Below are 57,671 nucleotides of genomic sequence, written 5' to 3' on the forward strand. Positions count from 1 at the left end.
ATGCTGGCCAGGTATGTGTATCTGCCAAGCGTCTGATTGTTGCTGATTCCATTTATGATCGCTTCCTGGAACTGTACAAAAAGGGTGTTTCCGAGCTGAAAGCTGGTGACCCGATGGATCCTTCCACAACGCTGGCACCTCTGTGCTCCAAAGGCGCTATGGATGATCTGCATCGCCAGGTGACAGAAGCCATCAAGCATGGTGCGAAGGTTGAAGTAATTGGGCCAGAAGTTCCTGGTAAGGGTGCTTTCTTCCGTCCGCTGCTGATGACCGGTCTGGACGGTGATAACGCAGCCCGCCATTGGGAATTCTTTGGCCCGGTAACGCAGTTGTATCGTGCAAAAGACGAGAACGATGCAATCCGCATTGCCAATGATTCTCCTTATGGTCTTGGTGGCTCGGTCTTCACTAAAGACGAAGCACGCGGTGCACGTGTGGCTGCAAAAATCCGCACGGGTATGGTGTTCATCAACCATCCGCTGGTGCCTAAGGCAGATCTGCCCTTCGGTGGTATTAAAAACTCCGGTTATGGTCGTGAACTGATTGGTCTTGGTATCAAAGAGTTCGTGAACCACAAGCTGATCAACACGGTCGATATCGACGCACCGTTCTGATCATACTGTTAGCAGGCGCCTGTAAAGGCGCCTGCTTTCACAGAATAGTTATAGTATAAGAAATATAAGTAATTAGAATTATATAGTGTAATAACAAAATAATTCTTTTTAATAAAAATATTCATCTCAAAATATAACGTTATCTCCCGCTTACTTCCTGAAAGAGGCATGTAAACCTGATGTCGTCCAAGTCTGAAATTCTTATTGTCGGTGGCGGAGTGGCAGGACTTGCCCTTGCAACGCGTCTGGGTAAAACACTTGGCCGGCATGGAAAAGCACGTATCACGCTTATTGATAAAAGCTTTTCACATGTATGGAAGCCCATGCTGCATTGCTTTGCCGCAGGCACAGTGCAGAATGAAAATGACCGCATCAGTTTTATGGCACAAGCCAGCAGCCACAATTTTGAATTCTGGCCTGGTGAAGTTGTTTCTATTGATAGAGAAAAGCGGGAAGTTGTTTTAAGCCCCCTACATGCATCAGACGGCAGCAAGGTTCTGGATAGTAGAACCATGACGTATGATGCCATTGTGCTGTCCATCGGAAGCCGCGCCAATGATTTTGGCACCCCCGGTGTACTGGAAAATTGTCTGTTTATTGATAATCTTGTTGAAGCAAATGCTTTTAATGAAAAGTTCAGAATGGAAATTCTGAAGTCATTTGCTGATAATTCCGAATTGGATATTGCTATTGTTCGGGGTGGAGCCACAGGCACTCAGCTCGCTGCGGAACTTCATAAATCTCTTGAGATTGTTGACCCGGTCAGCTTGCATGCATTTGGCAAGGCACCGCCAAAACTGAGCATTACTTTGTTACAGTCTGGCGCACGTATTCTTCCTGCCTTTCCAGAATCTGTTTCCATAGCAGCGCAGCAGGAACTGGAGCGGATTGGTGTGAATGTGCGCACATCTGCGCGTGTTGCTGCGGCTGATCCCACAGGGTTTACGCTTAAAGATGGCACACATGTGCCAGCTACCCTGCGCGTATGGGCCGCCGGTGTGAAGGCGCCGGAGGTGACAAAAACCTATGGCGGCCTTTCCCTAAGCCGTTCTGGGCAGATCAACGTCAAACCCAACCTGTGTTCTGTTGATGATGATCGTATTTTTGCAATGGGGGATTGTTCTTACATTGTAGATGATCCGCTGCCCGCTACGGCACAGGTTGCTCGCCAGCAGGCGCATCATCTGGCACAGCATCTGCCAGCATGGCTGGAAAGCGGTAAGGAAGTGCCTTCCTGCATCTTCCATAACAAAGGCGCCATTGTTGCATTGGGTAATTACAATGGCTGGGCCGCTCTGCCGGGTGGCCGCGTTATGGGGGGCGGTATGCTGCATGGGCTTTCAGCCCGTATTGGGCATATCATGCTGTATCGTCAGCACCAGATAGAACTGTTTGGCTGGATACGCGGCTTGGCTTCCATCTTTGCTGATATGGTGGAAACCGTTATTCGCCCTTCCGTGCGGCTGGATTGATCTGGTCTGCGGTGCAACCAAGAAGCGTGAGCGAAGTTTGCCATGCTTCATCCATTGGATGGGATGAATGGGTAATTTTTGTCATTAAGGTTGCACCCAGCCAGAGCTGATAGAGTGATGATGCAAGTTTATGGGCAGGTAGGGCGGAGTGTACAGACCCGTCCTCCTGTCCTATTTTGATAACTTGAGAGACATGGGTGATAACAGAAGCTGTGCCGGTTTCCATAATACGGCGCATGCGTTCTGATATATCAGAAACCTCTGCGGCCAGTTTAACAATCAGGCATTTATCCCCAACTTGCCCTTTGATATGTGAACAGCGCCAGAAATCTAGATAAGAAAATAACTTTTGCGCACCATTTTTATCTGGTGTGGCAAAGAGCGCATGAATATTTATTAAATAATCATGCATGTAAGAGCGGAGAAGTTCCTCTCCAAACGCCTCTTTAGATGCAAAATAATGGTAAAATGAACCCTTGGGAATACCCGCAACTTCTAGAATTTGCGAAAGGCCCACTGCCGAAAATCCGCGTTCAGCAATAAGCGCGCGTGCTGAATCTACAATTTTCTTTTTTGCGATATCATGTTTTGTAGGCGTCTTCATGGGCGCGGGAATATCCTGATTTCTTTCAAAAAGTTTCTATATCTTTATCTAAACAAGCACAAATATCAGCCTGAAGATGCCAGAAATGAATGATGTCTTTGTATAATATCACGAGACATGTGCATTTGGAAAATATTGCAGTGGAAACATTGTTAAGAATATCTGTTTTTTTGTGTGGAATCTTCACGCCCATATGAAAAATGAGTATGCAGATTTCATCCATGATATTTTCATTTTTGCTCCATTATTGAGGCTTCATGAAACAGACAGCGTTTTGCAGGGCAGAGCTTGTAGCCGTTCTTTTGAATGTCAGAAAGGATACGCCTTGTGTGCTCACGCTGGAAAATGGTCAGGCCTTACCATCTGGCCCGTTAACCTTGGGCGGTCATTCCTTGCAAAAGGAACTATGCCGATGGGTGGAGCAGCAAACGGGCGTGGTATTGGGCCATACAGAACAGCTTTATACGTTTGCAGATACACAGGTGGCAGATAAAAGCCGTTTGGTGCGTATTTCCTATATGGCTCTGATCAGTTCCAATGCAGATCAGACAATAGCAGAGCGTTCCCTATATGATTACTTTCCGTGGGAGGATCGGAGAAATCCAGAAGCTCAAACTCTCCTGGAAAGTATCATTTTATTACTGAAAAATTGGGCCGGGAAGAGTTCTGCCAAACAGCAAAGATGCGCCAGACTGTTTGGCCTTTCTCCGTATCCATGGAACGATGAACTGGCTTTAGATCGTTACGAACTTTTGTGGGAAGCTGGTTTGGTGCACGAAGCCAAACATTTTGAAGGACAACTTCAATTAGGTTTGCCAATGCAGGCAGATTATAGGCGCGTTTTGGCGACAGCTCTTTCGCGCGTGCGGGCTAAAATTCGCTATACAGCGGTTGTATTCGATCTGTTGCCACAGACATTTACATTGTTGCAGCTTCAGCTGGCCATGGAAGCATTGGCGGGTTGTTGGATGCACAAGCAAAACTTCAGACGCCTGGTTTTGCAGCAAAAGCTGGTGGAAGAAACGGGTAATTTTGATGTGCCTCAGCAGGGGCGGCCTGCAAAACTATACTGTTTCCGGCCAGAAGCAGGGCAGAACTGCTATCTGGCCGGCGCTAAATTGCCGCTAACGCCATTGTTATAAAAAGTAGGTTCAAAGTGCTTGTTTTTCCCGTGCGGTACATATACTCAAATTGAGCATATGTACCGCACGGGAGGGTATTCATGTTGGTCGTCAATGTTCCAGACAGGGATACTCTGTATCAGCCTGTAGCCAGCATTATGGCACGAGATTTGTGGGAAGAACGGTATGCAGCGGATATTGAGGCGATTATACGCCTTAAAAAGCAGCATAATGCCGTTATTCTCGCGCATAACTATCAAACGCCAGAAATCTTTCATTGTGTGGCTGATATACGGGGCGATAGCCTCGCTCTTGCACGTGCAGCGCAGAATATAGATGCCGATATCATTCTTATGGCTGGCGTGCATTTTATGGCAGAAACAGCCAAATTGCTGAATGCAGAAAAGAAAGTTCTTATTCCAGATGTAGCTGCAGGTTGTTCTTTGGCGGAAGGCATTACAGCCGAGAATGTGCGTAGCCTTAAACAAGCGTATCCCGGTGTGCCTGTTGTAACTTATGTGAACAGCACGGCCGCAGTTAAGGCCGAAAGCGATATCTGCTGCACTTCAGGCAATGCGCGCAAGGTGGTGGAAAGTCTGAACGTTCCGCGTGTCATCATGATTCCAGATGAGTTTCTGGCCCGTAATATTCAGGCTGAAACCGGAATTGAAATGATAACATGGCCAGCACATTGTGAGGTGCATGAACGGTTTACCCCGCAAGAAATTCGGCAGTATCGGCGTATGCATCCAGGGGTTAAAGTTGTTGCGCATCCTGAATGCCCGCCAGAAGTAGTGGCAGCGGCAGATTATTCGGGCTCCACTGCCCAGATGATTACCTATATTGCGCAAGAAAAACCCGAAAAAGTTCTTCTGGTAACAGAATGTTCTATGAGTGATAATTTGGCGGCAGAATATCCAAACACAACTTTTGTGCGGCCGTGTAATCTGTGCCCGCATATGAAGCGGATTACATTGCCCGCTATCCGAAAGTCTTTGGAAAATCTGGAGGCCGAGGTTGTTATTCCAGAAGCCTTGCAAGAGCGTGCCCGTTTGGCTGTTGAGCGTATGCTGCGTGTTTAAAGGCTAGGATAGGAGCTTTCATACATATGTCTTACACATGCCATTTTCCTGCTTTGTTATGGAAACCTGTTGTTCAAGCCGCATTGTTTGAAGATCTGGGGCAGGGAGGAGATATTACCACGCAAGCATTGGTAACGCCGGGGCAGAAAATACGCGCAGTATTTTGTGCGCGTCATCCAGGTGTTATTGCGGGGCTTGAAGGCGCACGGCAAGCTTTTGCTTTGTTGGACGAGCATGTGCAGTTTCGTACCCTCAAGCAGGATGGGGACAGGCTGGCCATTGGTGATGTAATTGCCGAAGTAGAAGGTGATGCCCTAACTGTTCTGGCAGGAGAGCGGACAGCCCTGAATATCCTCTCGCATCTGAGTGGTATTGCCACTCAAACACGCCAGATGGTGGATGCAGTGGCGGGCACAAAAGCTGTTATTTGCTGCACCCGTAAAACACTGCCGGGTTTAAGGGCTTTGCAAAAATATGCTGTAAAGGCGGGAGGGGGTGGCAATCATCGTTTTCGGTTAGATGATGCTATTTTGATCAAGGATAATCACCTTGCCTTGTGTGGTGGACGGGTTGATGTGGCTTTGCAAAAAGCGCGTGAGCGAACAGGCCATCTTATGAAAATCGAACTTGAGGTAGATACGCTTCAACAGTTAAAAACTGCTCTAGCCTGCGGCGGTGCTGATGCCTATCTGCTGGATAATATGGATACGGACACTCTGCGCAAAGCTGTCAGTATGATTAATGGCTCTGCCATAGCCGAGGCATCAGGCGGGATTACGCATGAAACAGTGCGTGCTGTTGCTGAAACCGGAGTGGATGTTATTTCCGCAGGGTGGCTAACCCATAGCGTAAAAGCTTTGGATATTGGTTTGGATTACATCTAGTTTTCCAAAATTATATCCAAAAGCTTTATACTCTATGCAACCAATCTTAGGCTTGCATCTGAAAATCTGCCTGAACGGATACAACTGAAACAGGAGGCCAGAATTCCAATGCAATCTGCCCCTGTAGCTGTGCAAGCTGCTGTTGTATCCAACTCATGTAATCATGTAAGCCACGAATAATAATATCTTCTGCAGTTTGATCAGCAAGGGTCACGCGCAGTTCTGCAACACATTCCTGTAGTTGGCTGCAACGTGAACGCAAACCGGGGTAAGAGGCTAAAAGCGCAAGTGTTTCATCCATCAAGCGCAAATTGGTGGCTAAGGACCGGCAGAAACCCTCATTCTTTAACAAGAAGCCTACAATATTGGCAGGCGTAATTGTAACAGGCCGCAAGCGTCGGAAAGCATGGTAGGCTGCGGCAGAACGCAATACAGCTGTCCATTGCGTGATGTCGATTTCAGAACCGGGAGCCTCTCCCTGCGGCAGCAGCATATGGTAGCGAATATCTACCAAGCGCGTAATTTGGTCGCACCGCTCAAGCGTTTTGCCGAGTTTGTAAAAAAGCCATGCCTGATCGCGGTAAAGCGTACCTTCTGTAATACCAAAATGAGCCTGACAATCCTGTTTGATATGTGTGCACAGGCTTGAAAGGCTGTTTTGATAAATGTCCTTTTCTTTTAGATCCAGAACCCAGCGCGTGAACACATTTAACTGTGTCCACATTTCAATAGAAACCAAAGGGCGAACAGCACGCGCATTTTCACGTATCGCGTGGGCAGTTGCGCAGATAGAAGCCGGGTTAGCCTGTTCTGTCAGATAAAAGCTGGCGACAGCGTCTGCATCGCCTGATGGATGTAGGGCAAGAAAAGTTTGCTCGTCCGAGTTAATTTGCACAATGGAATGCCATGCAATCTGGCCGTTGGCATCGCGCACAAATGTTTCTGTTACCTCCAGAAGGCGGGCCAGATTTTCTGTGCGCTCCATATAGCGTGCCAGCCACATCATGCATTCGGCGTAGCGAGAGAGCAGGTGGCCCTGTGTTTCGTTCATCATGATGCCATCACCCATGTATCTTTAGAACCACCACCCTGAGATGAATTCACCACCAGAGACCCTTTGCGGAGTGCCACACGGGCCAAACCACCGGGCAAAACCCATACAGAGCGACCGGTTAAGGCAAAGGGGCGCAGGTCCACATGCCGGGCTTCCACGCCATCTGGGCAGAGGGTGGGGGTGACAGACAGATTGATAACGGGTTGGCTGATATAGTTGGAAGGATCAGCCAATAATTTTTCTCTAAAATCTGCCAGTTCTTTCTGGCTGGCGTGCGGGCCAATTAACAGGCCATATCCCCCTGATTCCCCAACAGGTTTTATAACCAGCTTGTTCAGATTGGCTAACGTATAGGCAAGGCCGTCTGGTTCTGCGCAGATATGCGTTTCAACACTTTGCAGAATGGGGTCTTGCCCTAAATAGTACCGAATAATGCGCGGCATATAAGCATATACGGCTTTATCGTCAGCCACACCTGTGCCTAAGGCATTAGCGAGCGTGACGTTGCCACGTCTATACGCTTCTACCAATCCGGGAACGCCCAACAAGCTGTTTGGGTTAAACGCGAGTGGGTCCAAAAAATCATCATTCAGGCGGCGATAAATGGCATGTACGGCCCGCGGGCCGTTAACCGTGCGCATAAACACCCGATGGTTTTCAACAAACAGATCTTTACCTTCCACAAGGGGCACGCCCATCTCGCGCGAGAGGAAAACATGCTCAAAGTAAGCAGAATTATAAATGCCGGGAGAAAGAAGAACGACTTGTGGATCAACTACGCCTTCTGGGGCCACTTCACACAAGGTCTGGTGTAGGCGCAGGCCATATTCTTCAACCGAGCGAATGGGCAGGCCTGATGCCAGATCCGGCATAAGGCGTAGCATCATATGCCTGTTTTCAATAACGTAGGATACGCCGGAGGGCGTACGGGCATTATCTTCCAGAATCAGAAACTGGCCGTTATCGTCCCGTATCAGATCCGTGCCGTTGATATGCACATAAACGCCGCCCGGAACATCTACCCCCACCATGGCCTCACAGTAATTGGGGTTATTCAGCACTAGTTCGGCGGGTAATATGCCATCACGCAGGATGTTTCGATCATGGTAAATATCATGCAAAAACAGATTGATAGCCTGAATACGCTGCTGCACACCCCGCTCTACGTGGTCCCACTCTTGTGCGGTAATAACGCGGGGGATGGCATCAAACGGCAGAATACGGTCAATCGCTTCCTTATCTGAATACACTGTAAAGGTAATGCCCATGCGGTAGAGCTGGGCCTCTGCTGCCTGCGTTCGGCGGCGCAGTTCTGACAGACTGAGTGCTGCAAGCCGGTCTTTTACACATTGTAGGGTGGCAGGCGTTGGATCACGCCGATTCATCAACTCGCAGAAAAAATCAGGGATGTGGTAATTATCCAGTAATCCTGAGGAAGTGGCCTGAGGGGGAGCATGCAGGGCTGTTGGTGTCATGGTTTCTCTCCCGTCAGGCTGGCGGCCAGTGTGGCCTCAACTTGTTTCACTACCGAATTAACTGAACAGGTTTCCAGATGTTTGCCAAGTCTAAAAAAGGGGCTACTTGAGCAAGTTTTTGATTGCGTTGGATATGTATTGCATGTGCAGACCATGCTGCTATGGTTTTACGCTACAAGTGTGTGTTCTTGTTGAACGAGGCAACAATGCTTGCCATAAATAAGATAAAAGACAGGGTTAGGGTTTGATGAGTTCTCACGTTATGCTGACGCATCGAACCTGCTATCGGTATGATAGGCCCGTCAGCATGGGGCCACAAACAATTCGGCTACGCCCTACGCTATATTCCCGCACACCTGTGCTCTCGTATAACCTACATGTGCAACCAGCAGAATGCTTGGTAAATTGGACACAGGATGCGTTGGGCAATCAGATTGCATGTGTTGAATGTGCTGATCAGGTGACGCAGTTTGATATTGAAGTTGCGCTGATGGTGGATCTTACGCCGTATGATCCTCTTGCTGATACAGCTATAGGCCCGGAACCTGTGAATGAGGGAAATGGGCAAACGCCGCAGCATATAAGTGAGAATATGCAATCACTCATAGGTGCGCATCAGGTTCTGGCCGCGCAAAACCCTTTGGATAAAATAAAAGCCCTTAACCAGCTTATCGCACAGCGGATTCAATACCAACGGCGTATGGAGCCGGGGGTCTGGACGGCAGAGGAAACATTGCAGCGTGCAAGCGGTTCTTGCCGAGATAGCGCATGGTTGCTGGTAAGTGCCGCGCGTCAGCTTGGTTTTTCGGCGCGCTTTGTTTCCGGTTATCTTATTCAGGAAGAATGTGCGGAAGGTAAGATTGCAACCCTGAATGGTGACTTACACGCGTGGGCGCAGGTTCTTATCCCGCAAAAGGGTTGGATTGGGTTTGATACCACATCTGGTTTTCTGGCAGGAGCAGGGCATATTCCGTTGGCAGTTGCAAATACCCCGCAGGATGCAGCGCCAGTTTCTGGCGTGTTGGATTGTTGCAAAGCCGTATTTGATGTGTTCATGCAAGTGCAGCACTTACCCCAACAATGAAACGGTTTTTCTGCCAATCCTGCAACCATCTGGTGGGGTTTGAGGCGACACAATGTGAGTGCTGTGGTGTTACTGTAGGCTATTTGCCAGAGCTTGCGGCCATGACTGTGCTAGAACCTCAGGCCGATGGAACATGGTTGCCTTTGGAAGAAAAGGCAGAAGGGAAAACGCATGCCTTTTGTATCAATCATGCTTATGGCGTGTGTAACTGGCTGACATTAGCCGCAGATAGTGGTGCATCTGCCGGGTTCTGTATTGCCTGTCAATTTAACCGCGTGATCCCCAATCTGAATGTGCCAGAAAACAAAGACCGTTGGTACAAACTGGAAGTTGCAAAACACAGGATGTTTTACACAATCCTGCGTTTGAAGCTTCCATTTAAAAACCGGCGGCAGGACCCGGAAAACGGTTTGGCGTTTGATTTTTTGGATGATGCGGCAGATGGTTCTGTTGCCGTCATGACAGGCCATAGCAACGGCATTATCACGATTGCCACTAAGGAGGCAGATGATGCCTACCGTGAAAAGATGCGCATTGAAATGGGAGAATATTACCGTACTCTGCTAGGGCATTTTCGCCATGAAATTGGGCATTATTACTGGAACGTTCTGGTAAGAGACGGTGGGAAGCTGGGAGCCTGCCGTGCTGTATTTGGTGATGATCGTGCAGATTATCAGGCTGCGTTACAAACTTATTATGCGCAATCTCCCCCACAGAACTGGCGCGAGAATTTTGTAAGCTTTTATGCGACATCTCACCCATGGGAAGATTTTGCGGAAACATGGGCGCATTACTTCCATATCGTTTCTACACTAGAAACAGCATTGGCTTACGATATGACGGTAAGTGCTACAGTTGGTGGGGATGCTCCTCTTTCTCCGCATGGAGATCCATATACAACCATGCCTTTTGAGGAAATTATCGACGCATGGGTTCCACTCACTTATGCGGTCAATAATTTGAATCGTTCCATGGGTTTGCCAGATTTTTATCCATTTACGTTAACGCAGGGTGTTCTACACAAACTGCATTTCATTCATGATCTTATTCGAGGGGCTCAGAATAAATCATAAACTCTTGGGTGTGCGGGCTTGATATATACGCAAAATAAAACCCGATGCAGCCAAAGGAGCCGCATCGGGTTTTGAGTGTTATGCTAGGCTAACAGAAAGTTGCGATTACACGCTTTCTGCAACCCAGTTTTTGCGTTTTGTTGCCTGGCCAATGCCGGGGTTCATGCAGTTGCAGGGATCAAGCTGCTGATAGTGGTCCAGCATGTTTTGCGGAGCCTTGTACAGGTGGCCCACATTATGTTCAGCCGGATAGCGCGCCCCACGGGCATCCAAACCGGGCAGCATTTCATGCTCAACAGCTATGGCATTGTAACCCTTTTTCACCACGTAGTCCTGATGCATGACATGGCAGAGGAAGTGGCCGTAATAGAGTTTAACAATCAGCTTGTTTTCAATATCCTGCGGAAGTTTTTCAAACCACTCCCGATCATTCCGGCGCAGGGCAACGTCTAGCGCCACAATGTCTTCTGCTTCCTTATGGTGCACTGCGCGGTATCTTACAGCCGCGCCAGCAGCAGCAAAACGATGCAGGAAGGCAAGTTTGCCTTCTTCTGGCGTGCATTCAAAATATTCGCCAGTAACACTGCCAAAATATGTCTGCAGATATTGGCGCATAGGTCCAGCCAGATCGTGCGAGACCTTGAGCATGAGATGATGTTCAAACTTGTCCCGATAATCCAGCATCCGCTTAGGCAACTGGCGAGGCAGCAGGTAGCTGACAGCCTGCATGATCCGATCACTCAGGTGGTCGGGCAGGAAGCCAAGTTTTTTGGCAAAAATGTCAAACCGTGATTTCATGGCGAACATTTTTGGCAAGAACTTGGTGCCAAAATAACGGATAACTGCAAAGGTATCCTTGCCGTATTTTTCAGCAATATTAAACGCATCACGGTGGATATATTCCCCCGCAATTGGCAGTTCATTAAATGCTGTCAGCACATGGCGGCGCAGGTTTTCCAGCTCATCCGTATTGTTGGTGCCGATATAAAAAACAGACGTGTCTTTGTTGGCAGGGAAGGTATCAAGGCGCACAGCAAACACAACCAGCTTGCCCGCGCAACCTGCAGCTTCGTACCAGCGTGCCGGATCTGCATTGTAGCGGGCAGGGGTGTCGGCATCAATTTCGCGCACATGGTTGATGTAATTGCCATCGTGCCCTTTGCCGGCGTTCCAATCAATATCTGCTTCTGTAAAGGTGCCCGCTTCCAGCTTCTGCAGTATGGCTTCCGGGTCATTCCCCAGTTGGATACCCAAGTGGTTAACGAGTTGCAGTTTACCATCCGGCCCGACCTGACCAAACACAGCCATTTCTGTATAGGCAGGGCCGCGCTGCACCAATGCGCCACCAGAGTTGTTGCTCACACCACCCAAAACAGAGGCACCAATACAGGAGGAACCAATAACAGAATGCGGTTCGCGCCCAATGGCAGCCAGTTTGCTTTCCAGTTCGTAAAGCGTGGCACCCGGTAGGCACACCACCTGCTTGCCGTTGCCAATCAGGTGAGATTTATCCAGCCGCAACGTGCTGATAAGCACGATATCACGGTCATAATTATTGCCATCGGGGGTGGAACCACCAGTTAGACCGGTATTGGCGGCCTGCATGATAATAATTTTATCAGCATTTACGCAGGCCTGAGCAACACGCCAAAGTTCGATAAGTGAGCCCGGCTGAACAACAGCAAGCACCTTACCCGCGCCAAAGCGAAAACCATGGGTAAAGCGATATGTGCTGTCTTCTCCGGTCAGGACATGGTGCTGGCCAGCTATATTCTTCAGCTGTTCAATCAGCTGTTTGTTGTTTTCTGCGGCGGTTGTCACGCATAAATCCTTTCTACGGCAGCCGGAGGTCGTGTTTCAGATACCGGCAAGAGTATAACGTAAAGCTGTTTTCACGGTTATGCCTGATATTGCGCCGTGAATAACAAATGACAAGAAACATGGCATAGGCAAGCAAGAAAGTCTTTGGCTACCCCCGTTTCTGGTAACGCATGGCTGTTATAACATGTTGGGGCGCGTTTGTCGTATTATCCTGAAATGCCCAACGCATCAGGCGGTTACTGGAGGGTGATGAAATGGATTGTTTAGAAAATTCTGAAAGATTTTTTATCAATGGGCAGTGGGTTTCCCCATCTGCTCAAGATCAAAAAGACATTATCAACCCAGCAACAGAGAAGCCATGTGGCCGTATTGCATTGGCCCACGCGCAGGATGTGAATCGGGCTATTGAGGCTGCTCATGCGGCATTTGAGGCATGGAGCACCACAACGCGTGCAGAACGGCTAGAGGTTCTAGGCCGTATTCCCTCTATCTATCAGCGCAGAGCAGAAGAGATGTCGCGGGCGATCTCTCTGGAAATGGGGGCTCCCATCACTCTTGCGCGGGAAAGTCAGACACCGGCAGGCTTGGCGCATATAGAAGAAACGCTAGATGCCTTGCGCCACTACAAGTTTGAGGAATGTGAGGATGATATTCTCATCACTCATGAACCCATAGGTGTTGCCGGGCTGATTACGCCATGGAATTGGCCCATGAACCAGATAGCCTGCAAGGTTATGCCTGCCTTGGCTGCCGGATGCACTGTTGTGCTCAAACCCAGTGAAATTGCACCTTTATCTGCCATTATATTTACAGAAATCCTGCATGAAGCAGGTGTTCCCGCTGGTGTATATAACATGGTGCAGGGTGATGGCCCTGTGGCCGGAGAAGCCTTGGCAAGTCATCCATTGGTCAATGTGGTGTCTTTTACCGGGTCAACACAGGCCGGTATTGCCGTGGCGCAGGCCGCAGCACCTACGGTTAAACGTGTTTTGCAGGAACTGGGCGGCAAATCTGCCAACATTATTTTCCCCGATACGGATTTTGCAGATGCAGTAGAACGGGGTGCCCAAGAGTGTTTTGGAAACTCTGGCCAGTCCTGTGATGCACCAACCCGTATGTTGGTGCCGCATGATCTGATGGAAAAGGCCATGGATATTGCAGCTAAAGTTGCGAATGGTCTGCGTGTAGGCGATCCGGCTGATAGCATGACAGAGCTTGGCCCCGTTGTAAGTGCCAGCCAGTTTAAGCGTATTCAGGCATTGATTGAAAAAGGCACGGCCCAAGGAGCCATTCTGGCTGCTGGCGGGGTAGGGCGTCCAGAAGGGCTTACGCAAGGCTATTACGTGCGCCCAACCGTATTTGGTCACGTGACATCGGATATGGTGATTGCGCAGGAAGAAATCTTCGGTCCGGTTTTGTGCATCATGGGGTATGCGGATGAAGATGATGCCATCCGGCTGGCAAATAGCACGCCATATGGTTTGGCGGCATATGTGCAATCAGGCAGCGAGGAGCGTGCGCGCCGGGTTGCGCGTAAACTCCGGGCCGGCACAGTTACTCTTAATGGTGCAGCGTGGACCGTAAAGGCCCCGTTTGGTGGCTATGGTCTGTCTGGCAATGGCCGTGAATGCAGCCGCTTTGGAATTGCAGAGTTTCTGGAAACCAAAGCAATTATTGGGTACGGGGCAGACTCAAAAAAGCAGTGAACGGCTCGGAAAGAAACTATCATTGTCCTGGCACATTATGTTCAGGGTAGAAGTTTGTCCCAATCTTTGGGGCATTTTGAGATGCTCCAAAATACACATTTGCAAGAATTGATGCAGGTCATGGTTGGGATATCTGATTCAGGCTGGGATCAGCATGCAATGCAACAGAATGCATAAATGGGGGAAAGTATTATGGCACGTGTGGCAGGCAAGGTTGCTATTGTTTCTGGCGCCGCTAACGGCATAGGCAAGGCAACAGCACAGCTTTTGGCCAAGGAAGGCGCTAAGGTTGTTATTGGTGACCTGAAAGAAGAAGACGGGCAGAAAGCCGTTGCAGAAATTAAGGCAGCAGGTGGTGAAGCCGTATTTGTCAAATTGAATGTAACGGATGAGGCTGCATGGAAGGCTGCTATTGAGCAGACGCTCAAGCTTTATGGGCGGCTGGATATTGCAGTGAACAATGCAGGCATTGCGTATTCTGGCAGTGTGGAAAGCACATCTCTGGAAGATTGGCGGCGCGTTCAGTCCATCAATCTGGATGGCGTATTTCTGGGCACACAGGTGGCTATTGAGGCCATGAAGAAGTCTGGTGGTGGGTCTATTGTCAATTTATCTTCTATTGAAGGCTTGGTTGGGGATCCAACATTGGCTGCTTATAATGCCAGTAAAGGTGGGGTAAGGCTGTTTACAAAATCTGCGGCTCTACATTGTGCCAAATCTGGTTACAAGATTCGCGTCAATTCAGTGCATCCCGGTTATATCTGGACACCAATGGTGGCCGGTCTCACCAAGGAAGATGCCGCTGCACGCCAAAAACTGGTGGATCTGCACCCTATTGGCCATTTGGGTGAGCCCAACGATATTGCTTATGGTATTTTGTATCTTGCCTCGGATGAATCCAAATTTGTTACCGGAAGTGAACTGGTGATTGATGGTGGTTACACTGCACAATAAGCAAGGCGGCTGATGCAGCTGCATGCAGGTGTAAAGGAGTGAAATTTCATGTCCGGTAAAAAGCACTTTTCCTCACGTAGGGAGAAAAAACATGCAACACGGGAGGACCTGATTCTCGCCTTGCTCAATCAGTTTGGTTCTTCTGTAGAAACTGATCGGGAGAAATATCTGGATCTGGTGTCTGAAATTGCAGAAGCTGTAGATGGACGCCGAAAGAGGGCAGGCACAGTAGATGCTACCGAAGGTAATCTAGACGTTAGCGGCTAAATATTTTTAAAAATTAAAGAGAATTAAAAAGAGCCAGCCATTTATAGCAATGACTGGCTCTTGTTTTATTTATGGCAGAGGGTGAGCAGCGTTCAGCTTTTCACGCTCTTCCAGCACAACACCCGGCTGCAGCGGTGTAGCGCGTTCCTTTTTAATATCATCTGCCGAGAAGGTGGGCGTAGAAGCCGCGCCGCTCAGGGAAGAAACATAAGTCAGCAGAGCAGCAATTTCTTCATCAGACATGGATGACATGGAAGGCATGTACCCCATGTAGGAACCACCAGCTGCCTTCAGGCTGCCAGCAAGGCCGTTTAGCAGTACGTGCGTCACGTAGGTTTTGCCTTCAGGAGAAGCCGCAATTTTGTCAATGCGTCCTTTCAGGGGAGGAAACTGCCCAGGAACGCCATCGCCGCTGCTCTGGTGGCACATGGCGCAGTGCGTTGCGTAAAGCTGTGCGCCATCTGCCGCTGCATGCGCCGCACCGGAAAAGCCTACGCCCCCGGTAACAGCTGCTAGCAGAGCGAGAACGGTCTTTTTCATAAAATACTCCTGAAAACTGTTCGATAATGAAATGACTATACACGGATAGCCTATCTTCTCAACCTAAGGAGGTTGAAAGAATATGCTTTCTTTATTTCGAACAATCAGGGCGGAAGAAAGGCTTTGTGGCTACAAATAAGGGGGAAAACGGTTACATAGCCGCGCAAAAAGGGAGAACAGGGCGCATGAGGTGCTACGCATTTTGCGCGCATATTAAGAGAATGCACGGAAAGCCACTTAATTGCAGCATTATTAAATTTTTAGGGGGAGAACGGTTTTACCGTTAAAATGGTGCCCAAGGGCGGGATCGAACCACCGACACTGCGATTTTCAGTCGCATGCTCTACCAACTGAGCTACTTGGGCACCGCAGCCTCGCGGCGTGAGAGAGCATGTATCTCACTCTTTGCACGAGATCAAGTCACCTTTCGTCATTTCTTTCAGCTTTTTCATCATTTTCAATCGGAGCAGGCGCACCGGGAATACGATAGTCGCCAGAAAACCAGCGGCCGAGATCCACATCCGCACAACGTTTTGAGCAAAAAGGCCGAAATTCAGCCTGTGCAGGTTTGCCGCATACGGGGCATTTAGCGGGTTTAGAAGTCATGCGTCCTGAACCGTCCAGAAAAAATCAGGCAAAGCAGGATCAGCCTTTAGGGCTAAAGGCTTCCCACGGAGTTGCACACAGTCTGCCACAGCCTGCGGGTCCTGCTCCAGTGCCCGAATAAGGGGAATACTGCCACGTAAGATAGTTGCTGTAGGGGCTTCTGCCAAAATGGTGCGGAGCGCCTTAAGCGCATGCCCATGGGAAGAGTTTAGAAGCTCTGGAAGAGAAGGATAAATACGCGGGCGCACAATTTCAATCAGCCCTAAAGCGCTGACACCAAGGCAGCGCGGGCGAAGAGGGTCTGCCTGCAAGGCTGCCTGCACAACATCCTGCAAGGCCTGACGCTTGCGCATGGCCATACCTGCGGGATCAATAACAATAGCGCCAGAAAGATTGCGCAGGCGAATTTGGTGCAAAAGTTCAGGCAATGCATCACGATTTGCAGCAAATTGTGCGGTCTGTTTGGGCCGAGACCCCGCAACAGGTGGGGCATCCATATCAATGGCAACAAGTGCAGGGGTGGGCGTAATGGTGGCCTGCATATTGCCGGGCAGTTCTACAGTGCTGTCTTCCAGAGCATGACATGCAGCCATGATTTCTGGTGGCATGGGTGTAAACCCGGATTCTCTTTTTGCGCGTAAGGATAGAGGCACGCGGGCAGCTGCTTGTGGGGTATCTACTACAATGGTTGCCTTTGGCCATTGGCTGGCCAAACGCTCCAAAGGTGTGGGGCCAGCAGTTACAAGGCCAATATCCTTACCTTGTGCAGAAGGCTCCAGCATGCGCACACGCACACCCTTGCCACCTTGTGCTGCGCGAGAAACGCAAACTGTTATGCTTTGGCCTTCGGTAAGATGAGAGACCGCTTTCTGATCAGATAGAAAGCCCTGCAAGCCTTGGCCCAGATCAACAAAAGCCCCACCCATAAAGGCCGCTTGCGCCGCCACGCGGGCAACATAAATATTGCCAACAAGATCCGGCGCAGCTGGCCGCCAGAGTGCGTAATCCAGCAGTGCATCATCTTGGGTAACGGCAAGGCGCATTTCACCCGGAAAGGTGGCAACACGCAAATATTGTATCACGCCAGCCAGTGCCCGGGTTGCCCACGTAAAAGTTGGGCTGTTTCGAACAGAGGTAACCCAATAACAGCTGAGCTGCTGCCAGATAGAAAGCGAATAAAGCTGGCTGCATGGCCTTGCAGGGCGTAGCCACCTGCTTTGCCTTCCCAATCACCTGCATCTAACAAGGTGTTGATCTGATAAGGCGTGAGGCGGTTAAACGTAACTGCTGTTTCTACCAGCCGGTCCGCTGCTTTGCCTTTTGGCCAAGTGGCACTGGGCATAACAGCAACAGATGTGATGACCGTGTGCCGTCTGCCAGAAAGACGTTCCAGACAGAATTGCGCTGTTTCACGGTTTTCGGCTTTAGGCAAAATACGCCGCCCCAACGTAACCACTGTATCCGCCGCAAGAATTAATGCGGGTTCGGCCACACAGGCAGCCACAGAACGCGCTTTTTCTAACGCCATACGGCGCGCATAAGCGCGAGGAAGTTCGTTTTTTGCGGGTGTTTCGTCAATATCAGCCGGAACAATGCGGTCAGGCACTACGCCAATCTGGCGCAGCAGATCTACCCGCCGGGGCGAAGCAGATGCCAGTACAAGGAGAGGTGCCTCTCCTTTAACGGAGTTCTGCTGGCCGGAAACTGTCACGGCTTTATTTGAAGCGGAACGTAATGCGACCCTTGGAAAGGTCGTAAGGTGTCATTTCAACATTCACGCGGTCACCCGCCAGAACGCGAATACGGTTTTTACGCATTTTGCCGCTGGTGTGCGCCAGAATAACGTGTTCATTGTCCAGCTTCACGCGGAACATGGCATTAGGCAGCAGTTCAGTTACCGTGCCGCTAAATTCAATCATGTCTTCTTTAGACATTGCATCCTTCGTATGTTTCAGAGCCGTTAAAGGTCAATCTTGGTGAGCAGATATGGGTGACCGGCAGCCTATGGTCAAGCATTAGGTGTTGAGGCTGCCAGTGTATCCAGTCTGGCGGAAACGCTAAGTGCATGGGCTTCCAGGCCTTCGGCCTGAGCCAATGCTACAGCAGCAGGTCCAATCTGGCGGAGGGCATCAGGCCCACCGGAAAGGAACGTTGTACGCTTCAGGAAGTCAAAAACAGACAGGCCAGAAGCAAAACGCGCGGTGCGTGAAGTCGGCAGCACATGGTTGGGACCACCTACGTAATCCCCAACTGCTTCTGGGCAGAAACGGCCCAGAAAAGCCGCCCCGGCATGGCGCACATGGGCAAACAGGCTTTCCGGGTCATCTACCATCAATTCAAGATGTTCGGGGGCAAGGCGGTTTGCCAGTTCTACCGCTTCTTTCATGTCGCGGCAGATCAGCACTGCCCCGTTACGGGCCCAGCTTGCACCGGCAATAGCAGCGCGGGAGAGCACGCGCAGTTCAGCTTCCACAGCCGCAATCACAGTGTCTGCAAACGCCGCATCGGGGGTGATGAGCGTGGCCTGCGCGCATTCGTCATGCTCAGCCTGTGCCAGTAGGTCCAGAGCAATGAGGCGCGGATTTGTATTCGAATCGGCAATCACCACCACATCAGATGGGCCAGCAATGCTGTCTATGCCCACGTAGCCAAAAACCTGACGCTTGGCTTCGGCCACATATGCGTTGCCCGGGCCAACAATCCGGTCAACCGGGCGAATGGTTTGCGTGCCGTAAGCCATGGCGCCCACTGCTTGCGCACCACCAACACGGTAGATTTCTGTCACACCAGCGCGATGCGCGGCGGCCAGCACCAGTGGGTTAATAACTCCATCAGGCGTGGGCACGCACATGGCCAAACGCTTTACCCCAGCAACTTTGGCGGGAATGGCGTTCATCAGCACGGAAGATGGGTATGCGGCTTTGCCACCGGGCACATACAGGCCCACAGCATCCAGCGGAATCCAGCGCATGCCCAGTGTCATGCCAATATCATCTGTGTAACGGATATCAGAAGGCAGCTGGTTTTTATGGAAGGACTCGATACGTTGTGCCGCAACATCCAGAGCTTCCAGCAACTCCGGGCTTACTTTTGAACGTGCTAGCTCAATTTCTTCTGCTGTAAAGGCAAGCTGCTGAGCCGTAAGGGGCAGGCGATCAAAGCGTTCCGTAAAGGCGCAAAGTGCAGTATCGCCCTCTTTGCGCACGGCAGCCAGAATATCCGCAACCGGTTTATGAACTTCCTGCCCTTGTTCCTCACGGTTTGAAAGAAGGGCGGTAAATTCGGTTTCAAAATTCGGTTCGCGCGTATCAAGCCGTTTCATGGAATGCGTCTGCCTTACACATTTTCCGCAACGGGCGAGGATGCAGCAAGCGCCGTGCGAAAGCGGGAGAGAATGCGGTCAATCTGTTCCGGGCGGGTTTTAAGGGCCGTGCGGTTAACAATTACGCGGCTGGTAACCTGCGCGATGGTTTCCACTTCCTTCAAGCCGTTGGCTTTTAGGGTAGAGCCCGTGTCTACCAGATCCACAATCAGACGAGAAAGCCCAAGCATGGGGGCTAGTTCCATAGCGCCATGCAAATGCACGATGGTGGCGTTAATGCCCCGCGCTGCAAAAAAGCGCCGCGTGATAGCAGGGTATTTAGTGGCCACGCGCACTTCGGACCATCGCTTCCATTCCTGCGGATCATGCGGAAGGTGGGCAGGCTGCGCGACAGAAATGCGGCATGCGCCAATACCCAGATCAAGCGGGGCATAAATTTCGGGGTAATCGAATTCCATCAGCACATCAGCGCCGCAAACGCCAACCTGAGCACCACCGCTGGCTACAAAGGTTGCCACATCAAACGAGCGCACGCGCACCACATCAACCTGTGGGTCCTGCGTGGGAAAGCGCAGTTTGCGGCTATCTCCGCCCAGACATTCCGGGGCAGGGGCCATGCCTGTGCCGGACATAAGGGGGGACACGGCTTTGAGGATACGGCCTTTAGGTAGAGCCAGAACAATGCGCCCGTTATCTTCCGTGCCGAAAGATGTTTCGGTCTGATGGGCAGGGCGGGGATGGTTCATGAAAACTCCGGCGGAGGCAAGGCGTGTCAAATTAGGCCTGCACTCCTACCACAAGGTGCAGCAGAAGAAAAATATGTAGTGGCCACATCTGCTATCCGTTTGCTTCTGGCAGATATGGCTACCCACCAGATCTAAAGGGAAAACCCTTTAGATCTGGTAGAGGCATGGTGTGATTTACTTCTTCCACCAGCCGGTACGTCTGCGCGTTGCCGGCGGGCTATCTTCGATCACGATAGGCTGAACAATAGCTTCTTCCGTTTGTTTGTCAGAAGCCTCGGTTGCGGCTGCTTTAGGGGCAGCTACAGCTTCGCTTTCGCTGGCAGCTTCCGTAGCAGGTGCAGGTTCTGCCTTTTTGCGAGTAGTACGCCGACGTGTTGTTTTCTTCGGCTTTTCCTCGGCAGTTTCTGCTGTGGAAGGTTCTGCTGTTTCCGCAGTCTCATCCTTTGCCGCTGTTTTACGGCGGGTTGTGCGGCGGCGCACAGGCTTTTTGGGCGGCTCTGCTTCAGCTGAGGCAGCCTCATCTGCCGGTGCTGCTACAGGCGCTTCAGCCTGTTCGACAGTTTCTTCTGCTGCGGGTTCTACCTTCTTACGTGTACGGCGGCGGCGTGGTTTAGGCGCTTCTTCCGTTTTTTCAGGCTCTTCCGCTGCGGTCGCAACAGGCTGAGGCGCAACATCTTCTGTTTTCACTGGTTCAGCAGGTGCGCTTGCAGTTTCTTCCTGCACGTTTGCCGCTTTTGGTTCAGGTGCAACTTCGGCGGCCTGTTGGCGTGCAGTATTTTCCAGCAGCTCGAAAATATCCGGCGCACCGCCAAATGGATTGGCCGGTGTTGGGCCTTCCCATGCTGGCATAGTGGGCCGTGGTGCCGGACCTTCTTCGATATCTACGTGGATTTCTGTACGCGTTTCAGTCGGTTTGCGCACGCGGGAGCGGCGGGTTCTACGCCGGCCCGGCACCAGATTGGTTTCTGCATCTGCTTCTGCAACAGGTTCTGCTGCATTTTCAGAGGCTGCAATTGGCGCGGCTTCATCTGCTTCCGGTGTGGCGGCATCAGACTGCGTCTGTGGCGCAGATGTCTGATTGGTATCCTGATCACTCCGCCGACGGCGACGACGGCGACGGCGACGACGTGGCTCATCCGAATTATCGACAGCTTCTTGAATTGCAGAAGGTTCTGCCGCCGGAAGTTCTGGCGTGGCTGCAACAACCTCATCTGCCACAATGTTTTCAACTGGTGGCAATGGGGGCTGAATCCGTGGCGGACGGGCATGTTGGCGACGTTCGATCCGAACTTCTGGAGCAGGCAGCGTGTTGTCTGCAGCAAACAGCACTTCCATCTGGTGGCGCTGTTCAATCTGGGTCAGCCAGTCTCGCTTGTTGTTCAGGATATAGAAAGCAATATCCGCAGCAACATGCACGGTAATGGCGGAAGAACGGCGGCGCGCACCTTCTTCTTCCACTGCGCGCAGAACATGCAGGGCGGAACTTTCGATGCTGCGCATCATGCCTGTGCCATTACAGTGCGGGCAGGGCATGAAGGCAGCTTCTGCCACAGATGGCCGCAGCCGTTGGCGAGACATTTCCAGCAACCCGAAGTGGGAGATGGAGCCAATCTGAATACGGGCCCGATCATGCCGCAGGGCATCTTTCAGGCGGCGTTCGATCATGGAATTGTGACGGCGGGACTCCATATCAATGAAGTCGATCACAATCAGCCCAGCCAGATCACGCAGGCGCAGTTGGCGGGCCACTTCATCAGCTGCTTCCTGATTGGTACGGAAGGCTGTTTCCTCAATATTCCGCTGGCTGGTGGCTTTGCCGGAGTTTACGTCAATGGCAACCAGAGCTTCTGTCTGGTTGATAACCAGATAACCGCCAGAGCGCAGGGACACCACGGGGGAGAACATGGCATCCAGATGCCCTTCCACGTGGTAGTGCGTGAACAGGGGCTGGTTTTCCTTGTTCCACAGTCGGACTTTTTCTGCATGCTGAGGCATTAGCATGCGCATGAAGTCCCGCGCGGCCTTCCAGCCGTTTTCTCCATCCACCACAATTTCGCTGATTTCGCGGGTGTAAACATCGCGGATGGCGCGTTTTACCAAGCTCGCTTCTTCGTAAATCAGCGCAGGTGCAACAGATTGAAGCGTATGTTCGCGGATATCATCCCACAGATGGAGCAGATATTCGCAGTCTCGCGTAATTTCGGGGCCGGGCCGCTGGGCACCTGCCGTGCGCACAATCATGGCCATGCCGCGCGGCAGGTTCAGGTCAGAAACAATATCCCGCAGGCGGCGGCGGTCTGCCACAGATGTAATCTTGCGTGAAACACCACCACCACGCAGGGCATTAGGCATAAGCACACAATAGCGCCCAGCCAGAGAAACATAGGTGGTCAGGGCTGCGCCCTTGTTGCCGCGTTCTTCCTTAACCACCTGCACCAGCAGCACCTGCCGGCGGCGGATAACTTCCTGAATGCGATAGTTGCGCAGGAATCGGGCAATGCGTTTCTGAATAAGGGCTTCTTCACCCGTATCTGTCTCGCCGCCTACATAATCAGGTGTATCCTGCTTATTGGCAGAGCGCTGGCCCTGTTCTGAACCTTCGTCTTCTTCATTCTGAGCAGAGGAGTCAGATTCAGCCGTGTCCTGTTCAGCGTCAGATGCCTGTGTTTCTGCGCTTTCTGGCGCATCATCTTCATCAGCGCCGTTTTCGCCGTTTTCCAGGAGAGCTTCTTCTTCAGCTTGCAGAGCGAGAAGCTTTTCGCGGTCAGAAACCGGGATCTGATAGTAATCAGGATGGATTTCGCTAAAAGCCAGAAAGCCGTGGCGGTTGCCACCATATTCTACAAAGGCGGCCTGCAGGCTTGGCTCTACGCGAACAACGCGGGCAAGGTAGATGTTCCCTTTAAGCTGCTTTTTGGCAGCAGATTCAACATCGTAATCTTCAAGCCGATTTCCGTCCATCACAACAACGCGCGTTTCTTCCGCGTGTGTTGCGTCGATCAGCATACGCTTTGACATAAAAAGAAAAACTCCGGTGCGCCGGTGGCCAGCCTGTGTGGTGCTGCCGCGTAAATGGCATGGCACGACGGAGCAGGGGCTCTTCCGGCGGATATAAACAGGCGTGCGATAAAAATTGGAAGGCGTACAAAGTTTCCACAGCTGCCCCTGTATCAGCATCCATCAGGCATGGTACGGCCTGCGGTCTGGCTGTTTTCAGCAAAGGGGAGGGGCGGGCGATGGTCATGTATCCTTCAGTCAGTGTTTTCTGCCCCTGATCTTTATGCGTGCGGGCGCGGTATTTATGTAACCAGCGGCCCCCGTTCACGGCATGGACGGAGCGGAAAAAGCGCATGACGGGCATTTCTACCCTTGTGCCACGCTGTGTGAACATGGCTCAAATAACTATAAATCGCAAGCCATTCGTAACAAACACTGTTTTAGGGTGCCGATACACCTTTTTTCTGTCATTTTCAGTGCACACTTTGGCATAAAGTGAACAGGAGCACTTTAATGGCTTTTCAGGCAGACAAGATGGGCGGCAAAACTGTTACTTCTGCAGCGGTGCAGAAGGGCGTAACGCGCCGTTCCGGCCTGCTGTATTTGGGTGGTGGCGGACTTGTTGCTGCCAGTGTGCCGGCAGATGTTTGGGCTGCAAGTAAGCAGGCAACAGGGCATAAGCTGGCCGCTCCGGCCATTGTTGGCAAAGCACGGCCTGCTGCTCCGCTTGTAATGCTAGACCCTGGGCATGGCGGTAAAGACCCAGGCGCCATTGGGTATACCGGCACATATGAAAAGCATGTAGCAGAAGCTGCCGCGCAGGAATTGAGGCGGCAATTGTTGGCAACAGGCCGTTACCGCGTAGCCATGACGCGTGCCGGAGACCATTTTGTGCCGCTGGATGGCCGGGTGGAATTGGCGCAGCAGCACGGAGCTTCACTGTTTATTTCCATGCATGCCGATGCCCTGCACAGCCCACAGGTGCGCGGTGCAAGTGTTTATACCCATTCGCACGGAGCATCAGACAGCCAAACAGCAGATTTGGCCAAGACTGAAAACAGTGCAGACAGATATGGTGGGCCAATGGTGCACAGTGCATCGCCAGAGGTGCAGCAGATTCTTGCTAGTCTGGTAACAGAGGAAACCCGCAAAGGGTCAGCCCACATGGCGCAGGCTGTTGTGTCGGCTTTCAATTCTCGGGTGTTGCTGCTGCCGCATCCACATCGGCATGCGGCTTTTGCGGTGTTGAAATCTGCCCAAATCCCCTCTGTTCTGGTTGAAATGGGCTTTATGTCAAACCGGATGGATGAGGCCGCGTTGCGTCAGGCTGGCCACCGGGCCATGGTGGCCGGGGCCATGCGAGATGCCGTTAATCGTTATTTTGCATCAGCTGGGGTAGGGTTGGCAGGCTGAAGGCGCGCTTGCTTGCGGGCAAGACGGCGCTGCTTAAGGATCAGCAGGTGTTTGCGGAACCAATCCAGCATGCCAGATAGTGTAACAACTGTTACGCCAATGATTGTCCATTTATCCAACGGTTCATGGAACAACGTGTAACTAAACAGCACAGCCCAGACCATTTGGGTATATTGAGGCAACGCAACGCGGCTGGCAGGGGTAAGGGTAGCCGCCAACATAATAAGTAACTGACCGAGGGCGGCCAGAAACCCATAGCCAAACAGATTTCCCCAATCTGCAACCGTTTCGGGCCATGTAAAATTGGGAAGAGCCAGAAGGCCATCTCCCAGTAGCGGTCCGGCTAAGCTGGAGCCAAGAACGCCCAGTTTTGTCGTGCCTGTACCAGCTACCCGGTAAGCAATAACATTTACAGCACTGGCAATAGCGGCGGCTAATGCGCAAGCATGTCCAAAATGAAGTGGCCGCACAACGGGGCGCAGCACGATGAGAACACCGGCAAACCCGATTGCCACAGCAACCCAGCCCCAAGGGGACACTTTTTCCTTAAGAGCCACCACAGAAAGAATAGTGGCGATAAAGGGCATCAGGAACATCAGCGAGAGCGCTTCTGGCATGGACAGAAGCATGAAGGATTCTACGCTGGCAGCTGTGGCAACAAAGGTAGCCGCAGCCCGAATCCACCACATGCCCGGTTTTTGAATGGGCAGAATATTCAGCCACGATTGCCCGCGTGTTTTAACAAACGGAACCAGCAGCAGCCCAAAAACCCCACCAGAAAAGGCAACCTCAAATGGGTTGAGCCTGCCGGTCAGCAGTTTGGAGAAAGCATCGCTTATGGAAAAAGCTGCAAACCCCAATAAAGACAGCAGCAGGCCCTTGGTGGGCGGGCTAAGTTTCATGTGTTTTGCTCTGCCTAAAGGCGCGTAAGTGAAAAGAATAAAGAGGTGTCATAAACAGCCCGAAGGCTGAATTGAATACCCAATTCTTTATATTTACCATTTAGGGAGAAGAAAATATCATATAAGTTATATATGATATTTGGTGCCCAGAAGAAGACTCGAACTTCCACGACCTTGCGGCCACAGGTACCTGAAACCTGCGCGTCTACCAATTCCGCCATCTGGGCTCAAATGGCAACCAGGAGTGTTCCCGGCTGGTGATGAGCCGTTTACCCCGCTGTGATGGGGGCGTCAACAGGGAAAATGATTTTTCTGACAGATTTGTGTCATTTGTCTCTCTGGCGTGGGCGGAGGGAATGGCACACAGTGCACAAAATGCTTGGTAAACCTAGAAAACGAGGGTGACTTATGGGTGCGCGTAAAATTGCAACCGTATTGGGTGGTGGCGGGTTTGTAGGGCGTTATGTAGTGCAAAATCTGGCACGCGCTGGGTATGAGGTGCGCGTGGCCAGCCGCCGGCCAGATTTAACGGCACGTTTACGTGCGTTGGGGCGTGTAGGGCAGATTGCACCTTTTTATGCATCTGTTGTGGATGATGCTTCTGTGGCCTGTGCCGTGCAGGGTGCGGATGTGGTGATCAACCTTGTGACTGTTTTAACTTCCGTAAAGCAGCAAACGCTCCAAGCTGTTAATGTGGAAGGTGCAGGGCGGGTAGCCCGTATAGCTGCAGAAGCAAATGTGCCGGTGTTTGTGCAAATGTCCGCACTTGGTGCTTCGGAAACAGCTCTTTCAGATTACGGTAAAAGTCGCGCTGCGGGCGAAAAGATGGTGCGCCAATATCGGCCAGATGCGGTGATCATACGGCCTTCGGTTATTTTTGGGCCGGAAGATCATTTCTTTAATATGTTTGCGGGTCTTGCGCGGTATTTGCCGTGTTTACCGGTTTACGGTGCACATGCGCGCTTACAGCCCGTGTATGTGGGGGATGTGGCGCAGGCAATATTCATGGCAGCACAGTCTTCAGCCTTCGCGGGAAAGGAGTTTTTGTTGGGTGGCCCGCAGGAAATGACCATGCTGGATATTGCCCGTTTTGTGTTGCGTGTAACGCGGCGGCATAAGCCCATTTTTATTGTGCCGGCAACGCTGGCAAAATTGCAGGCTATGGTTTTGGAGCGGCTGCCGGGGCATTTTCTCACGCAGGATCAGCTACGGATGTTGGCGTCTGATAACGTTGTGCCGGCGGGCCAATCCGGTTTTGAGGCATTGAATATAGTGCCGCAAAGTGTTGGGGCTATTGTACCGTCTTACTTGGCACGGTTTAGGGACGGTGAAGCCCAAAAAGACATATCCGTTCCTGTATAATGGGTTGAAGATAAAAAGGTCCGGAAAGTTACCTTTTTATCTGACCGATTAGACGAATTTAGGTTTCATCATGATGAAAAATATAAAAAGGTAAGCATTGCTGTCTTTTTATATTTACACAGAACAAGCACGTTAGCCCCAGCAAAGTTTAGGGGCGGAGTCTGTCTGGCGCGCCCTTTCTCCGGGGATGCCACATGACGACCAAGATGCTTCAATTTGTCTCTGTGCCGCAAAAGCAGCCAGACAAGCGCGCGGCTACGGCGCGGCGGACAGATTTTGATGAAATTTATGAAGACTTCGCAACACCAGAAGCAGCCGAGCAGGCCAGCCGGTGTTCACAGTGCGGCGTGCCATTCTGTTCGGTTCATTGTCCGCTTGGCAACAATATTCCTGATTGGCTGATGCTGACAGCACAGGGGCGGTTGGAAGAAGCCTATGGCGTTTCCTCTGCTACCAATACGTTCCCAGAAATCTGTGGTCGTATTTGCCCGCAGGATCGGCTGTGTGAGGGCAACTGCGTTATCGAACCGGGTTTCGAAAGCGTGACCATTGGTGCGGTAGAACGCTACATTACCGATACTGCGTTTGAAAAAGGCTGGGTTAAACCCGTTAATCCGGTGCTGGAGCGTAGCCAGTCTGTTGCCATTATTGGTGCTGGCCCGGCTGGTTTGGCAGCGGCAGATCAACTGCGTGCGCAGGGTTATAAAGTGCATGTGTATGATCGGTATGATCGGGTAGGCGGTCTGCTGGTTTACGGTATTCCCGGCTTTAAGCTGGAAAAACACATTGTGGCGCGCCGCCATCAGTTGCTGGAAGAAGGCGGCGTGGTTTTCCATCTTGGCCAAGGCATTGGGGATGGTGAAGGCGAACTGTCTTTTGCAGATTTGCGTAGCCGCCATGATGCTGTTCTGATTGCAACTGGTGTTTACAAATCGCGCGAAATCGGTGGCCCCGGTGTTGGGCTGGCAGGTATTGAAAAGGCGCTGGACTACCTTACGGCGTCTAACCGGCGCTCCTTGGGCGATACTTTGCCGCCAGAAGCACAGGCATTGGATGCAGCGGGCAAAAACGTGGTGGTTCTGGGCGGTGGTGATACCGCAATGGACTGCGTGCGCACGGCTATTCGCCAAGGTGCAAAATCCGTGAAATGCCTGTATCGGCGCGATAAAGCCAACATGCCCGGTTCTGCCCGTGAAGTAAAAAATGCGGAAGAAGAAGGTGTGCAGTTTGAATGGCTGGCAGCCCCAGAAGCCTTTTTGGGTGATGGTCATGTTTCTGGCGTGCGTGCCGTGCGGATGAAGCTGGGCCTGCCAGATGCTACGGGCCGTCAGTCAGTTGAGCCGCTGGAAGGGTCTTCTTTCACGCTGGATGCCGATCTGGTTATCAAGGCTCTTGGGTTTGACCCGGAACCTCTGCCGCAACTGTGGGGGCAGAAGGATCTGGCCGTATCCCGTTGGGGGACGCTCAAGGTTGGGCAGAAAGATTTCATGACATCTCTGCCGGGCGTGTTTGCCGCGGGAGATATTGTGCGTGGGGCCAGTCTGGTTGTGTGGGCTATCCGTGATGGACGCGATGCAGCCGCTAGCATGCACGCATGGATTCAGGAAAATGTAACGGCTACCGCCAAGGCGGAGCAGGGCTAATGGATATGGAACAGTTTCCCAACACCGTTTCCGCTGAAAGTGGCGAGGAATTTCTGAAAGCGTGGGATGCCAACGTGGCCGCGCTGGATGGACTGTATGATCCCGCTGATGAGCGCGATTCCTGCGGTGTGGGCCTTGTGGCCGCACTGGACGGCAAGCGCCGGCGTGAGGTGGTTGAAGCTGGTATTGCCGCGCTGAAAGCGATTTGGCACCGCGGAGCTGTGGATGCAGATGGCAAGACAGGCGATGGCGCGGGTATTCATGTAGAAATTCCGCAGGAATTCTTTGCAGATGCCATTACCAGCACAGGTGATCGGCCGGATGAAAGCCGGATTGCGGTCGGGCAGGTGTTTCTGCCCAAAACCGATCTGGCTGCGCAGGAACAGTGCCGACAGATTATCGAAACCCAGATTCTGGCGTTTGGATACGGCATTTACGGTTGGCGGCAGGTGCCGATTGATACGTCCTGCATTGGTGAAAAAGCCAACGCAACGCGCCCGGAAATTGAGCAGATTCTTATCCGCAATCTTCCCAACAAAGGGGAAGAAGAGTTTGAGCGTGATCTGTATGTGATCCGCCGCCGGATAGAAAAAGCTGCCATTGCCGCGCAGGTTGATCTGTATATCTGCTCGCTGTCATGCCGCTCCGTTATCTATAAAGGCATGTTCCTTGCCGAGCATCTGACAGAGTTTTATCCAGATCTGCTGGATGAACGCTTTGTCAGCCGCTTTGCTATCTATCACCAGCGCTATTCCACCAACACCTTTCCCACATGGAAGCTGGCGCAGCCATTCCGCCGCCTTGCGCATAATGGTGAAATCAACACCATTTCTGGCAACATCAACTGGATGAAAAGCCATGAAACACGGCTTTCTCACCCAGATCTTGATCCGTGGATGGCAGATATCAAGCCGCTGGTGCAGGCTGGTGGGTCCGATACCGCAACGCTGGATAACGTTTACGAACTGCTGACTTTTGCAGGGCGTGATGCTCCGTTTGCCAAGGCGCTGATGATCCCGGCAAGTGTGGGAGGCAATTCCTCCATGAAGCCCGCACACCGTGACATGTTCACGTATTGCAACGCGGTCATGGAACCGTGGGATGGCCCCGCAGCACTGTGCGCTACAGATGGCCGCTGGGTTGTGGCTGGGTTGGATCGCTCTGGCCTGCGCCCACTGCGCTATACGGTCACAACTGATAACCTGCTGATTGTTGGTTCTGAAACCGGCATGGTGCGCGTGCCTGAAAACGCCATTGTCAGCCGTGGCCGCCTTGGGCCGGGTGAGATGATTGGCGTCGATCTTCAGGAAGCCAAGCTGTACGGTAATACCGAACTGCTTGATCTGCTGGCAGCACGGCAGGACTTTTCCAGCTGGATCAAACGCACCCAGAAAATTGGCCATATCGTCCGTTCGGATGTGACGGAGCCAGTTTATTATGAAGGCGAAGAACTGCGCCGCCGCCAGTTGGCTGTGGGCAGCACGTTGGAAGAACTGGAAGCCATTCTGCACCCGATGGTATCTACCGCCAGTGAAGCCATTGGCTCCATGGGGGATGATACGCCACTGGCCGTGCTTTCTCCGCGGTATCGTGGGTTGGCGCACTACTTCCGGCAGATGTTCAGCCAGGTTACCAACCCGCCCATCGATTCCCTGCGTGAATCCCGCGTGATGAGCCTGACAACGCGGTTGGGCAATCTGGGTAATATTCTGGATCAGTCTCCCGAACAGTGTGACATGCTCCAGTTGCCCAGCCCGGTGCTGACATCTGGTGAGTATGAAGGGCTGCGTAACTTTACGGGTACGTCTGGTTGCGTGATTGACTGCACATTCCCTGCTAAAGATGGGGAAGCAGGGCTGCGCGAAGCCATTGCCCGTATTCGCCGTGAAGCAGAAGAAGGCGTGCGTGGTGGATGCACCCACGTGTTTCTGACGGATGAAGATCAGTCAGCTGAGCGTGCATCTATCCCCATGATTTTGGCAACAGGTGCTGTGCATACGCATCTGGTGCGCACATCCTTGCGTACATTCACGTCTTTGAACGTGCGCACAGCTACGGCGCTGGACGTGCACGCCATTGCAGTGACAATTGGCGTAGGTGCCACCACGGTTAACCCCTATCTGGCGCAGGAAAGCATTGCAGACCGGCATCGCCGTGGCCTGTTTGGGCAGATGAGCCTGCGTGAGTGCATGGAACGCTACCGTAAGGCGGTGGATAAAGGCCTGCTCAAGATTATGTCCAAGATGGGTATTTCCATCGTGGCGTCTTACCGTGGCGGCTGTAATTTTGAGGCTGTTGGCCTTTCCCGCGCGCTTACGGCAGAGTTCTTCCCGGGTATGCCTTCACGTATTTCCGGTATTGGGCTTTCCGGTATTGCACGCAATGTGCTGCAACTGCACGAACACGCATGGGCTGCAACAAATACGCTCACCTTGCCTGTCGGTGGTCTTTACAAGCTGCGCCGGAGTGGGGAGCAGCACGCCTTTGATGGCGGCCTTATCCATATGCTGCAAACAGCAGTGGCCACAGGCAGCTTCACCATCTACCAGCGCTATGCAGATGCCGTGCATGCTCAGCCACCTGTAGCCCTGCGTGATCTGTTGGACTTCCGTGATGGGCGCACGCCTATTCCGGTGGAAGAAGTGGAAAGCATTACGCAGCTGCGTAAACGCCTGATTTCCCCGGCAATTTCCTTGGGGGCGCTCAGCCCGGAAGCGCATGAAACGCTTTCCATCGCCATGAACCGCATTGGCGCAAAGTCCGATTCTGGTGAGGGTGGGGAAGATCCGGCACGCGCCAAGCCACGCCCGAATGGGGATAACGCATCCTCCGCTATCAAGCAGGTGGCATCTGGCCGGTTTGGTGTTACGGCACAGTATCTGAACGATTGCCGTGAGCTGGAAATTAAGGTGGCACAGGGTGCCAAACCGGGTGAAGGTGGGCAGCTTCCGGGCTTTAAGGTTACGGAGCTGATTGCCAAGTTGCGCCATGCAACCCCGGGTGTGACGCTGATTTCCCCGCCGCCGCATCATGATATCTATTCGATCGAAGATCTGGCCCAGCTGATTTACGATCTGAAGCAGATTAACCCGGAAGCAACGGTTACCGTTAAACTGGTGGCACGTTCCGGCATTGGCACCATTGCAGCCGGTGTGGCCAAGGCAAAAGCTGATGCCATTCTTATTTCCGGCCATTGCGGTGGCACGGGCGCAAGCCCGCTCAGCTCCATTAAATATGCGGGCCTGCCGTGGGAGCTTGGGCTGGCAGAAACGCATCAGGTGCTTATGCTGAACCGCCTGCGCCACCGTGTGCGTTTGCGGGCCGATGGTGGCATCAAAACCGGGCGTGATGTGGTGATAGCCGCTATGCTTGGGGCCGAGGAATTTGGTATTGGCACAGCCAGCCTTGTGGCCATGGGCTGCATTATGGTGCGCCAGTGCCATTCCAACACCTGCCCGGTAGGCGTGTGTTCGCAGGACCCCAAAATGCGTGCCAAGTTTGAAGGTACGCCCGAAAAGGTCATCAACCTGTTCTCCTTCATTGCAGAGGACGTGCGGAATATTCTGGCTTCGCTGGGCTTCCGCTCTCTGGATGAAATTATCGGGCGTACGGATCTGCTGCGGCAGGTTTCCCGCGGGGATGATTATCTGGATGATCTGGATCTGAACTCCCTGCTGTCTCAGGCAGATCCGGGGCCGTTTGCCCGCTACTGCACGCTGGATGGCCGGAACGAAGTGCCGGATACGCTGGATGCGCAGATGATTGGTGATGCCAAGCCGCTGTTCGACCACGGTGAGAAAATGCAGCTGCACTACAATGTGCAGAACACCCAGCGCGCCATTGGCACGCGCATTTCCTCTCTGATCGTGCGTCAGTTTGGCATGAAAACACTGGCGCCGGGGCATCTTACAGTGCGTCTGCGTGGGTCTGCTGGTCAGTCTCTGGGGGCGTTTGCCGTGCAGGGGCTCAAGCTGGAAGTGCTGGGTGATGCCAACGATTACGTGGGTAAGGGTCTTTCTGGCGCAACCATTACGGTGCGTCCTTCTCCGTCCTCCACGTTGGTGTCCAACAAGAACGCCATTATCGGCAACACGGTTCTGTATGGGGCCACTGCGGGTGAACTGTATGCCGCAGGGCAGGCGGGTGAACGCTTTGCCGTGCGTAACTCTGGCGCAACCGCAGTTGTAGAAGGCTGTGGTTCCAACGGGTGTGAATACATGACCGGCGGCACCGTGGTGGTGCTGGATGATGTGGGTGATAACTTTGGCGCAGGCTTTACCGGCGGCATGGCCTTTGTGCTGGATAAGGACAATGTGTTCGACAGCCGGGTAAACCCCGAATCCTTGCTGTGGGTGCGCGTCACTGAACCCAAATGGGAGCAGATGCTGCGTGGGCTTGTTGAGCGGCATGTGGAAGAAACAGGTTCTGCTTATGCCAGCATGTTGCTGCATAAATGGGATGAGGTTCTGCCGCACTTCTGGCACGTTGTTCCCAAGGATTACGCCCGTATTATCGGCTTTACAGTGCCGGAACAGCAGTTGGAAAAAACAGCCTGAACCATAAGGCTGAATGTAAGCTGACATAAGCAGATGGGCGGAGGGGCAACCTTCTGCCCATTTGTTTTTCATGTCTGTTGTGCATGTGAACCGCGCTTGTGTTCACGGCCTCTCGCTTCCAGCAGAAATGCACTGTAAAGTGTTCAATATGGAACACACAGCGCATTCCCTCCGTTCACATCCGCTTCCGGTTTTTGCAACACAAGCCGGTACTGTTGCCAACACACCTGCAGGGCAGGGGGCGGCCTCTCTTCCGCGTTGGGATCTTTCAGCCCTTTACGCGGGGATGGATGATCCGAAGCTGCATGCTGATTTGGCTGAAGCAGAAAAAAAGGCACAGGATTTTGCCAAGCAGTATCAGGGCAAAATCAGCGGCCTTTCTGGCAAGGAACTGGCAGACGCCATTGCAACCTTTGAAGTTATTGAGGAAATGCTGGGCAAGGCGGGCTCTTACGCCTCCCTGCTGTTTGCAGCCGATTCTTCCGATGCTTCCATTAGCCAGTTCAATCAGTCTATCAATGAACGGCTGACGGCTATCTCCACCCATCTGCTGTTTTTCACGCTGGAACTAAACCGGCTGGAAGAAGCTGATCTTCAGGAAAAGCTGAAAGACCCAGCACTGGCGCATTGGCAGCCTTACCTGCGTGATATCCGCATGTATCGCCCGCATCAGCTTTCGGATGATGTGGAAAAGGTTCTGCTGGAAAAATCCGTAACTGGTGGGCAGGCATGGTGCCGCCTGTTTGATGAAACCATTGCGGCCCTGCGCGTCACACTGGATGGGCAGGAAATTACGGTAGGGGATGCGCTTAACCGTTTGTCTGATACAAATCGGGCCACGCGAGAACAGGCAGGCAAAGCCGTAGGCAGCGTGTTTGAAAAAAATGTCCGCCTGTTTGCGCTCATCACCAATACGCTGGCCAAGGATAAATCCATTTCGGATAATCTGCGGCATTTTGCGCGGCCAACCTCATCGCGCAATCTTTCCAACATGGTGGAAGATGAGGTGGTGGATGCGCTTGTTTCTGCCGTGCGGGCTGATTATCCGCGTCTTTCCCACCGCTATTATGCTCTAAAAGCCAAGTGGATGGGGCTGGACAAGCTGGAGCACTGGGACCGTAACGCCCCGCTGCCCGGTAATGATGACAAGCTGATTCCGTGGTCTGAAGCCAAGAATATTGTGCAAAAGGCGTATGATGGTTTTGACCCGCGCATGGGCAAGGTCATCAACACTTTCCTGACCAACCCGTGGATTGATGTGCCGCCAGCACCGGGCAAATCTCCCGGCGCTTTTGCGCATCCTACCGTGCCTTCAGCACACCCTTACATCCTGCTGAACTATCATGGCCGTATCCGGGATGTCATGACACTGGCGCATGAGTTAGGCCACGGTGTGCATCAGGTTCTGGCGGCAAAGCAGGGCTACTTCATGTCCGACACGCCGCTGACGCTGGCTGAAACGGCCAGTGTGTTCGGCGAGATGCTAACATTCCAGTCTCTTCTGGATGCAGAAAAAGACCCGCAGCGCCGCCGTCTGCTGCTGGCCGCCAAGGTTGAGGATATGCTCAACACCGTGGTGCGCCAGATTGCGTTTTATGAATTTGAAACCCGCGTGCACGATGCCCGTAAAAAAGGTGAGCTGCTGCCTGAACAGATTGGCGCTATCTGGCGCAATGTGCAGACAGAAAGCCTCGGCCCGGCCTTTAACTTTACGCCGGAATACGATGTATTCTGGGCTTATATTCCGCACTTCATCCATTCTCCGTTCTATGTATATGCCTATGCATTCGGAGATTGCCTGGTGAACGCGCTGTATCAGGTGTTTAGTGAAGGCGCACCGGGTTTTCAGGATAAATACATTGCCATGCTGGAAGCAGGCGGCACCCTCCGCCACAAGGAACTGCTGGCCCCCTTCGGGCTGGATGCATCCGATCCGGGCTTCTGGCGCAAGGGGCTGGATGTAATTTCCGGCTTTATTGACCAGTTGGAGCAGGGCTGATTATGGCGCGAGATATGGATAATACCGGCGTTTTTGGTGAACTGCGCCGTATGGTGCAAACAACCGGAACCGTTGGTGGCATTGCAGCCCGGCTTGCAGGCAATAAAATAGGCCTGCGTTCTGGCGGGGCTTCTCACGCTGAAGATCTTAAATCCATGCTGGGTGGGCTAAAAGGCCCGCTGATGAAGGCAGCACAGCTTCTGGCCACTATTCCCGGTGCATTGCCCGATGAATATGCCGATGAGTTGGCGCAGCTTCAGTCTAACGCCCCACCAATGGGGTGGAGCTTCGTGCGCCGCCGCATGACGGCTGAACTTGGCCCGGGTTGGGAAAAGAACTTCCGTTCCTTCGGGCGGGAAGCTGCTGCGGCAGCCAGCCTTGGGCAGGTGCATCAGGCTGTGCTGGCCGATGGCCGCCGCGTAGCCTGCAAGTTGCAGTACCCGGATATGAAGGCGGCAGTTGAGGCCGATCTGCGTCAGTTCCGCATGGCTATTGGGGTTTACCACAAGCTGGATAACGCCATCCGGCAGGATGATGTGGTGGAGGAACTTTCTGAACGGCTGCGGGAAGAGCTGGATTACCGGCATGAGGCCGCTAATATGCGCCTCTATCACTCCGTGCTGGCAGATTGCCCGGAAGTTACGGTGCCCCTGCCAATAGATGAACTCTGCACGCAGCGGCTGCTGACAATGGAATGGGTGCAGGGGCAAAACCTCAATGCAGCCATCAAGGCCGGTCTGACAGAGGAGCAGAAAAAACGCATTGCGCGTGCGCTGTTCCGGGCTTGGTATGTGCCACTCTATCAGTATGGCGTGGTGCATGGAGACCCGCATATGGGTAACTTCACCATGCGGGAAGATGCCGGCCTGAACTTGCTGGATTTTGGGGCTATCCGTATTTTCCAGCCTTCGTTCATCAAAGGGAATATAGATCTCTATTACGCGCTCCGTAACAAGGATATGGACATGGCCGCGCATGCTTATGAAGCATGGGGCTTCCGTGACCTGACGCGTGAGAAAGTGGCTGTTCTGAACGAATGGGCGGGGCTGTTGTACGCCCCGCTGATGGTGGATGAAGAACGCTATATTCAGGATGACAATAACCCGGCCCTTGGGCGGGAAATTCTGTCCAAGGTGCACGAGGGACTGCAAAAAGCAGGAGGTGTGCGCCTGCCGCGTGAATTTGTGCTGGTTGATCGTTCAGCCCTTGGGCTGGGGTCTGTATTCATGCGGCTGAAGGTCAAGATGAACTGGTATCAGCTGTTCCATGAAATCGTGCAGGATTTTGATGAGCAAGCTTTGGCACAGCGCCAGCAGGCAGCCGTCAAGGCCGCACATTTTCCATCAGAAACGCAGTCTGCTTCCCGATAAAAGATATTTTGGCTGGGGGTGATAAAGCCCCCAGCCAAGTGCTGCCTCTTAATATCAGTAAGCCTGATACGCTGCGCGTTTCAGATGGACCTGATTATATTCAAGCTGGTCTTTGGTTAGCTGGAAGCCAATTTCAAACCGATAATCTGAATCCACATTTTTGGGTGGAATAGGCAGATCTACCGTGATCACCTTTGTGTCGTCTTCAAAGGTAGAGAGGTTGGCCGGGAAGGACACGGTGTGGTGGAACACATGCTTGTTCACAATCCTGTCTCCGTGCAGCACGGCAATAAACCACGGCAGTGTAAGTGTATTGGCTGTTGCGGCCGGGCCGCGTTCAATCACAAAGCGTAGCACGATTCGGGTTTTCAGGTCCTTGGGGCCTGCGGCAAGGCAATCACCCTGTAATTGCAGGATGCTGGCGCGGGCCACCATGTTTTTAAAGCCCGTCTGCTTACCTTGGTAGAGGTAGTAATCCGCCGCTTCAGAGGGAATATGCGTAATGGGGCAGGTGGGCGCAAAATCCATGGATTTGCTTTCACCATCACCGCAGCCGCCAAGGGTGGCCAGCAGCCCAAGTGCTGCCAGACCCGGGGCGGCAATACGGGGGAACAGGCTGCGCCGTTGGTTGTGATTAGGGAACATGTATGGATCCGGCATTATCGGTTAAAACGGGTTGAACACAGCAGATAGCAGCCATCACACCCACATAGGTATGTTTTTCAAGGCTTTGATGCCGTAAAACGGGTTGCATCCCATGCGTCCTTTGCGTAGGCCACAACTTCCGTCACCTTTATGGGTTTCGGGCATAGCCTGTTTTCAATATGCTTCTTCATAGCCAGTTTTCTTCTATACAGTCCGCTGCAACTTTGGGGAACACCATGCCCGATCAAACTGATACCCTTACCCCGCCCCAGAGCGCAGATGCTCAGCACGGCAGATCTCTTAAGGTTCTGCTGGCAGGCCCACGTGGTTTCTGCGCAGGGGTGGACCGCGCCATCCGTGTGGTGGAAGAAGCCATCCGCCGCTACGGTGCGCCTGTTTATGTCCGCCACGAAATTGTCCATAACCGGACAGTGGTGGAAGAGCTGGAAGCACAAGGCGCCATCTTTGTTGAGGAACTGGATGAAGTTCCCGTAGATGGCCATGTTGTTTTCTCTGCTCATGGCGTGCCCAAAACCGTGCCGGTTGAGGCCGAACGCCGTAACCTGCTGTATCTAGATGCCACGTGTCCGCTGGTTTCCAAGGTGCACCGTGAAGCTGAGCGTCATTTTGCCGGTGGTGGGCCAGAAAGCCGCCATATCCTGATGATTGGCCATGCAGGCCACCCGGAAGTGGTTGGCACAATGGGCCAGCTGCCACCCGGCGCCATGACGCTGATTAACGATGCAGAAGAAGCCCGCACGGTAGAGCCGGAAGATCCAACTCGTCTGGCCTTTATCACCCAGACCACACTTTCTGTGGATGATACGGCAGAAATCGTAGATATTCTGCGTGCACGCTTCCCGCTGATTGAAGGGCCAAAGCGCGAAGATATCTGCTACGCCACCACAAACCGTCAGGAAGCCGTAAAAACCATCGCCCCTGAGTGCGATCTGGTTATTGTTATTGGCTCTCCCAATTCTTCCAACTCCCAGCGTCTGCGTGAAGTGGCGGAACGTTCCGGTACGCCGCGTGCGCTTTTGGTGCCGCGTCTGGATTCTCTGGATTGGTCCGTGCTGGAAGGCGTGAACACGCTGGGCATTACGGCTGGTGCTTCTGCGCCGGAAGCACTGGTGCAGGAAATGCTGGCAGAAATGGCCAAGCGTTACACGCTGTGCATTGAAGAGCGGATTGTGAAGGAAGAAAACGTAACGTTCCGCCTTCCCGCACCGCTGGGCTAAAGGTGCTGCATGGCCGTCTATACGGACGTTGGGAATGAGGCCCTGGAAACGTTTTTGCAGGATTACGCCATAGGGTCTCTGGTTGCGTTTCGCGGTATTGCCGAAGGGGTAGAGAACAGTAATTTCCAGCTGCGTACAACAGATGGAGATTACATTCTTACCCTGTACGAAAAGCGGGTGAATGCGCAGGATCTGCCTTGGTTTTTGGGCCTTATGCAGCATCTGGCGCGTGAGGGGGTAACATGCCCCCAGCCAGTGGCTGATTCGCAAGGCCATGTGCTGAAAACACTGGCAGGCAGGCCCGCTGCCATAACCACATTTCTGCCCGGTGTTTGGCCGCGCGTGGTGCGGCTTGAGCATTGTCGCCCGCTTGGGCGTGCTTTGGCGCAGCTGCATGTGGCAGGGCGCTCTTACAAGCCGGAACGTCAGAACAGCTTGGGCCCAGATGCGTGGTTTGCGCTGCTGCAAAGCTGCGGTGCGGGCGCAGATAATGTGTGCGCAGGTTTGCGGGATGAACTGCAAAATGCGCTTGAGCATATTCTGCCATTCTGGCCGGGGCGGGGGAATAATCCGCTCCTGCCGCGCGGGCAAATTCATGCTGACATGTTTCCAGATAACGTTTTCTTTCTGGATCATGCCGTTTCAGGCGTGATTGATTTCTATTTCGCCTGCACGGATCTTCTGGCCTACGACATTGCCATCTGTTTGAACGCATGGTGCTTTCAGGCTGATGGGGCGTTTAACATCACTTTTGCCCGGCACATGATGCAAGGGTATGAGGAAATACGCCCGTTAGAGCCAGCAGAGCGTGCGCTTATGCCTGTTTTGGCCAGAGGTGCGGCCATGCGCTTTTTGCTCACCCGGCTGTATGACTGGATTAACACGCCAGCAGATGCCTTGGTGACGCCTAAAGATCCTATGGATTACCTGAAGCGCCTGCGCTTCCATTTGGAAACGGATAGTGCTGATGCCTACGGATTCTGAAAACAGCACCGCAACGGAACAACCTGCTCTGGCGGTTGAAATCTGGACAGATGGCGGATGCCGCCCAAACCCCGGCCCGGGTGGCTGGGGCGTTCTGCTGCGCTGCAAAGGTGTGGAACGGGAGCTTTCTGGCGGTGAGCGTGAAACCACCAACAACCGTATGGAACTCACCGCCGCCGCAGAAGCGCTGGAAGCGCTTACGCGCCCTTGTGTGGTGAACCTGCACACAGATAGTGAATATGTGCGCAATGGCATTACCCGGTGGCATACTGGCTGGGTAAGGCGGAATTGGCGTAATGCATCGGGTGATCCGGTGGCCAATATGGATTTGTGGCGCAGGTTGCTGGATGTAGCCAAACGGCACGAGGTTTCATGGCATTGGGTAAAAGGACACTCCGGCGTGCCAGAAAATGAACGGGTGGACCAACTGGCAACAGAAGCCCGGGAAAAAATAGAACAGTCTCTTTTAGAGAGCTAAAAACAAACCGGCTGAAAGGCCGGTTTTTTCATGGGGCATTGTGAGGGAAAAATCACTGTGGCTGAACGCAAAGCATACCAAAGCGTAGCCGGATATATGGTGGCATTTGTGGCGTTAACGCTGCTGTATGCCGCTTTGGGTATGACGCAGCCCTTTAATTCAGACAGTGTTTCTACCCTGCTGGCAGCGCGGGATATTCTGCACGGCAATATCTTGCTGAAGGGGTGGGACCTTTCCACCCAATCCTTCTATTTTACTGAAGTTCTGCCTTACGTTGTGATGTTTGGCCTATTTGGCTGGCATGTATCTTTTTATTACATCGTGCCCGCCATGCTGTGGGCCATTGCCATGTTGCTGGCGTTTCGTATCGCGCGTTTGGCAACGGGCAATACGGGGTGGCCGCTTCTTGTTTTGTTAGCAGCTCCGAGTGCCTTTGCGGTCCATCTGGTGTTGTCACCCTGTTACCATGTTGGCGCTTATGTGGGCATGTTGCTGTTCTGGCTGATGTGGTTGCAGAAGCCTCACTGCCTACAATCTAAAAGTTTGTTCGGCACCTGCGCGCGTTGGAGTGGTACCGTTCTGTTTGTTGCGTTGCTGCTGAGCAGTGATGATCTGGTAAAATACACTCTGGCTTTACCGGTTGTTTTGGCTGCCATCGGATGCAGCTTGGAACAGCGCACTCCAAAATATGTCGGGCTTGCCAGCAGCATGGTGGGCGCATTGCTATTGGAGCACGTTATTAAAACAGTGCTGGCCCATAATGGCGCCTTTCATGTGCCGGGGTTGTGGAGCTCGTCTTTTGGTTCACAAAGCCGGGCCTTTTACAATCTGAGTGTCCTGTTTTCCGGCTTTTTACAGTATTTTGGTGCCGATTTTTTTGGAAAGCCGATTACGCTTTCAGGCTCTGGGCGCGAATTGTTTCATCTGGTTTGTGCAGGTGGCACGGTATGGGGCTGCTTTTATGCGCTGCGCAAGAACAGACAATGGGGCTTGTTTGATCTCTCATCCGTATTTGCCATTGTTATTATGTTGGCAGCCTTTGTTTTTGGCGAATTGACAATGGATGAGCAGTCATTCCGCTATCTGGTTTTTCCATGCCTGTTGTCTGTTTTGCTGGTTGTTCGGCATGTGCGGGTGCCCCGTGGCTACGGCTTGCTGTTGGGTAGCTGCTGTATTTTGTATGCGGCAACAATTTTGCCCCGCCCGGTTGTGGGATACGCAGCGGCAAATCAGAATTTTCCGGTCAATCGCATTCTGGAACAAATGGGGCTGAAGCAAGGTTTCGCGCCATATTGGAGCGCAGCGCGTAATAGTCTGCCATTTCCGGCACGTCTTGCCCCGGTTGAATTCACGTCATCAGGCATCAAAGCATTTCATACTCTTAGCAAGCGGCAATGGTATGAAATGGGCGGCAATTTTATTGTGTGTGAAAGTGCAGATCAGGCCAAGCAGGCGCAAACACAGTTTGGGTCTGCACAAAGGGAAATACGCATAGGCAGCAATACGCTGCTGGTGTGGTCACATCCCTTTAAGGTGCCGCAGAACTGAAGAGCCCGTTCTCAGGGCTCAACGTCAGACTGATAAATATCAATATAATCCTGCGGTGTGTTGGGCGCAGATTGTTTGGGCAGCCCAATAACGCGCACATAAATGCGGGTAGAAGGTGTGCCGCCATTCATGAGCACGCTGCGCGCCGCTAACCCGCGCGCCAATGCCATACGCCGTGGCAATGATGGATCATCCACTGCACCAGAACTATAGGCATCTATCAGGGCACGCACATGCGGCTTGTCAGACAAACGCTGCCCAAATGCCAAAATGGCCTGATGTGTTTCCGGGTTAAGTGTTGCTGCTTCTGGCGCAAAGGTAATGCGTACGCCGCCTTCAATAGGCGTTACGGTGCCTTGGGCTTTCAGGTCCACAGTGGGCTGTGGTGGCACCGGGAAAGGATGAACTTCCACGTCTGATGGCGCAGGCGTTAACTGCGGTAGCGGAGGGGGTGCATTTGGTATTGTTGCTGGCGGCGGGGGCTTACGTGGTTGGGCCGCAGGTGTAACGCTTTTAGTTTCTTGCGCCGGGGCAGGCGCGGCCTTAGCCACAGGTGCAGGTGCAGGTGCAGGTGCAGGTGCAGGTGCAGGTGCAGGTGCAGGTGCAGGTGCAGGTGCAGGTGCAGGTGCAGGTGCAGGTGCAGGTGCAGCAGATGGTTTGGTTTCAGCCGGGGTCTTAGTTACCGGTTTGGTGGCGGGAGCACTTTTAGGCGCCGTGGCAGCCGGCTGCGTATTTTTTACGCTGGATGTTTCTTTTTTCTGCGCGGTGGTGGTTTGCGGCTTTTCTACAACGCGGCGGCGCGTTTCAGTGCGCGCGGGCGTTGTTGTGCGGCGCGGAGCCGCTTCATGCACAGGTGCCGCGGGTGTTGGGGGCGCGGCTACAGGCGCTGCACCACCTAAACTGTCCAGAGCCTGACTGTTGGTGACAATCTGAGCACGTGAAACCGCACTGGTGGCAAGCAGGCTTGCAGCACACAGAAGCACAAGGCGGCGAGAGAAAGGAAACATGTTCTGCATTAAATGGAAGACTAATCCAGAAAAAGAGGAAGAAGAACAGTGGCAACCTGCTTTTGGTGCCTGAAAGCGGCCACACTGCGGCATCATGCAGAAAACTGTTCTGCCGCAATACGTTCGGAAAGGGTTTGCCCGGGGTCAAACAGCAAGGTTACAGCCAATTCTCGGTCTTCCCATGCCTGCACAGAAACAACATCCCGAATTTCTATCGAATCGGCAACGGCTGCAACAGGGCGCTTATCGTGTTCCAGAACACTAAAGCCGACATGCGCTGAGGAAGGCAGAAGTGCCCCGCGCCAGCGGCGTGGCCGAAAAGGGCAGATAGGGGTAAGTGGCAGCAAATTGCCAGAAAGCGGCACAATAGGCCCGTGGGCAGAAAGATTATAGGCGGTGGAACCGGCTGGTGTGGCCAATAAAGCGCCATCACAGATCAGTTCGGGAATACGCACCAGCCTGTCCACATCAATGCGTAGTTTTGCTGCCTGCCGTGTCTGGCGGAACAGGTAAACATCATTCAGCGCCAGAGCCTCGTGCGATTCACCATGTGCCGTTACGGCTTTCATCCGCAAGGGGTGAATAACTGCGGCTTGCGCATGCGCTAATCTATAGGGAAGGTCTTCCTCATCGGTGGGGTTCATCAAAAACCCAACAGAACCACAGTTCATGCCATAAACTGGCGTGGTCAGTTCCGCTTCCAGAATAACGCGCAGGGTTTCCAGCATAAAGCCGTCACCACCCAAGCAGATCACAACGTCTGCCTCACCGGGGTGGCAGTTGCCATAACGGGTTACCAGCCGATCAAGTTCATCCCGGGCGGTTTCTGTAGGGGCCGCCATAAATGCCAGATGTTGTGGGGGCCGCATAAAGATTGAGGGCGGGTTTGTAAGAGAAGTAGCAGTCATGCCTGTGTCCTGCTTCCTTCCAGGTCAGGAAAATTAAAGTCTTCCTTCCTTATCCTGCAAATGTTGGTTCCTGAAAGAGGGCAGCATCATTTTTAATGCAGGCAAAGCGTTCTGCCAGCGTGGTGCCAAGCAGTTCATCATACACAGCCAGCGTGGCATGTTGCATGGCAAAGGTGCTGTAATGGTTTAGTACCATCTGGCGTGCAGCGTATCCAATTTCTTCTAGAATTTCTGGCGGCGCAATCAGTACGTTATGGATGGTTTGTGCCAGTTCATCAGCATGTGCAGGGGTAAAGCTAAAGCCCGTTTGGCCATTGGCGACGGTTTCCACCGCGGCACCATGATGCGCCACAATAACCGGGCAACACATTGCCTGTGCCTCTACTACCACACGTCCAAAAGGTTCCGGGCGGAGGGAGGGTACAACCACCATGTTGGCAAGCATCATGGCGGCAGGCATATCATCGCAATGGCCTGCAAAACGGACACGGTCAGTCAGGCCCAGCTGTGCTGCTTTGGTGCTTAGTTCCTGTGCGTATTTATCTTCTGGGGCGCAACCACCAGCAAATACGCAGTGCCAGTTTACGTCTGGTAACAGGTCAAGCAGTTGCGCCAGAGCATCCAGCACAAGGCTTTGGCCTTTCCATGCTGTCAGCCTGCCGGGCATGAGAATAACCGGGGCATCAGCAGGAAGTGCCCATGCCTCTACCAAACGGTGCACACGCTGGCCGGATACCACTTGAGGAGAAAACTGATCGGTATCTGCCCCGCGCGGAATAGTGCGCAGCCGATCTGGCCCGACATGGTATTCTTCTGCAAGGCGCTGGGCGATGTGGTTGCTGATGGCAATAACGCGATCACCAGATGCCAAAACGGCATTGTAATGCCGTTTGCCGGGAAAACTGTTGGCGTGCACGCCATGCCATGTTGTTACAAAAGGTGTTTGCGTGCGCTTGCAGGCCATTTTGGCAACCCATGCCGGCGCGCGTGAGCGCGCGTGAACAAGCTGCACATTATGCTGGCGAATGATATTGCTGAGGAAGTGGCTGTTTTTGGCAATTTTCAAAGGATTGCGGCTGCCACAATCGGGAAGGGTAATGTGCTCAGCACCAGTATGTCGTAGCAGAGGCTCCATACGCCCGCCAGCGCTGATAACAAGCGCCTTGCCCCCAGCCTGTGTAATGGCCTGCGCCATTTCTATGGTGCCTCTTTCCACTCCGCCCTGCTCCAAAGCGGGCAGGATTTGCAGAATGGAGGCAGAGGCCAGAAAACTGCTCATGAACAGGGTGTTATCACAATTTGCACATTTTGTGCCATAAGAGACAGTAGGGCAGAACTGTTCTTCCTTTTCAGGTTCCCGGCCTGTGCGTGAATGAACCTGTTTGGTATGGAGGCAGGATGAAGTTTTCTTTTGTGCCTACACGGCGGCATCTTCCCTGCGTGGTTGCAGGTACAGCTTTGCTTGTATCCGCACCTGTTATGGCGGCCACGGCACGCGGCCATGCGGCGGCTGCATCCGGGCCAGTTAATGGGCAGAAATGGTCGGTCGAAGCCTGTATGGCCATGGTGGGGGATGATCCTTTTGGCGCAAGAGATTACGCGCTGGACTGGGAGCGCCACGGCAACGGCGGGCAGGAGGCTAAGCATTGCCACGCCTTGGCATTGCTGGAAGCCGGAGATGAAGAAAGCGCTGCACAGGAACTGGATGAGCTTGCCCACCAACCCATAGAACATGCAGAGCGTGCACCTTCCAGCTTTCGCGCAGGGTTAGAGGAAGATGCGGCAGATGCCTGGCTTTCTGCCGGACAACCAGAAAAAGCCTTGAGCAGTGTAGATTACGGGCTGGCGTTTGAGGATGATACCCGCCTGCATCTGCTGCGTGCCCGTGCCTTACTGGCGCAGGATCAGGCCGATGTAGTGGTTAAAGAACTTTCTGCGCTGGTGGCTAAAAAGCCAGATATCGGGGCCGAAGCCTATGTGTTGCTGGCATCGGCAGAGCGCCGCGTAGGGCAGCTTGATGCAGCAGCGACACACGTGGCCCATGCTTTGGAGGTAGAGCCGGAAAACCCGGCAGCTTTGCTGGAACGCGGCATTGTGCGTGAACGCAAAGGAGACGCCACCGGCGCACAGGCAGATTGGCAGCGCGTGCTTGATCTGGCGCCAGATAGCCATGAGGCAGATCTGGCGCGGCAGGATCTTGCCGTTATGGCTGCAGACCCGGATACACCATGAAGCCCCTCATGCACTCTGAAAAAGCTCAAGACATCATACCGCAACGCATTCTTGTCATCCGTTTGGGGGCGTTGGGAGATTTCGTGCAAAGTTTTGGCCCGTTTCAGGCCATTCGGCAGGCATTTCCTGCTGCACATATCACCTTGCTCACAACCGCGCCGTTTGTTGAGCTGGCCAAGCTTTCGCCTTGGTTTGATGAGGTGCTGACGGATACACGCCCACGTTGGACAGATGTGCCGCAAATTCTCGTCCTGCGTAAGATGTTGCGTGGGTATGATCGGGTTTATGATTTGCAGACATCAGCCCGCACCGCACGGTATTTTGTGCTGGCTGGGCGGCCTGTTTCATGGTGTGGGCATGTGGGAGAGGGGCACTTTGCCCATTTAAACCCGTGGCGCGATGAAATGCACACCCGTGCTCGCCAGCGTGATCAGCTCTCTATGGCCGGCATTAAGGATGTGCCGCAGCCCGATGTTTCTTGGTTGCGTGATAAAGGGCCAAAGCTGGATGAGCCCTATGTATTGATTGTGCCTGGGGCGGCTGTGCATCGGCCCGCCAAACGCTGGCCTGCCAGACGGTATGGTGAACTGGCAGCAGAAATTTTTCGCCGTGGTTTGCAACCTGTCTTGGTGGGGCATGAAACCGAACAGCCCTTGGCGCGGGACATCCTGAAATATTGCCCCGAAGCGTTAAACCTAATGGGCAAAACCACTCTGCCGGAGCTTGCAGGGCTGGCAGCCCGGGCGCAGTGCGCTGTGGGGAATGATACAGGCCCCATGCATCTGGCTGCTGTTATGGGCTGCCGCTGTGTTGTGCTATTTTCTGCCGATAGTAACCCTGCGCTTACAGCCCCGTTAGGCTGGCAGGCAGGGCAGGTGCGCGTACTACGTGTGCGTGATCTTGCATTGCTTTGTGTGCAAAGGGTTGCAGCCGCGCTCTGGTAGCGTCATTAAGCATCTTCCATCAGTTTCTGATTTTCTTTTCTGGAGCCTTTGACCATGCCCGCCATTACCTTGCCTGACGGTTCTGTTCGTAGTTTTGACGGGCCGGTTACAGGCACGACGGTGGCGGAAGCTATCGGCCCCGGTCTTGCCAAAGCCGCATTGGCCATGGAAGTGGATGGAAAGCTGTGCGATATCCGCCAGACCATCAGCAAAGATGCTGCCCTGCGGTTTATTACCCGCAAGGACCCGGAATCGCTGGAGCTTATCCGGCACGATGCCGCCCATGTGCTGGCAGAAGCCGTGCAGGCGCTGTATCCCGGCACTCAGGTTACAATCGGCCCGTCCATTGAAAACGGCTTCTATTACGATTTCTATCGTTCCGAACCGTTCTCCCCGGAAGACTTTGCGGCCATCGAAGCCAAGATGCGCGAAATTGTCGCCAAGGCTGAGCCTTTTGTGCGTGAAGTCTGGAAGCGCGATGATGCGATCCGCTTTTTTGAAGAGCGTGGTGAAAAGTTCAAAGCCGAGTTGATCCGCGATCTGCCGGAAGATGAGGAAATTTCCATTTATCGGCAGGGTGAATGGCTGGATCTGTGTCGTGGCCCGCATTTGCGCACCACCAAGGATGTTGGCACTGCTTTCAAGCTGATGAAGGTGGCAGGTGCCTATTGGCGTGGGGACCACCGTAACCCCATGCTCACCCGTGTGTATGGCACGGCATGGCGTGATCAGAAGGAACTGGATGCGCACCTGCACCAGTTGGAAGAAGCAGAAAAGCGCGATCATCGCCGGATCGGCAAGGAAATGGGCCTGTTCCATTTTCAGGAAGAAGCCGTAGGGCAGGTGTTCTGGCACGCCAAAGGCTGGCGGCTTTATACCGCGTTGCAGGATTACATGCGCCGCGCCCAAACACGCCACGGGTATCAGGAAGTGCGTACACCGCAGCTTGTTGACCGAGCCCTGTGGGAGGCTTCTGGCCACTGGGACAAATACCGCCACCACATGTTCATTGCGACGGTTGAGGACGAGAATAAAACACTCGCACTCAAGCCCATGAACTGCCCGTGCCATGTGCAGATTTTCCGCCACGGCCTGCGCTCTTATCGTGAACTGCCGCTGCGTATGGCGGAATTTGGTGCCTGCCATCGCTATGAACCATCAGGCGCATTGCATGGCCTGATGCGTGTGCGCGGCTTTACGCAGGATGATGCGCATATTTTCTGCACCGAAGACCAGATTGCAGATGAAACTGTGCGTTTCGTGAAGATGCTGCACGATGTGTATCAGGATCTGGGCTTTGAACATGTGCGTGTAAAGTTTGCTGATCGCCCAGAACAGCGTGCTGGCAGCGATGAGGTATGGGACAAGGCTGAAAATGCCCTGAAAGAAGCCTGCACCGTGGCTGGGGTGGAATATGAACATAACCCCGGTGAAGGTGCATTCTACGGCCCCAAACTTGAGTTTGTGCTGCGTGATGCCATTGGGCGTGATTGGCAGTGCGGTACGTTGCAGGTTGATCTGGTTCTGCCAGAACGACTCGATGCCAGCTACATTGGTGAAGACTCCGGGCGGCATCGCCCCGTTATGCTGCATCGTGCCATTCTGGGTTCTTTCGAACGCTTCCTTGGTATTCTGATCGAGCAGCACGCAGGGCGCTTCCCGCTTTGGTTAGCGCCTGTGCAGGTGGTTGTGGCTTCTATCGTAAGCGATGCCGCACCTTATGCAGAGGAAGTGGCTGCTGCTTTGCGTGAAGCCGGGCTGGCTGTGGAAGCCGATGTGCGGAATGACAAGATCAACGCCAAGGTGCGTGAGCACAGCGTGGCACGTGTTCCGGTTATTCTGGTGGTTGGCCGACGTGAGGCAGAAGAACGCACCGTTGCCATGCGCCGCCTTGGCACGCAGGCGCAGGAGACTCTGAGTTTGGATGAGGCTGTTACGTGCCTGAAAAACGAAGCAACACCGCCAGATTTGCGCAAAAAAGGGTGAAGCAGAGTTTTATTGTTACAGCAGGGCAGCAATGAAGATGTTTTTGTGCTTGCCCTGCTTGATAAAGCGCGGATAATTGCGCACATACTAACGATAGGCAGAAGCACCTGAAGAGGTGTGTCTGCAAGTTATTGAAATGTACTACAGGAGCCGACCATAGCCAGATCACCGTATCCCGCGCCGCCCAGCCGAGAAGGGCCGCGAGTGAATGAAGAAATCCGTGTGCCGCAGGTTCGCCTTATTGATGAAAATGGCGAAATGGCCGGTATCATGACCGTGCGCGATGCTTTGGCAAAAGCGTATAGTGTTGGGTTGGATCTTCTAGAAATAAGCCCGAATGCTGAGCCGCCTGTTGCCAAGATTCTTGATTACGGCAAGTTCAAATACGAACAGCAGAAAAAGCGTAACGAAGCCAAGAAGAAGCAGAAGGTCATTGAAATCAAGGAAGTCAAGGTTCGTCCGAATATCGACGAAAATGACTACCAGGTTAAAATGCGTGCTGTGAAAACCTTTATTGGTGAAGGTGATAAGGTAAAGGTTACGCTGCGCTTCCGTGGTCGTGAAATGGCGCATCAGGAACTGGGTATTAAGGTTCTGGAACGCATTCGTGGCGAAATGGATGAGGTTGCCAAGGTGGAGCAGATGCCACGCCTTGAAAACCGCCAGATGATCATGGTTCTGGCCCCGCGCTAAACCGTGCTTTCAGTCTGATTTCCGGAAAAACCCCTGCCTCCTTATTAAGGAGGCAGGGGTTTTCTGTTTTACGGACCAAGCAGGATAGTTGCGTGCGCATTTGCGCGAACGTGCTGGGTTTGTGCTGTGCTGGATGGGGCTGCCGGGGCATCTGCGCTGCGAGCCATAGACATCATCATAGGCATGGGGCGCATGATTGGGTTTTCAGACATGGTTACGTTTGCAAAACGCACGACATGCAAGCCCAGAGATGATGCTACCGTATCTGCCTGCTTTTTAAGCTCGGCAATAGCGTTCTTTTCAGCGTCCAGAAGCAAGGCGTCTCGTTTATCATCAGAGATAGACCAATCCAGACTTTCCAGAATAAGGCCATTCGCCTGCAACTGCCCGGCTAAGGGTAGGAGTGCGTTGCCATTCTGGGCTTTTAGGCTCAACCTTTGGGTGGCTGTCCAAAAAGCGGGGTCTTTGTCTGGGCGTGTTTCAGAAACATCGTATCCAGTTACCGCTAACTGCACGGCATCATTTTTGCCCGTCTGTTCGGTAATTTTCTGCACCAGTGCATTGACAGCCTGCTGAGCAGTTGCCGCATTTTTATTGCGCGCTTCTGCCCGGAATGTGGCCGTCAGCTGGTCTGGCGCTGCATCTGTTGTGCCAGAAGCAGAGAGTTCAAGCTTGGTAAAGGTGTTTGTATCTTCTGCATGAGCTGCAGGGAGCAGTGCCATGAATGCGCAGGAGCTTGCGGAAAGCAGGCCCAGAATGGAACGAGAATAAAAACGCATCAGGATATGTTTCCTTTTAAGATCAGTAGCCTGATAAAATAACGCAGGCTGCCACAACGGGTGAATGCTTGCTGTTAAGATAACAATCCATCAGTGAGGCAAGTTCAAGGCAGAGGGGTATATATCTGCCGCAAAGAAAAAGTTGTGTCGAAAACATAGATTAACGGTTTATTTCCGTTATCTCGTCACTTTCTGTGCGGGGTAGGGGCATATCAATACGTACGATCAAGCCTGGATTGTTATCGGCTAGATGGAGTTGGCCATCATGCAGTTGCACAATAGCCTGCACAACAGAAAGCCCAAGGCCCGAGCCAGCAATATGGCGTGACTGTTCTGCCCGAAAGAAACGTTTTGTGGCATGTGCCATGTCTTCCGGTGTCATGCCGAGACCGCGATCTGCTATGCTAAGCCGTATGGTGCCACCATTTTTTGAATGGCGTTTTGGTGAAAGAACCTGTGCAGAGCAAGTAATGAGGCTTTGGGCAGGGGAAAATTTAATGGCATTGTCCAGCACATTGGCCATAGCCTGCTGAAGCATGGCGCGATCACCATAAAATGGAAGTTTTTCGGGAAAATTGGTCTTAATTGTTATCTCCCGGTCTTCTGCAACGGCAGCGTAAAGTTCCAGAATGTCCTGTAGGGCAGGTATCAGATCAAACCATGTAAAGGCAGAATGGCGGCTTCCAATTTCTATCTGCGCGATACGTAATAAGGCATCACAAATGCTGGTAACGTGATCAAGATGCGCAATCGCGTGGTCAATGGTTGTGCGTAGTGCCACCTCAGTATGTGCGTGTACAACGGCATCTTCCAGTTCAGCGCGCGCGCGTGCAATGGGTGCACGCAGATCATGTGCGATGGCGTTGGAAGTTTGCCGTAAGCCATCCATTTGCTGGCTAATGCCATCCAGCATGGCATTTATGGCGGTGGCAACCTCATCGCTTTTATCTTCATTTTCAGTCAGTGGAATACGCTGAGAAAGATCACCGCGCATAATTGCGTTGGTGGTCTGGTGGAGGAAATGAAGAATGCGATGGACCATTTTGCGGATCATTCCTACCCAGCTTGTAGAGATTAAAGCCTCAAGTTCCGGCTGATCCAATCAAACCGTGGTAAAAGGATTTCTCCCTTTAAGCCTTTGGTGCCACTTAATTCATTCTTGCAGCATATACCCAGCATTGCGGATAGTATGCACAAGGGCGCGCTGAAAGGGTTTATCTATTTTCTGGCGCAGACGCGAAATATGTACGTCGATCACGTTTGTCTGGGGGTCAAAATGGTAATCCCACACCCCTTCCAGCAGCATAGTACGCGTAACAACCTGACCGGCATGACGCATCAAAAATTCCAAGAGGCGGAATTCACGCGGCTGCAAGTCAATTTTCTGTCCAGCGCGCCTTACGTTGCGCGAGAGCAGATCTATTTCCAGATCTCCAATTGTAAGGCGCGTCTGGGGTTGGGCCTCGTTTCTGTTGCGGCGGACCAGTGCTTCCAGACGGGCCTGAAGTTCGGAAAAGGAAAAAGGCTTTGTAACATAATCATCCCCACCGGCTTTCAGGCCGGCCACTTTTTCATCTACATCTGCTAAAGCGGAAAGAAGCAGCACGGGAGTTGTGTTGTTTTGATTTCGCAATGTTTGCAGGATGTGAAGGCCCTCTACACCACCCGGCAGCATGCGATCTAAAATAATGACATCAAACTTTTCGCTAGCAGCCAGAGATAAGCCGTTTTTGCCATCTTCAGCCTGCTCAACCAGGTGTCCGGCTTCTGCAAGGCCTTTGGCAACAAAATTGCGAACTGTTTGATCGTCTTCAACAAGAAGAACGCGCATGATCCAGACCTTACATTATCCAGAGCGTATTACCAAAACCTTACGATAATTATACAATCATGTCACTGCCCGCGTTTAAATCTGATCTTTTTCGTCCAACTTGGGGGTAAGGCCATCCAGCGTTGCCATCAACACAGCCGTAAGCGGAGAGGCAAAAATCAGGCCCGGAAACCCCAAGATGGCACCAAAGAGGGTCTGTGATAGCACTGTAAGGGCAGGGGGCATTTGCACGGCGTGGCGCTGAATAACCGGGGCCAGCACATTACCTTCTAAAAACTGGATCACGCTATAAAGCACAGCCACCATAATGGTTTCCCGCGTGCCCAGAGAAAGGGCCAGCAGTAACGCAGGAACAGCCCCCATAATGGCGCCAATATACGGGATAAAATTACACAGCCCGGCAAGCACACCCAGCGCCAGCGCCAAAGGCACGCCAATAAACCACAGGCCAAGGCCAGAAAGCGTGCCAACCACCAGCATGTCTAAAGATTGCCCGGCAACCCATGCCCAAAGTGTCTGCCCGGCTCTAAGCAGGAGATCACGCACTTTGGGGCGTTTGGAAACAGGCACCAACCGCAAAAAGCCATTGGCGTAAACAGCCGGAGACATTGCAAAATACAACCCGGCAATCAGCACAACCAACAATGTGCCAATAGCCCCAAAAGCAGACCCCAGAATGCCTGTCATGGACCCGGCAATACGGGAGCCAAGAGAAGCAAGGCTGCTGGTATCTCCCCCACCAGCTTGATGGCCACCTAAAGATGCAGGGAGATAGTTCAGGATCATTTGGCCCGTGGGCGTGCTTTGCAGGGTGCTGCGCAGTGCCGTTTCCTGCTGGCGCAAGGCATCTTGCAGGCGCAGGGCTTCACTGATCATGGCTGGCCCGCTGTTCCAGACCAAAAAAACAGCACTCCCGATTAACCCGCAGATAACAGCACTGAGCGCCCACCCATATGGCAGCCGAAGGTGGCGCACCAGAATTTTAGACAACCCATGCAGCACGACAGCACAAAGCACTGATGCAAACACCACCATCAGCACATCGCCCATCAACCAAACAACCAGCGCAATAACAGCGCCGCTGAAGGTCATGCGCAGGATTCTGGAAATGGATTGTAGCCAATCTGCCGAATGCGGCTTGCCTTCATACGGCCCGCCAGCAAGGGGAGTGGCAGGAGAAGGGGTATCTGAAGGCATGCGCAAATGTCTTTCGGAATGCTGTTTGAGGCTGGAATGTAGGGAAGGGTAAGACAAAGAGGCAGTGCTACTGCGTTTGAGATGTATTCTTATCCATGTGTCTCATGATCTGAGAAGAAAATTCTGAAAAGTCAGACACAAAAAACTGGCGCATTGGCAAAAATGCCTCACGCCAGTTTGGGGGTCAGGCCTCGTTGGCGGCTTCTTCCATTTCAGCTTCGGCGGCCAGCCAGCGTTCTTCTACTTCTTCCTGTTCTTTTTTAAGGGCAGCAAGGCGTGTGTTCAGGCGCGTGAGGTCCTGCGTTTTTCCTTCGCTATACAAAACGGGGTCAGCTAGGCTGGCTTCAATTTTCTGCTGTTCCTGCGCCAGTTTGGCAAGGCGTGCTTCGGCGTCTTTGATAACCTTGCGCAAAGGGGCTAGGGCCTTGCGGGCTTCTGCGCGCTCACGCCTGTCATCCTTGCGGCTTGGCTGGGCCGTAGTGTCCTGTTTGGGGCGGTTTGCTGCGCGGTTGTGTTCAATCAACCACGCGCGGTATTCCGCCATATCACCTTCAAATGGGGTGATCTTGCCATCACCTACCAACCATAGCCGATCCGCCACAAGCTCAACCAGATGTGGATCATGGCTGATTAGAACCACAGCACCTTCATAATCTGCCAGTGCACGAATAAGCGCATCACGCGCATCAAGGTCCAGATGGTTGGTGGGTTCGTCCAACAGCAGAAGTTGTGGCGCATCTCGCGTTGCCAAAGCCAGCAGCAGGCGTGCTTTTTCTCCGCCCGAAAGGTCTTTTACCGCTGTTTCAGCGCGTTCTGCATCCAGCCCAAAGCGTGCCAACTGGGCACGCACAACCGGAGGCGTGGCTTTGGGTAGGGCGCGCGCCATGTGGTCTATAGGTGTTTCGTTCAGGCGCAGTTCTTCAGCTTGATGCTGGGCAAAATACCCAATTTTAAGCCGAGGATTCCGCTCTACCGTGCCAGATAGTGGTTCCAGCCTGCCCGCAAGAAGCTTGGCAAAGGTGGATTTACCGTTGCCGTTGGCGCCAAGCAGGGCAATGCGATCATCCATATCCAGCCGGAGGGAAAGATTGCTGAGCACAGGTTTGCCGTCATACCCCACGCTGGCACGGTTCATGGTCAGAATGGGAGGGGGAAGCTGCTCAGGCTCGGGGAATGAAAAGTGCGCGGGCGTTTCTTCCACTACGGATTCGATAACGGGCAGTTTTTCCAAAGCTTTCAGGCGGGCCTGTGCTTGCTTGGCTTTGGTAGCCTTGGCTCGGAATCTATCCACAAAGGACTGCATATGCGCCCGCTGGGCCGCAATTTTTTCAACCTGCCGGGCCTGCTGTAAGGCTTGCTCTGTACGAATGCGCACAAAATTTTCGTATCCACCCGGCGTTAGGCTGAGCTTGCCGTGGTCCAGATGCGCAATGGCATCCACGCAGGAATCCAGCAGCCCCCTATCATGGCTGACAATTAGTGCAGCTCCAGCGAATCGACGTAGCCAATCTTCCAGCCAAAGGGTGGCTTCCAAGTCCAAATGGTTGGTGGGCTCGTCCAGCAGCAGCAAATCTGGTTCAAGAAACAGGGCGGTAGCGAGGGAAACACGCATGCGCCAACCGCCGGAAAAGTCTGAAACAGGGCGAGCCTGTGCGGCCGCATTAAACCCTAACCCAGCGAGAACAGAGGCCGCGCGTGCTGGTGCGCTATCTGCACGTATGGCGCGCAGGCGCTCATGTATTTCCGTAATACGTACGGGGTCGGTTGCTGTTTCGGCCTCTGCCAGAAGGGCGTTGCGTTCGGTATCACCGGCCAGCACGGTATCCAGAAGCGATGCGCCATCTGCTGGGGCTTCCTGCTTTACGCGTGCCATGCGGGCGCGGGCGGATAGGCGAATTTCACCACCATCTGGGGAAATATCGCCCGCAATTGCGGCCAATAGGGTGGATTTTCCGGCCCCATTGCGCCCGATAAGGCCCACCTTGCGCCCGGGCTCTATAGACAGGTTAGCCTGGTCCAGAAGGGTGCGGCCTGCCATGCGCAGGGTAAGATCGGATATGACAAGAAGGCTCAACGCAACTCTCGTTTCTTTATGAATCGTGCATTACATCCGGCATGGTACCTACCAGCCCGCGCCGATATGCTCTAGATGGTGCGCTACGGCTGCCACCCTTATGGTGCTGGTATGCCAGAAAACAGGAGAAACCCAATGGCTAAAGAACGTACGCTATCCATTATCAAGCCAGACGCAACCCGTCGCAACCTGACCGGCAAGATCAATGCCGTGTTTGAAGATGCAGGTCTGCGCATTGTTGCCCAGAAGCGCATTCAGCTCTCTCCGGCTCAGGCTGGCGCATTTTACGAAGTACACAAAGAACGTCCGTTCTATAACGATCTGGTGTCCTTCATGATCTCCGGCCCGGTTGTGGTGCAGGTTCTGGAAGGTGACAACGCAGTTGCCAAAAACCGTGAAGTGATGGGCGCAACAGACCCCAAAAAGGCTGAACCCAACACCATCCGCGCTCAGTTTGCTGAAAGCATTGAAGCAAACTCCGTGCATGGTTCCGACAGCGCAGAAAACGCAGCGAACGAAATCCGCTTCTTCTTTGCGGAAACCGAAATCCTGCCCTGATCCGTTTTTTCGGATTTACTCTGGCTGGTGCCTAGGCTGCCAGCCAGAGCTATATAAATATATATTGCTGCGGCCGGCCTATTGGGCGCAGTATGCAAGAGGTAAGCACCTTTTGCATGGGAGGTGTGGCTGCAAAGATGGGGTCACGCCTAACATTTGCTCTATAAGCATTCCTCTAATATGTAAGCATCCAAAGAATTTTTCCGGCTGCGTGTTGAGGAAGCCTCCGCGCGCTGTTGGCTTTGCGAGCGAAAAGGAATGACATGAAAGTTCTGGCGGTTCACCCCAGCGCCCTGATGTACACGCGGGTCTTTCTCCGTCTGGAGCCTCTTGGCCTGGAGCTGGTGGCTGGTGCGGCCCGCAGTGCGGGGCATGATGTACAGCTGTTGGATCTTCAGGCTGAAACGCATGAAGATTACTGGAAAATGCTGGATGAGTTTCAGCCCGATGTGGTGTGTTACTCCGGCAACTATCTGGCAAACGTGCCAGAAATTCTGGATCTGTGCCGCGAAACCCGCTACCGCAACCCCAATATCTTCCAGTTTGTAGGCGGGCATTCCGTATCCTTTATTGCAAAGGATGTGCTGGAACTTTCTGAAGGTACCATCAACTGCATTCTGAAAGGTGAAGGCGACGCCACGGTTGGGCTGCTGCTGGATGCCGTGCAGAATGGCAAAGATATCTTGGAAGTGCCCGGCGTTATCACCAAGGATGGTGAAGGGCCGCCACCTATTTTTGTAGAATCTCTGGATCAGGTGCGCCCGGCGCGCGATCTTCTGCGCCACCGCAACAAATACTTTATTGGCACGCTGGACCCGGCAGCCTCTATCGAATTTGCACGTGGCTGCCCGTGGGATTGTACATTCTGTTCTGCTTGGACATTCTATGGCCGTTCCTACCGCACAGCCAGCCCGCAGGTGATTGCGGATGAGCTGGAGGAAATTAAGGAACCCGGCATCTTTATCGTGGATGACGTGGCCTTCGTGCATGAAGAGCACGGCATGGCCATTGCCAACGAAATCAAGAAGCGCGGCATTAAAAAGGAATACTACCTTGAAACGCGTGCAGACGTGCTGCTGCGCAACAAGGAAGTGTTTAAGGTCTGGAGTGAAATCGGGCTTTCCTACATCTTCATCGGCATGGAAGCTGTGGATGAAGAAGGCCTGAAGCAGTTCCGTAAGCGTGTTTCTCTGGATAAAAACTTTGAAGCGCTGGAATATGCACGTTCTCTGGGCCTGATTGTTGCCATTAACATCATTGCTGATCCTTCATGGGATCGGAAGCGCTTTGAAACGGTGCGCCAGTGGTGTCTGGAAATCCCGGATATCGTGAACATTTCTGTCACCACGCCGTATCCGGGCACAGAAATCTGGCACAAGGAAGCACGCCGCCTGACAACGCGGGATTATCGTTTGTTCGATATTCAGCACGCCGTGCTGCCCACCACGTTGCCGCTGCCAGAGTTTTACGAAGAGCTGGTAAAAACCCAGCAGGTGCTCAACACCAAGCACATGGGTTGGGAAGCGCTGAAAGACACCGCAGGTATTGCGGCGCGTCTGCTACGCAATGGCCAGACCAACTTTGTAAAAATGCTCTGGAAGTTCAATTCGGTCTTCAACCCCAAACTTCAGCTGGCGGATCATCAGCGTCCTGCACGGTATCTGATGCCTGTGCAGCCTGATGCCGTGACCAAGCTGAACAAGAAAGACCTGTACGTGCATGGTCCCGGTGGGCGTAAAACCCGCGCGCTGGATGATGCGACTGAAAAATTTGTAGATACAACCCGTATGGGTGAATGCGCAGAGGCTGACGCCGAAGCGTAAAAAATAAACTAAGGTTTCCGTCTATGCTGGCAAGGCTGGCGGCGGAAACCTTAGAGTTTCTGTGGTGTAGGTTTCAATC

General features: G+C 52.9%; 49 protein-coding genes and 2 tRNA genes (2 of these 51 only partly in view). 26 read left to right on the forward strand and 25 right to left on the reverse strand.

The genetic code is table 11. The features are described from left to right. On the forward strand, window positions 1-614 hold the 3' portion of the coding sequence (locus QQM41_RS08955; RefSeq protein WP_128105765.1) for an NAD-dependent succinate-semialdehyde dehydrogenase. It extends 778 nt beyond the left edge of the window; only the last 614 of its 1,392 coding nucleotides appear in the window; the start codon falls outside the window, past its left edge; its stop codon occupies window positions 612-614. 179 nt (window positions 615-793) lie between these two features. Next, window positions 794-2,086: an NAD(P)/FAD-dependent oxidoreductase gene (locus QQM41_RS08960; protein WP_339076914.1), complete on the forward strand. Its 1,293-nt coding sequence runs from the start codon at window positions 794-796 to the stop codon at window positions 2,084-2,086. On the opposite strand, the gene QQM41_RS08965 is transcribed toward QQM41_RS08960, so the two are convergent. Beyond that, on the reverse strand, window positions 2,058-2,690 hold the full coding sequence (locus QQM41_RS08965) for a TetR/AcrR family transcriptional regulator (protein ID WP_339076915.1): 633 nt from the start codon (window positions 2,688-2,690) through the stop codon (window positions 2,058-2,060). The two genes, QQM41_RS08960 and QQM41_RS08965, sit on opposite strands and share 29 nt — an antisense overlap. A 257-nt stretch (window positions 2,691-2,947) precedes the next feature. On the opposite strand from QQM41_RS08965, the gene QQM41_RS08970 reads away from it, so the two are divergent. The 3 genes from QQM41_RS08970 (at window position 2,948) to nadC (ending at window position 5,777) form a co-directional block, all read left to right on the forward strand. Continuing rightward, entirely contained in the window at window positions 2,948-3,832 is an 885-nt protein-coding gene (locus tag QQM41_RS08970; RefSeq protein ID WP_210350197.1) for an NrtR DNA-binding winged helix domain-containing protein, read from the forward strand. 80 nt (window positions 3,833-3,912) lie between these two features. Beyond that, a complete protein-coding gene (gene nadA / locus QQM41_RS08975) occupies window positions 3,913-4,893 on the forward strand; it encodes a quinolinate synthase NadA (RefSeq protein ID WP_210350195.1) in 981 nt (326 codons plus the stop codon). Window positions 4,894-4,919: 26 nt separating this feature from the next. Then, on the forward strand, window positions 4,920-5,777 hold the full coding sequence (nadC, locus tag QQM41_RS08980) for a carboxylating nicotinate-nucleotide diphosphorylase (protein WP_339076916.1): 858 nt from the start codon (window positions 4,920-4,922) through the stop codon (window positions 5,775-5,777). Window positions 5,778-5,823: 46 nt separating this feature from the next. On the opposite strand, the gene QQM41_RS08985 is transcribed toward nadC, so the two are convergent. Together QQM41_RS08985 and QQM41_RS08990 are read right to left on the reverse strand one after the other, a co-directional pair. Next, window positions 5,824-6,828, reverse strand: coding sequence for an alpha-E domain-containing protein (locus tag QQM41_RS08985; RefSeq protein WP_196332619.1), 1,005 nt, complete (start codon window positions 6,826-6,828; stop codon window positions 5,824-5,826). Then, the gene (locus tag QQM41_RS08990; protein WP_128105759.1) at window positions 6,828-8,306 is read right to left on the reverse strand and encodes a circularly permuted type 2 ATP-grasp protein; all 1,479 of its coding nucleotides are present in this window, start codon (window positions 8,304-8,306) and stop codon (window positions 6,828-6,830) included. The genes QQM41_RS08985 and QQM41_RS08990 overlap by 1 nt, the downstream gene beginning before the upstream one ends. Window positions 8,307-8,553: 247 nt before the next feature. Between QQM41_RS08990 and QQM41_RS08995 the strand changes: the two genes are divergently transcribed. Together QQM41_RS08995 and QQM41_RS09000 are read left to right on the forward strand one after the other, a co-directional pair. Next, entirely contained in the window at window positions 8,554-9,390 is an 837-nt protein-coding gene (locus QQM41_RS08995; RefSeq protein ID WP_339076917.1) for a transglutaminase family protein, read from the forward strand. Beyond that, window positions 9,387-10,463, forward strand: coding sequence for a putative zinc-binding metallopeptidase (locus QQM41_RS09000; protein ID WP_339076918.1), 1,077 nt, complete (start codon window positions 9,387-9,389; stop codon window positions 10,461-10,463). The genes QQM41_RS08995 and QQM41_RS09000 overlap by 4 nt, the downstream gene beginning before the upstream one ends. Before the next feature lie 105 nt (window positions 10,464-10,568). Here the strand turns inward: QQM41_RS09000 and dld are convergent, their stop codons facing one another. Further along, complete coding sequence (dld, locus tag QQM41_RS09005; protein WP_050818384.1) at window positions 10,569-12,284, reverse strand: D-lactate dehydrogenase; 1,716 nt, start codon at window positions 12,282-12,284, stop codon at window positions 10,569-10,571. A gap of 254 nt (window positions 12,285-12,538) precedes the next feature. On the opposite strand from dld, the gene QQM41_RS09010 reads away from it, so the two are divergent. The 3 genes from QQM41_RS09010 (at window position 12,539) to QQM41_RS09020 (ending at window position 15,211) form a co-directional block, all read left to right on the forward strand. Next, on the forward strand, window positions 12,539-13,990 hold the full coding sequence (locus QQM41_RS09010) for an aldehyde dehydrogenase family protein (protein WP_339076919.1): 1,452 nt from the start codon (window positions 12,539-12,541) through the stop codon (window positions 13,988-13,990). A 192-nt stretch (window positions 13,991-14,182) separates the two neighbouring features. Next, complete coding sequence (locus QQM41_RS09015) at window positions 14,183-14,944, forward strand: glucose 1-dehydrogenase (protein WP_050820249.1); 762 nt, start codon at window positions 14,183-14,185, stop codon at window positions 14,942-14,944. A 48-nt stretch (window positions 14,945-14,992) separates the two neighbouring features. After that, window positions 14,993-15,211, forward strand: a complete 219-nt coding sequence (locus tag QQM41_RS09020) for a hypothetical protein (RefSeq protein WP_339076920.1) — start codon at window positions 14,993-14,995, stop codon at window positions 15,209-15,211. 69 nt (window positions 15,212-15,280) lie between these two features. Here QQM41_RS09020 and QQM41_RS09025 read toward each other — a convergent pair whose 3' ends face one another. From QQM41_RS09025 to QQM41_RS09065, 9 genes are all read right to left on the reverse strand, one after another. Further along, a complete protein-coding gene (locus QQM41_RS09025; RefSeq protein ID WP_087651857.1) occupies window positions 15,281-15,751 on the reverse strand; it encodes a cytochrome c in 471 nt (156 codons plus the stop codon). A 289-nt stretch (window positions 15,752-16,040) separates the two neighbouring features. Then, window positions 16,041-16,116: transfer RNA gene (locus QQM41_RS09030), tRNA-Phe, on the reverse strand. 55 nt (window positions 16,117-16,171) lie between these two features. Then, window positions 16,172-16,357 carry a DNA gyrase inhibitor YacG gene (locus QQM41_RS09035; RefSeq protein WP_003628614.1) on the reverse strand — a complete coding sequence of 62 codons (186 nt, stop codon included), beginning with the start codon at window positions 16,355-16,357 and terminating at the stop codon, window positions 16,172-16,174. After that, window positions 16,354-17,439, reverse strand: coding sequence for a ribonuclease E/G (locus QQM41_RS09040; RefSeq protein ID WP_339076921.1), 1,086 nt, complete (start codon window positions 17,437-17,439; stop codon window positions 16,354-16,356). Before QQM41_RS09040 ends, QQM41_RS09035 begins: the two co-directional genes overlap by 4 nt. Next, window positions 17,436-18,068: a Maf family protein gene (locus QQM41_RS09045; RefSeq protein WP_339076922.1), complete on the reverse strand. Its 633-nt coding sequence runs from the start codon at window positions 18,066-18,068 to the stop codon at window positions 17,436-17,438. The genes QQM41_RS09040 and QQM41_RS09045 overlap by 4 nt, the downstream gene beginning before the upstream one ends. A 4-nt stretch (window positions 18,069-18,072) precedes the next feature. After that, window positions 18,073-18,291: a translation initiation factor IF-1 gene (gene infA, locus QQM41_RS09050; protein ID WP_003623225.1), complete on the reverse strand. Its 219-nt coding sequence runs from the start codon at window positions 18,289-18,291 to the stop codon at window positions 18,073-18,075. A gap of 74 nt (window positions 18,292-18,365) precedes the next feature. After that, window positions 18,366-19,679 (reverse strand): histidinol dehydrogenase, encoded by a 1,314-nt coding sequence (hisD, locus tag QQM41_RS09055; protein WP_339076923.1) that lies wholly within the window; start codon window positions 19,677-19,679, stop codon window positions 18,366-18,368. Window positions 19,680-19,693: 14 nt separating this feature from the next. After that, on the reverse strand, window positions 19,694-20,425 hold the full coding sequence (gene hisG / locus QQM41_RS09060) for an ATP phosphoribosyltransferase (RefSeq protein ID WP_003623223.1): 732 nt from the start codon (window positions 20,423-20,425) through the stop codon (window positions 19,694-19,696). 174 nt (window positions 20,426-20,599) lie between these two features. Then, complete coding sequence (locus QQM41_RS09065) at window positions 20,600-23,602, reverse strand: Rne/Rng family ribonuclease (protein WP_339076924.1); 3,003 nt, start codon at window positions 23,600-23,602, stop codon at window positions 20,600-20,602. Between the two features lie 333 nt (window positions 23,603-23,935). On the opposite strand from QQM41_RS09065, the gene QQM41_RS09070 reads away from it, so the two are divergent. Then, the gene (locus QQM41_RS09070) at window positions 23,936-24,835 is read left to right on the forward strand and encodes an N-acetylmuramoyl-L-alanine amidase (RefSeq protein WP_339076925.1); all 900 of its coding nucleotides are present in this window, start codon (window positions 23,936-23,938) and stop codon (window positions 24,833-24,835) included. Here the strand turns inward: QQM41_RS09070 and QQM41_RS09075 are convergent. Beyond that, window positions 24,799-25,737: a DMT family transporter gene (locus QQM41_RS09075; RefSeq protein WP_339076926.1), complete on the reverse strand. Its 939-nt coding sequence runs from the start codon at window positions 25,735-25,737 to the stop codon at window positions 24,799-24,801. The two genes, QQM41_RS09070 and QQM41_RS09075, sit on opposite strands and share 37 nt — an antisense overlap. Before the next feature lie 140 nt (window positions 25,738-25,877). Next, a tRNA-Leu gene (locus tag QQM41_RS09080) sits at window positions 25,878-25,964 on the reverse strand. Between the two features lie 181 nt (window positions 25,965-26,145). Here QQM41_RS09080 and QQM41_RS09085 point away from each other — a divergent pair. The 5 genes from QQM41_RS09085 to QQM41_RS09105 all read left to right on the forward strand — a co-directional run bounded on the left by QQM41_RS09085 (window position 26,146) and on the right by QQM41_RS09105 (window position 36,667). Beyond that, window positions 26,146-27,099, forward strand: a complete 954-nt coding sequence (locus tag QQM41_RS09085) for a complex I NDUFA9 subunit family protein (RefSeq protein WP_339076927.1) — start codon at window positions 26,146-26,148, stop codon at window positions 27,097-27,099. A 194-nt stretch (window positions 27,100-27,293) separates the two neighbouring features. Then, window positions 27,294-28,742: an NAD(P)-dependent oxidoreductase gene (locus tag QQM41_RS09090; protein WP_339076928.1), complete on the forward strand. Its 1,449-nt coding sequence runs from the start codon at window positions 27,294-27,296 to the stop codon at window positions 28,740-28,742. Next, on the forward strand, window positions 28,742-33,298 hold the full coding sequence (gene gltB, locus QQM41_RS09095; protein ID WP_210350229.1) for a glutamate synthase large subunit: 4,557 nt from the start codon (window positions 28,742-28,744) through the stop codon (window positions 33,296-33,298). Before QQM41_RS09090 ends, gltB begins: the two co-directional genes overlap by 1 nt. A 61-nt stretch (window positions 33,299-33,359) precedes the next feature. Continuing rightward, window positions 33,360-35,297 (forward strand): M3 family oligoendopeptidase, encoded by a 1,938-nt coding sequence (locus QQM41_RS09100; RefSeq protein ID WP_339076929.1) that lies wholly within the window; start codon window positions 33,360-33,362, stop codon window positions 35,295-35,297. 2 nt (window positions 35,298-35,299) lie between these two features. Next, window positions 35,300-36,667: an AarF/ABC1/UbiB kinase family protein gene (locus QQM41_RS09105; protein WP_339076930.1), complete on the forward strand. Its 1,368-nt coding sequence runs from the start codon at window positions 35,300-35,302 to the stop codon at window positions 36,665-36,667. 54 nt (window positions 36,668-36,721) lie between these two features. Here QQM41_RS09105 and QQM41_RS09110 read toward each other — a convergent pair whose 3' ends face one another. Continuing rightward, window positions 36,722-37,327, reverse strand: coding sequence for a hypothetical protein (locus tag QQM41_RS09110; protein WP_196332574.1), 606 nt, complete (start codon window positions 37,325-37,327; stop codon window positions 36,722-36,724). 221 nt (window positions 37,328-37,548) lie between these two features. Here QQM41_RS09110 and ispH point away from each other — a divergent pair, with 221 nt between their 5' ends. From ispH to QQM41_RS09130, 4 genes are read left to right on the forward strand one after another with little or no spacing between them, the layout of a single operon-like run. Next, a complete protein-coding gene (ispH, locus tag QQM41_RS09115) occupies window positions 37,549-38,550 on the forward strand; it encodes a 4-hydroxy-3-methylbut-2-enyl diphosphate reductase (protein WP_026019375.1) in 1,002 nt (333 codons plus the stop codon). Window positions 38,551-38,559: 9 nt separating this feature from the next. Continuing rightward, entirely contained in the window at window positions 38,560-39,534 is a 975-nt protein-coding gene (locus QQM41_RS09120) for a homoserine kinase (RefSeq protein WP_339076931.1), read from the forward strand. After that, a complete protein-coding gene (gene rnhA / locus QQM41_RS09125; RefSeq protein ID WP_050818359.1) occupies window positions 39,518-40,012 on the forward strand; it encodes a ribonuclease HI in 495 nt (164 codons plus the stop codon). Before QQM41_RS09120 ends, rnhA begins: the two co-directional genes overlap by 17 nt. A gap of 30 nt (window positions 40,013-40,042) precedes the next feature. Continuing rightward, window positions 40,043-41,560: a hypothetical protein gene (locus QQM41_RS09130; protein WP_339076932.1), complete on the forward strand. Its 1,518-nt coding sequence runs from the start codon at window positions 40,043-40,045 to the stop codon at window positions 41,558-41,560. Between the two features lie 11 nt (window positions 41,561-41,571). Here the strand turns inward: QQM41_RS09130 and QQM41_RS09135 are convergent, their stop codons facing one another. From QQM41_RS09135 to QQM41_RS09145, 3 genes are read right to left on the reverse strand one after another with little or no spacing between them, the layout of a single operon-like run. Then, a complete protein-coding gene (locus QQM41_RS09135) occupies window positions 41,572-42,663 on the reverse strand; it encodes a hypothetical protein (RefSeq protein WP_339076933.1) in 1,092 nt (363 codons plus the stop codon). Then, window positions 42,660-43,475, reverse strand: coding sequence for an NAD kinase (locus tag QQM41_RS09140; RefSeq protein WP_339076934.1), 816 nt, complete (start codon window positions 43,473-43,475; stop codon window positions 42,660-42,662). Before QQM41_RS09140 ends, QQM41_RS09135 begins: the two co-directional genes overlap by 4 nt. A gap of 49 nt (window positions 43,476-43,524) precedes the next feature. Next, window positions 43,525-44,754 (reverse strand): glycosyltransferase family 4 protein, encoded by a 1,230-nt coding sequence (locus QQM41_RS09145; RefSeq protein WP_339076935.1) that lies wholly within the window; start codon window positions 44,752-44,754, stop codon window positions 43,525-43,527. A gap of 89 nt (window positions 44,755-44,843) precedes the next feature. Here QQM41_RS09145 and QQM41_RS09150 point away from each other — a divergent pair, with 89 nt between their 5' ends. From QQM41_RS09150 to infC, 4 genes are all read left to right on the forward strand, one after another. Beyond that, entirely contained in the window at window positions 44,844-45,707 is an 864-nt protein-coding gene (locus QQM41_RS09150) for a tetratricopeptide repeat protein (protein ID WP_339076936.1), read from the forward strand. Beyond that, complete coding sequence (locus QQM41_RS09155; RefSeq protein ID WP_339076937.1) at window positions 45,704-46,651, forward strand: glycosyltransferase family 9 protein; 948 nt, start codon at window positions 45,704-45,706, stop codon at window positions 46,649-46,651. The genes QQM41_RS09150 and QQM41_RS09155 overlap by 4 nt, the downstream gene beginning before the upstream one ends. A gap of 54 nt (window positions 46,652-46,705) precedes the next feature. Next, window positions 46,706-48,637, forward strand: a complete 1,932-nt coding sequence (gene thrS / locus QQM41_RS09160; protein WP_339076938.1) for a threonine--tRNA ligase — start codon at window positions 46,706-46,708, stop codon at window positions 48,635-48,637. Between the two features lie 156 nt (window positions 48,638-48,793). After that, window positions 48,794-49,330 (forward strand): translation initiation factor IF-3, encoded by a 537-nt coding sequence (gene infC / locus QQM41_RS09165; RefSeq protein ID WP_035351884.1) that lies wholly within the window; start codon window positions 48,794-48,796, stop codon window positions 49,328-49,330. Window positions 49,331-49,398: 68 nt separating this feature from the next. Here infC and QQM41_RS09170 read toward each other — a convergent pair whose 3' ends face one another. The 5 genes from QQM41_RS09170 to abc-f form a co-directional block, all read right to left on the reverse strand. After that, window positions 49,399-50,109 carry an SIMPL domain-containing protein gene (locus QQM41_RS09170; protein ID WP_339076939.1) on the reverse strand — a complete coding sequence of 237 codons (711 nt, stop codon included), beginning with the start codon at window positions 50,107-50,109 and terminating at the stop codon, window positions 49,399-49,401. 160 nt (window positions 50,110-50,269) lie between these two features. Continuing rightward, complete coding sequence (locus QQM41_RS09175) at window positions 50,270-51,151, reverse strand: HAMP domain-containing sensor histidine kinase (protein WP_339076940.1); 882 nt, start codon at window positions 51,149-51,151, stop codon at window positions 50,270-50,272. A 111-nt stretch (window positions 51,152-51,262) separates the two neighbouring features. Beyond that, window positions 51,263-51,940: a response regulator transcription factor gene (locus QQM41_RS09180; protein ID WP_339076941.1), complete on the reverse strand. Its 678-nt coding sequence runs from the start codon at window positions 51,938-51,940 to the stop codon at window positions 51,263-51,265. A 75-nt stretch (window positions 51,941-52,015) separates the two neighbouring features. Next, window positions 52,016-53,137 carry an AI-2E family transporter gene (locus tag QQM41_RS09185; RefSeq protein ID WP_050818351.1) on the reverse strand — a complete coding sequence of 374 codons (1,122 nt, stop codon included), beginning with the start codon at window positions 53,135-53,137 and terminating at the stop codon, window positions 52,016-52,018. Window positions 53,138-53,321: 184 nt separating this feature from the next. After that, the gene (abc-f, locus tag QQM41_RS09190; RefSeq protein WP_339076942.1) at window positions 53,322-55,211 is read right to left on the reverse strand and encodes a ribosomal protection-like ABC-F family protein; all 1,890 of its coding nucleotides are present in this window, start codon (window positions 55,209-55,211) and stop codon (window positions 53,322-53,324) included. 135 nt (window positions 55,212-55,346) lie between these two features. On the opposite strand from abc-f, the gene ndk reads away from it, so the two are divergent. Further along, on the forward strand, window positions 55,347-55,769 hold the full coding sequence (gene ndk / locus QQM41_RS09195) for a nucleoside-diphosphate kinase (RefSeq protein WP_035362113.1): 423 nt from the start codon (window positions 55,347-55,349) through the stop codon (window positions 55,767-55,769). Between the two features lie 263 nt (window positions 55,770-56,032). After that, window positions 56,033-57,592 (forward strand): hopanoid C-3 methylase HpnR, encoded by a 1,560-nt coding sequence (hpnR, locus tag QQM41_RS09200; protein ID WP_050818349.1) that lies wholly within the window; start codon window positions 56,033-56,035, stop codon window positions 57,590-57,592. 21 nt (window positions 57,593-57,613) lie between these two features. Here the strand turns inward: hpnR and QQM41_RS09205 are convergent, their stop codons facing one another. After that, window positions 57,614-57,671 carry the 3' portion of a hypothetical protein gene (locus QQM41_RS09205; protein ID WP_339076943.1) on the reverse strand. The gene runs 605 nt beyond the window's last position, so only the last 58 of its 663 coding nucleotides appear in the window; the start codon falls outside the window, past its right edge; its stop codon occupies window positions 57,614-57,616.

This window comes from Acetobacter sp. AC2005, assembly GCF_037901235.1.
In the GTDB taxonomy this organism is placed as follows: Bacteria; Pseudomonadota; Alphaproteobacteria; order Acetobacterales; family Acetobacteraceae; genus Acetobacter; species Acetobacter oryzoeni.

Bases quoted from the DNA above. Each gene is read 5' to 3' on its own strand.
- QQM41_RS08960 (WP_339076914.1), top strand. From the start codon at position 794: ATGTCGTCCAAGTCTGAAATTCTTATTGTCGGTGGCGGAGTGGCAGGA.
- QQM41_RS08965 (WP_339076915.1), bottom strand. From the start codon at position 2,690: ATGAAGACGCCTACAAAACATGATATCGCAAAAAAGAAAATTGTAGAT.
- QQM41_RS08970 (WP_210350197.1), top strand. From the start codon at position 2,948: ATGAAACAGACAGCGTTTTGCAGGGCAGAGCTTGTAGCCGTTCTTTTG.
- nadA (WP_210350195.1), top strand. From the start codon at position 3,913: ATGTTGGTCGTCAATGTTCCAGACAGGGATACTCTGTATCAGCCTGTA.
- nadC (WP_339076916.1), top strand. From the start codon at position 4,920: ATGTCTTACACATGCCATTTTCCTGCTTTGTTATGGAAACCTGTTGTT.
- QQM41_RS08985 (WP_196332619.1), bottom strand. From the start codon at position 6,828: ATGAACGAAACACAGGGCCACCTGCTCTCTCGCTACGCCGAATGCATG.
- QQM41_RS08990 (WP_128105759.1), bottom strand. From the start codon at position 8,306: ATGACACCAACAGCCCTGCATGCTCCCCCTCAGGCCACTTCCTCAGGA.
- QQM41_RS08995 (WP_339076917.1), top strand. From the start codon at position 8,554: ATGAGTTCTCACGTTATGCTGACGCATCGAACCTGCTATCGGTATGAT.
- QQM41_RS09000 (WP_339076918.1), top strand. From the start codon at position 9,387: ATGAAACGGTTTTTCTGCCAATCCTGCAACCATCTGGTGGGGTTTGAG.
- QQM41_RS09010 (WP_339076919.1), top strand. From the start codon at position 12,539: ATGGATTGTTTAGAAAATTCTGAAAGATTTTTTATCAATGGGCAGTGG.
- QQM41_RS09015 (WP_050820249.1), top strand. From the start codon at position 14,183: ATGGCACGTGTGGCAGGCAAGGTTGCTATTGTTTCTGGCGCCGCTAAC.
- QQM41_RS09020 (WP_339076920.1), top strand. From the start codon at position 14,993: ATGTCCGGTAAAAAGCACTTTTCCTCACGTAGGGAGAAAAAACATGCA.
- QQM41_RS09025 (WP_087651857.1), bottom strand. From the start codon at position 15,751: ATGAAAAAGACCGTTCTCGCTCTGCTAGCAGCTGTTACCGGGGGCGTA.
- QQM41_RS09035 (WP_003628614.1), bottom strand. From the start codon at position 16,357: ATGACTTCTAAACCCGCTAAATGCCCCGTATGCGGCAAACCTGCACAG.
- infA (WP_003623225.1), bottom strand. From the start codon at position 18,291: ATGTCTAAAGAAGACATGATTGAATTTAGCGGCACGGTAACTGAACTG.
- hisD (WP_339076923.1), bottom strand. From the start codon at position 19,679: ATGAAACGGCTTGATACGCGCGAACCGAATTTTGAAACCGAATTTACC.
- hisG (WP_003623223.1), bottom strand. From the start codon at position 20,425: ATGAACCATCCCCGCCCTGCCCATCAGACCGAAACATCTTTCGGCACG.
- QQM41_RS09065 (WP_339076924.1), bottom strand. From the start codon at position 23,602: ATGCTGATACAGGGGCAGCTGTGGAAACTTTGTACGCCTTCCAATTTT.
- QQM41_RS09070 (WP_339076925.1), top strand. From the start codon at position 23,936: ATGGCTTTTCAGGCAGACAAGATGGGCGGCAAAACTGTTACTTCTGCA.
- QQM41_RS09075 (WP_339076926.1), bottom strand. From the start codon at position 25,737: ATGAAACTTAGCCCGCCCACCAAGGGCCTGCTGCTGTCTTTATTGGGG.
- QQM41_RS09085 (WP_339076927.1), top strand. From the start codon at position 26,146: ATGGGTGCGCGTAAAATTGCAACCGTATTGGGTGGTGGCGGGTTTGTA.
- QQM41_RS09090 (WP_339076928.1), top strand. From the start codon at position 27,294: ATGACGACCAAGATGCTTCAATTTGTCTCTGTGCCGCAAAAGCAGCCA.
- gltB (WP_210350229.1), top strand. From the start codon at position 28,742: ATGGATATGGAACAGTTTCCCAACACCGTTTCCGCTGAAAGTGGCGAG.
- QQM41_RS09105 (WP_339076930.1), top strand. From the start codon at position 35,300: ATGGCGCGAGATATGGATAATACCGGCGTTTTTGGTGAACTGCGCCGT.
- QQM41_RS09110 (WP_196332574.1), bottom strand. From the start codon at position 37,327: ATGCCGGATCCATACATGTTCCCTAATCACAACCAACGGCGCAGCCTG.
- ispH (WP_026019375.1), top strand. From the start codon at position 37,549: ATGCCCGATCAAACTGATACCCTTACCCCGCCCCAGAGCGCAGATGCT.
- QQM41_RS09120 (WP_339076931.1), top strand. From the start codon at position 38,560: ATGGCCGTCTATACGGACGTTGGGAATGAGGCCCTGGAAACGTTTTTG.
- rnhA (WP_050818359.1), top strand. From the start codon at position 39,518: ATGCCTACGGATTCTGAAAACAGCACCGCAACGGAACAACCTGCTCTG.
- QQM41_RS09130 (WP_339076932.1), top strand. From the start codon at position 40,043: ATGGGGCATTGTGAGGGAAAAATCACTGTGGCTGAACGCAAAGCATAC.
- QQM41_RS09135 (WP_339076933.1), bottom strand. From the start codon at position 42,663: ATGATGCCGCAGTGTGGCCGCTTTCAGGCACCAAAAGCAGGTTGCCAC.
- QQM41_RS09140 (WP_339076934.1), bottom strand. From the start codon at position 43,475: ATGACTGCTACTTCTCTTACAAACCCGCCCTCAATCTTTATGCGGCCC.
- QQM41_RS09145 (WP_339076935.1), bottom strand. From the start codon at position 44,754: ATGAGCAGTTTTCTGGCCTCTGCCTCCATTCTGCAAATCCTGCCCGCT.
- QQM41_RS09155 (WP_339076937.1), top strand. From the start codon at position 45,704: ATGAAGCCCCTCATGCACTCTGAAAAAGCTCAAGACATCATACCGCAA.
- thrS (WP_339076938.1), top strand. From the start codon at position 46,706: ATGCCCGCCATTACCTTGCCTGACGGTTCTGTTCGTAGTTTTGACGGG.
- QQM41_RS09170 (WP_339076939.1), bottom strand. From the start codon at position 50,109: ATGCGTTTTTATTCTCGTTCCATTCTGGGCCTGCTTTCCGCAAGCTCC.
- QQM41_RS09175 (WP_339076940.1), bottom strand. From the start codon at position 51,151: ATGGTCCATCGCATTCTTCATTTCCTCCACCAGACCACCAACGCAATT.
- QQM41_RS09180 (WP_339076941.1), bottom strand. From the start codon at position 51,940: ATGCGCGTTCTTCTTGTTGAAGACGATCAAACAGTTCGCAATTTTGTT.
- QQM41_RS09185 (WP_050818351.1), bottom strand. From the start codon at position 53,137: ATGCCTTCAGATACCCCTTCTCCTGCCACTCCCCTTGCTGGCGGGCCG.
- ndk (WP_035362113.1), top strand. From the start codon at position 55,347: ATGGCTAAAGAACGTACGCTATCCATTATCAAGCCAGACGCAACCCGT.
- hpnR (WP_050818349.1), top strand. From the start codon at position 56,033: ATGAAAGTTCTGGCGGTTCACCCCAGCGCCCTGATGTACACGCGGGTC.